The following is a 56602-nucleotide window of genomic DNA, read 5'->3' as shown; positions in this document are numbered from 1 at the left end:
ACCGGGATGGTGATCATGCCCATGGCGATGACCGAGGCCGCGACCGTGCCGGTGATGGCGCCGAGGATCGCGCCGACCACGATCACCGCGAAGGCGAGGCCGCCCGGGATCGGGCCGAAGAGCTGGCCGAAGCCCTCGAGCAGGTCCTCCGCCAGGCCCGATCGCTCGAGGATCGTGCCCATGAAGGTGAAGAACGGGATGGCGAGCAGCAGGTCGTTCGACATGATGCCGAAGATCCGGTAGGGCAGCGCCTGCAGGAACTCCGGCCCGAAATAGCCGACCTCGATGGCGAGGAACCCGAAGGAGAGCCCGAGCGCCGCCAGCGAGAAGGCGACCGGGAACCCGAACAGCATGAAGACGATCAGCCCGGCGAACATCGCCGGCGCCATGTAGCCGTATTCCAGCATCAGGCGCGGCCTCCGGGGTTGGCGGGGGTCACTGCAGCGGCCTCTCGTATTCGGGGGTCGCGTCGCCGTAGCCGCGCAGCGCGGCGATGCGCTTGACGAGCTCGGCCGCGCCCTGGAGGAGCATCAGCGCCATGCCGAGCGGCAGGAGCGCCTTGACTGGCCAGAGCGGCAGCCCGCCGGCGTTCATCGACATCTCGCCGGCGTGGTAGCTCGACAGGAAGGATTCCCACGCCATGACGCCCACCATGGCGGTCACCGGGAACAGGAAGAAGATGATGCCGACCACGTCGATCCAGAGCTTCGTCCGCTCCGAGGCCATGCCGTAGAACAGGTCGACCCGGACATGCTCGTTGACCTTGAGCACCCAGGGCGCTGCGAGGAGGAAGATCCCCGCGAACATCTGCCACTGGATCTCCAGCCAGGCGTTCGAGCTGAGGTTGAGGAGGTAGCGCGAGGCGGCGTTTCCGGCGCTGATCACGCAGGAGAGCAGCACCAGCCAGGTCGCGATCCCCGCGAAGAACCTGCTAATACCGTCGATTCCAGCGGCGATACGCAACAATCCCGCCAACCGCGCCGTCTCCCTGTCATGCCGTTCTTCGCCGGCCAAGCCGCAGGGTGGTAGCCGCTGGCGACCGATCCCGCAAGCATCCATGGCTTGCGAAGCCGAATCTTGCTTAACTCAGATCAATTATTGCGCAGCGGCGCGGTCTCCCGGGCCGCGTTCTCCGGAACCGCGGTTCCCGGCGCCATGTTCTCCGGGACCGCGTTACCCGGGGCGGCGGTCGCCGGCGCCGCGCTCTCCGGGGCCGCGGTCGCTGGGGCCGCGCCGTCCTCCGGGGCCGCGCCCTCCCGGTCCGCCAAGGCCGGCGGCGGGACCAAGGAGCCGGGCGCGGCGCCCGCGACGGCCGGACGCACGGGGCCGACGGGCGCAAGGCTCGGGCCCGCCGGGGCCTCCTCCTCCGCGCCGATCAGCGGCGCCGGCGCGACCGGCCCGAGCGCCGGCGGCGAGGCGGGCGCGGCGCCCACCTCCGGCGCACCGGGCGCATGCGGCGCGCCGGATTCCACCGCCGGCGGCTCCGGCGGCAGCGGCGGCCGGGCGAGCGCCAGCGCGACCAGCGCCGCCGCCGCGACGACGAGGCCGAGGAGAAAGCCCCGCCCGAAACCCATGCCCCGCATCTCCGTCTCCGCCGCCACGCGCCGACCTTTCCCGCTTGACCCCGTATCGCGCCAGGGGCCATCTATACGGCGCACCGGAGCGGGCGTCAGCCCCGAAGCCCTCGAAAGGCCCGCGAAAATGCTGCTGCTGATCGACAATTACGACAGCTTCACCTACAACTTGTTCCACTATCTCGGCGAGCTCGGGGCCGAGACCGTGGTGCGCCGCAACGACGAGCTGGATGCGGCCGCCGCGATGGCGCTCGATCCCTCCGCGATCATCCTCTCGCCCGGCCCCTGCGACCCCGACCGCGCCGGCGTCTGCCTGCCGCTGATCGCGGCGGCGGCGAGCCGGGGCGTGCCGCTCCTCGGCGTCTGCCTCGGCCACCAGGCGATCGGCCAGGCCTTCGGCGGCAAGGTGGTGCGGGCCGCGGCGATCATGCACGGCAAGATCGACGACATCCGCCACGACGGGACCGGCGTCTTCGCCGGCCTGCCCTCGCCGTTCCGCGCCACCCGCTACCACAGCCTCTGCGTCGAGCGCGCCAGCCTCCCCGCCGACCTCGTGGCGACGGCCGACGTCGCCGACGGCACCATCATGGGCCTCGCCCATCGCCGCCTGCCGATCCACGGCGTGCAGTTCCACCCGGAATCGATCGCCTCCGAGCACGGCCACGCCCTGCTCCGGAACTTCCTCGAGACGGCGCGGGCGCGCGTGCCGGCATGAGCGAGCGCCTGAAGCCGCTGATCGGCCGCGCGGTCGAGGGCCCGCTCGGGCGCGCCCAGGCCGAGGCGGCCTTCGCGGCGATCATGGAGGGCGACGCGACGCCCGCGCAGATCGGCGGCTTCCTGATGGCGCTGCGCGCCCGCGGCGAGACGGTCGAGGAATACGCCGCCGCCGCGAGCGTGATGCGCGCCAAATGCGTCCGCGTCCACGCCCCCGACGGCGCGATGGACATCGTCGGCACCGGCGGCGACGGCAAGGGCACGCTCAACATCTCCACCGCCGCCGCCTTCGTCGTCGCCGGCGCCGGCGTCGTCGTCGCCAAGCACGGCAACCGCAACCTCTCCTCGAAATCCGGCGCCGCCGACGCCCTGACCGAGCTCGGCGTCAACGTCATGGTCGGCCCCGAGGTCGTCGAGCGGGCGCTGGCCGAGGTCGGCATCGGCTTCATGATGGCCCCGCTCCACCACCCGGCCACCCGCCACGTCATGCCGGCCCGCCAGGAGCTCGGCACCCGCACGATCTTCAACATCCTCGGCCCGCTCACCAACCCCGCCGCCGTCCGCCGCCAGCTCACCGGGGCCTATTCCCGCGCCGTCATCAAGCCGATGGCGCTCACCCTCGCCGCCCTCGGCTCCGACCGCGCCTGGCTCGTCCACGGCGCCGACGGCACCGACGAGGTCTCCATCGCCGGCGAGACGCACGTCGCCGAGCTGCGCGACGGCCGCGTCACCGAGTTCACCGTCCATCCCGAGGAGGCCGGCCTGCCCGTTCATCCGTTTTCCGCCATCGAGGGCGGCGCCCCCGCCGACAACGCCGCGGCGCTCCGCGGCGTCCTCGCCGGCGCGCCCTCCGCCTACCGCGACGCGACGCTGCTGAACGCCGCCGCGGCCCTCCTCGTCGCCGAGCGCGCCGCCGACCTCCGCGAGGGCGTCGCGCTGGCCGCCGAGAGCATCGACAGCGGCGCCGCCCGGGCCAAGGCCGAAGCGCTCGCCCGCCTCACCACCGCGGCCGCCGCCGGCGCGGGGCCTGAGCGATGAGCGTCCTCGCCCGCATCCGCGACTACAAGCTCGAGGAGGTCGCCGCCGCCAAGGCCGACCGCCCCGGCGAGATCGAGGCCGCCGCCCGCGCCGCCGGCCCCACCCGCGGCTTCGCCGAGGCCCTGCAGCGCGCCTCCTCCGGCGGCGGCTACGGCCTCATCGCCGAGATCAAGCGCGCGAGCCCGTCCAAGGGCCTGATCCGCGAGGACTTCGACCCCGCCGCGCTCGCCGAGGCCTACGAGGCCGGCGGCGCCGCCTGCCTCAGCGTGCTGACCGACGGCCCGAGCTTCCAGGGCGACCCCGGGCACCTCGCCGCCGCCCGCGCTGCCTGCGCGCTGCCCGTCCTGCGCAAGGACTTCATCGTCGACCCCTGGCAGGTCGCCCAGTCCCGCGCCATCGGCGCCGACTGCATCCTGCTCCTCCTCGCCATGCTCTCCGACGACGAGGCCCTCGCCATCGAGGAGGCCGCCTTCGACTGGGGCCTCGACATGCTGGTCGAGATCCACACCGCCGAGGAGCTCGAGCGCGCCAAGGTGCTGCGCTCGCCGCTGCTCGGCATCAACAACCGCGACCTCGCCACCTTCGACGTCGACATCGGCGTCACCCGCCGCCTCGCCCGCGACGTGCCCGCCGACCGGATCATCGTCGCCGAGAGCGGCCTCTCCACCCGCCAGGACCTCGCCCAGCTCGCCCGCTTCGGCGTGCGCTGCTTCCTGATCGGCGAGGCGCTGATGCGCGCCGAGAACGTCGAGCTCGCCACCCGCGACCTCCTGCGCAACCCCTGGACCCCCGAGGCCGGCTGATGGCCCGGGCGCGGCCATGACCGGCCTCCCCACCCGCGGACACGGCGACCCCCGCCCGCGCCCGCCCGCGCCTGCCGTCCAGGACCTTGCGATCGCACGGAGGCGCCCGTGACCGGCCTCACCCACTTCGACGACGCCGGCGCCGCGCGCATGGTCGACGTCGGCGCCAAGCCCGCCACCACGCGCGTCGCCGTCGCCCGCGGCGCGGTGCGCATGGCCCCCTCCACCCTCGCCCTCGTCCGCGAGGGCCGCGCCGCCAAGGGCGACGTCCTCGCCGTCGCCCGCCTCGCCGGCATCATGGCGGCCAAGCGCACCGCCGACCTGATCCCGCTCTGCCACCCCCTCGCGCTGACCCGCGTCGAGGTCGACCTCGCCGCCGAGGACGAGGGCGGCGCCCGCGTGCTGATCGAGGCCCGCGTCGGGGTCACCGGCCAGACCGGCGTCGAGATGGAGGCGCTCACCGCCGTCTCCGTCGCGGCGCTCACCGTCTACGACATGCTGAAGGCGGTCGACCGCGGCATGGTCGTCGAGGACGTCCGCGTCGTCCTCAAGGACGGCGGCAAGTCCGGCCGCTTCGAGGCCCCGTGACCGCCCCCGCGCCCCTCCCGACCGCCCGCCTCCGAGCCGCGCTGGCCCACACGCTGAAGCCACGGCTCGGGAGCAAGGGGCCGCGACGCCGAAGCCAGACGGATTTGACCCGTGGCAAATCCGTCCGCGATCGCCCCTCGGGGGGCGAGCGCGTCGCCGCGCTCGCCGGGGCGCTCCCGGACGGATGGCGCACAACGGGGAAATCTGGACCCCCCACGGCTTCCGCGCCGCCGCGCTCCAGCCGTCGGCGCGGCGAAAGCCGTGCTTTCGCTTGTCGCGCCGCAGCCTCGCGGGCAGAGCCCGCTTCGGTGGGTCGGCTATCGGCATCATATCGTCACGTCTCTGGCGGCTGGCGGAGAAGTGTGAATCCGCTTGGCCCCGCGGCCCCGGCCGACCGCGACAGGGGGCCGGCGGACCGCGGCAAGCTCCAGAACGCCCGACCCGCCCCCGGGGACCGCGGCCAGTCCGGCCCCGGCGAGGCCCCGTGACCCCGCCCGTGACGCCCCCCGCGCCCGCCCCCATGCTCAGCGTCGCCGAGGCCCACGCCCGCGTCCTCGCCCTCGTCGCCCCGCTCGGGACCGAGAACGTCCCCCTCGCCGAGGCCGGCGGCCGCGTCCTCGCCGAGCCGGTGGTCGCGACCCGCGACCAGCCGCCCTTCCCCGCCTCGGCGATGGACGGCTACGCCGTGCGCGACGCCGACGCCCGCCCCGGCGCCACGCTCCGCGTCATCGGCGCCGCCCAGGCCGGCGCCCGCTTCGACGGCCGCGTCGGCCCCGGCGAGGCCGCCCGCATCTTCACCGGCGCGCCGATCCCCGAAGGCGCCGACGCGGTGCTGATCCAGGAGGACGCCGAGCGCGACCCCGACCTCGACAGCACGATCCGCGTCCGCCCCGGCCGCGACGAGGCCCGCCACATCCGGCCCGCCGCCGCCGACTTCGCCGCCGGCGCCAGCCTCTCCGCGCCGCGCCGCCTGCGCCCGGCCGACGTGGCGCTCCTCGCCGCGATGAACGCCGCCGCCGTCCCGGTCGCCCGCCGCCCCGTGGTGGCGCTGATCCCGACCGGCGACGAGCTCGTCTCGCCCGGCGTGGCGCCGGGCCCCGACCAGATCGTCGCCTCCAACAACTACGGCCTGAAGGCGATGCTCGAGGCCGCCGGCGCCGAGGCCCGCCTGCTGCCGATCGCCCGCGACACCCCCGAGAGCCTCGCCGCCGTGCTGGCGCTGACCGAGGACGCCGACCTCGTCGTCACCCTCGGCGGCGCCTCGGTCGGCGAGTTCGACATCGTGCGCGACACCGCGGTGGCGCACGGGCTGGCGCTCGACTTCTACAAGGTGGCGATGCGCCCCGGAAAGCCGCTGATGGCCGGCCGGCTCGGGGCCCGCGCCATGCTCGGCCTGCCCGGCAACCCGGTCTCGGCGCTGGTCTGCGGCCAGCTCTTCGTCGTGCCGGCGGTCGAGCGCATGCTCGGCCTCTCCGGCGCGCTCCCCGAGCCGATGCCCGCCCGCCTCGCCGGTCCGGTCGAGGCGAACGGCCCGCGCACCCACTACATGCGCGCCCGCGTCGAGCCCGGGCCCGAGGGCTGGTCCTGCACGCCCTTCCCCCGCCAGGACAGCGCGCTCCTCTCGGTGCTCGCCGCGGCGAACGCCCTTCTCGTCCGCGCCCCCCGCGCCCCCGCCCAGCCCGCCGGAGACAAGGTTGAGTTTGTTTGGGCGCTATAAACCCTAGATTGTGTGTCGCATTTGAATCTTGACACAAATCATGAACGTTCCTAGAACAAGGTCAGGTTCTGCCGGCCAGGGACGGGCTCAGATGCTGACGCGCAAGCAATACGACCTCCTCCATTTCATCCACAACCGCCTGCAGCGCGACGGCGTGCCCCCCTCCTTCGAGGAGATGAAGGAGGCGCTCGACCTCCGCTCGAAATCCGGCATCCACCGCCTGATCACCGCGCTGGAGGAGCGCGGCTTCATCCGCCGCCTCGCCCACCGCGCCCGCGCCATCGAGATCGTCAAGCTCCCCGAGAGCCTCGAGGCCTCCGGCGGCTTCCGCCCTGCCGCCGTCGACGGCGAGCGGCAGGACGCCCGGCCGGCAGGCGCCCCCTCCGCCGACGGCCCCGGCTCGATCGAGCTCCCCGTCATGGGCCGCATCGCCGCCGGCACCCCGATCGAGGCGATCCGCACCGCCTCGCACAACGTCGCCGTCCCCGCCGCCATGCTCGCCGGCCGCTCGCGCCACTACGCGCTGGAGGTCAAGGGCGACTCGATGATCGGCGCCGGCATCAACAACGGCGACATCGTGGTGATCCAGGAGCAGCCGACCGCGCAGAACGGCGACATCGTCGTCGCGCTGGTCGAGGGCGAGGAGGTCACGCTCAAGACCTTCCGCCGCCGCGGCTCCACCATCGCGCTCGAGGCCGCCAACCCCGCCTACGAGACCCGCCTCTACCAGGACCACCAGGTCGAGGTGCAGGGCAAGCTCGTCGGCCTGATCCGCACCTACCACGCCTGACGCCCCTCTCGGCGGGCTTTCCCGGCCGGCAAGGTCGATCCCGCGGCGACGCCCGCGGGGAGGGGTGTCTCCCGGCTCTGGAACGCCTGAGAGCACAAAGGACCCGATCCTTGGCGCAGAGACCCCTGCAAGAACCCGCTTCCCGAGGGTTCCGGCGCGTCAACCTTCCTTTCCATCGAATGAACAGAAATCGGAATATCTAGATATTCCAGTATGTTGATCCTGCTAACACGCGTGTTGGCCACACGCGCCCCGCGTCCTCACCCGCTTCGGCCCGATCCGCGTCAGGCTTCTCGCAGAGGCCTCGCGCAAATACTCCCGCAAGCCCAGAACCTTGTCCAACGTCGCAGTGCGCGACGCTTCCCCGAGATCACCGCGTCGCCGCCGCAGCCGCCCCCGCCGGCGGGGGCACGGGCTCCGTCCGCAGCCGCCCCGGCCGGACCGGCGCCGCGGCCCAGGGCCGCCCGGCGTCCCGCGCCAGCGCCCCCTCGACGACCATCCCCTCCGGCCCGAGCGCCAGCGCCAGCGCCCCCATCCGCCGCAGCGTCTCCGCGCCGATGAAGAAGCACGGCCCCGGCGGCGCCTCCCGCCACTGCGGCGCGATCAGCACCGCCGCCCCGGCGCAATCCTCTGGCCCGCTCGCCGGGTCCTTGAACCCGACGTAGCGCACCAGCCCGAACCCCGGCGCCTCCGCCTCGACCCGCCCGCGCTTGCCGCGGAACGCCGCCCGGGCATTGGCCGCCTCCTGCCCCGCCACGTCGCCGTCGTCCTCGAGCCAGCTCGCCGCCGCATAGGCCTCCCCCGTCGCCGACGACAGCGCCCGCCCCGCCGGCGTCAGGAACCCGAACAGCCGCCCGTCCGGCCCGACCAGCAACGGCGGCCGCTCCGCCTGCGTCCAGAGCACCGCCGCCGCGGCGAGCGGCGCGAGCCCCGCCCAGCGCCCCCGCCCGTTCCACAGCACGAGCACCAGCCCACCCAGCGTCACCAGCCCCAGCGCCAGCCCCGGCGCCGACGGCACCCCGCTCACGGCCCCGCCCAGCCCCGCGACGAAATGCGCCACCGCCAGCACGTAGCCCACCCCCCAGCCCATCGCCATGAACGCCAGCCAGTCGAGGCCGAAGGGCGCAAGCAGCACCGCCACCACCGCCGCCGGCATCACCACCGCCCCCATCATCGGCACGGCGAGCATGTTGGCGACCAGCCCGTACTGGGCGAAGACGTTGAAGTGGAACGCCGAGAACGGCGCCGTCGCCGTCCCCGCCACCAGCGAGGTCATCGCGAGCCCCAGCACCGGCTTCGCCAGCCGCCAGCGCCGGTCGGTCTGGGTGACCATCCACCACGCCTGCCCCCGCAGCCCCTCGAAGACCGCGATCAGCGCGATCGTGGCGGCGAAGGACATCTGGAACCCCGCCTCCATCAGGCTCTCCGGCGCCAGCACGAGCACCACCATCGCCGCCAGCGCCACGGAGCGCAGCGTCAACGCCGGCCGCTCCAGCAGCACCGCCACCAGAAAGCACGCCGTCATCACATAGGACCGCTGCGCCGGCACCTCGAACCCGGAGAGCGCCAGATAGAAGAACCCCGCCGCCAGCGCCCCCAAAGCCGCGATCTTCTTCAACGGCCACCGCAGCGCCAGCCCCGGCACGAGCGCCAGCCCGTTCCGCACGATCACGAACACCGACGCCGCGATCAGCGTCATGTGCAGCCCCGAGATCGACACCAGATGATAGAGCGTCGACACCCGCAGGTCGGCGTCCACCGCCGGGTCGATCCCCGAGCGGTCCCCGGTCAGGATCGCCGACGAGAACGCCCCCTCCTGCCCCGGCATCCGCGCCTGGATATGCGCCGAGAACGCCATGCGCAGCCGGAACGCCAGCAGCGCCAGCGGCGCCGCCTCGCCGCCCTCGACCTCCACGAGCGGGCTCCGCGCATAGCCGACGGCCCCCAGCCGGTCGAACCACGCCACCCGGCGGAAGTCGAACCCCCCGGGCTGGCTCGGCGGCGCCGGCGGCGACAGCCGCGCCTGCCCGAGCACCCGCGCCCCGGGGCGCAATACCTCGGCCGGCGTCCCCGCCTCGATCGAGATGCGCACCTCGGTCGGCGTCCGCTCCGGCTCCAGCCCGTGGATCACCACCCGGTCGAGCAGCACCCGCATCCGGTCCGACGCCGAGCGGCTGAGCCCGATCACCCGCCCCTCGACCGCGACCGTCATCTCGCGCTCCAGCACCGGCGCCGCCACCGCCCGCGTCCTGACCGCCGCCGCCCCGAATCCCAGCGCCGGCAGGAGCGCCAGCACCAGCCAAAGCCGCGCCACCGGCCCCGCCCGCCAGATACCGACGCCACAGAGCACGACCCCCGCGGCCAACGCCCCGAGCGCCCACGCCCCCGGCTCCGCCGCCAGCGAGAAATAGACCGCGATCCCGAGGCCGAAGAACGCCGGCGCCCACAGCGGCAGGCTCGTCCGCTGGGCCTCGATCCGTGCGGCGAGCCAATCGCCCACGCGCCTTGTTCTCCCCGGCCGAAGTCCCTAAGAACCTCGCCTTAACAATCCGCTGGTTAACGGGAGGTTGACCGATGCCCGCCGCAGCGTCGCCCGACGCGCCCCGGACCGCGCCCGTGGTGACGCGCTTCGCGCCCTCGCCGACGGGCTTCCTCCACATCGGCGGGGCCCGCACCGCGCTCTTCTGCTGGCTCTACGCCCGCCATACCGGCGGCAAGTTCCTGCTGCGCATCGAGGACACCGACCGGGCCCGCTCCACGCCCGAGGCCACCGAGGCGATCTACGCCGGCCTGCGCTGGCTCGGCCTCGACTGGGACGGCGACGCGGTCAGCCAGTTCTCCCGCCTCGAGCGCCACGCCGAGGTCGCCCGCGACATGCTCGCCTCCGGCGCCGCCTACCGCTGCTACGCCACGCCGGAGGAGATCGAGACCTTCCGCACCGAGGCCCGCGCCAACGGCCGCCCGCCGCTCTTCGTCTCGCCCTGGCGCGACGCCGACCCCGCGACCTGGCCGGCGGGCGCGCCCTACGTCGTCCGCCTGCGCGCGCCTCGCGAGGGCGAGACGGCGATCGACGACGCCGTGCAGGGCCGCGTCGTCTTCCGCAACGAGACGCTCGATGACCTGATCCTGCTGCGCTCCGACGGCGTGCCCACCTACATGCATGCGGTGGTCGTCGACGACCACGACATGGACGTCACCCACGTGATCCGCGGCAACGACCATCTGACCAACGCCGCCCGCCAGACCCTGATCTACCAGGCGCTCGGCTGGGACGTGCCCCAGTGGGCGCATATTCCGCTGATCCACGGCCCCGACGGCTCGAAGCTCTCCAAGCGCCACGGCGCGCTCGGGGTCGAGGCCTACCGCGACATGGGCTTCCTGCCCGAGGCGATGCGCAATTACCTCGCCCGCCTCGGCTGGAGCCACGGCAACGACGAGTTCTTCACCACCGAGCAGGCCATCGCCTGGTTCGACCTGAGCCATCTCGGCAAGGCGCCGGCGCGATTCGACTTCTCCAAGCTCACCCATCTCTCCGGCCAGCACATCCGCGCCACCGCCGACGAGACGCTGATGGCCGAGCTCAACGCCTTCCTTGCGTCGCAGCAAGAACCGCCCCTCTCCCCCGCCCGCCGCGACATGCTGCTCCGGGCGATGCCCGAGATGAAGGAACGCGCGAAGACGCTCCCGGAACTCCTTGAGATGGGCCGATTCGCGCTGGTTGACCGCCCCGTCGCCCCTGACGCGGCGGCCGTAAAGCTGCTCGACCCCGCGGCCCGGGAAATGCTGGCTCGTTTGACTTCGCGAATGCAGCATGCTAGCTGGACCGCGAGCGGTCTGGAGGCATGCGTGCGGGAGTTCGCGGGGCAAGAGGGACTGGGACTAGGCAAGGTCGCCCAGCCCATCCGCGCCGCGCTCACCGGCCGAACCATCTCGCCGAGCGTCTTCGACCTCATGGAGATCCTCGGCCAGACCGAAACGCTTGCACGACTCGCGGATTGCGCCGAAACGCCTGTTGCGGGGGCCTGAGGCGCCTCGCGCGCCTTTCCCGTCGGCGCGGCCGCGGTTGCGCTCGAAGCCATGTCCCGCTGGCGCGGGGCCCGAAACGAGGGGACGACGCATGACGAACCAGGCCCACAAGTCCGCCAAGCTGACGGTCGGCGACAAGACGCTCGACCTCCCGGTCTACAGCGGCACCATCGGTCCCGACGTCATAGACATCCGCCGGCTCTACAACGACGGCGGCGTGTTCACCTTCGACCCGGGCTACACCTCGACCGGGTCCTGCGAGAGCGCCATCACCTACATCGACGGCGACAAGGGCGAGCTCCTCTACCGCGGCTACCCGATCGAGCAGCTCGCCGAGAAGTCGCACTTCCTCGAGGTCGCCTACCTCCTGCTCTACGGCGAGCTCCCGACCGCCCCGCAGCTCGAGGACTTCGAGAGCCGCGTGACGAACCATACGATGCTCCACGACCAGATGTCGTACTTCTTCCGTGGCTTCCGGCGCGACGCTCATCCGATGGCCGTCGTCTGCGGCATCGTCGGCGCCATGTCGGCCTTCTACCACGATTCCACCGACATCCACGATCCCTGGCAGCGCGAGGTCGCCTCGATCCGGCTGATCGCCAAGATGCCGACGATCGTCGCCTGGGCCTACAAGTATACCGCGGGCCAGCCCTTCGTCTATCCGAGGAACAACCTCGACTACGCATCGAACTTCCTCAACATGTGCTTCGCGGTCCCGACGGCCGACTACGTCGTCGACCCGATCCTGTCGCGCGCGATGGACCGCATCTTCACGCTGCACGCCGACCACGAGCAGAACGCCTCGACCTCGACGGTGCGCCTCGCCTCCTCCTCGGGCGCGAATCCCTTCGCCTGCATCGCGGCGGGCGTCGCCTGTCTCTGGGGCCCGGCCCATGGCGGCGCGAACGAGGCCTGCCTGCAGATGCTGCGCCAGATCGGCACGGTCGACCGCATCCCCGAATACATCGCCAGGGCCAAGGACAAGGACGACCCGTTCCGCCTGATGGGCTTCGGGCACCGGGTCTACAAGAACTTCGACCCGCGCGCCAAGGTGATGAAGCAGTCGGCCGACGAGGTGCTCGGCCTCCTCGGCATCGAGAACAACCCGACGCTCCAGGTCGCCAAGGAGCTGGAGAAGATCGCGCTCGAGGACGAATATTTCATCGAGAAGCAGCTCTATCCGAACGTCGACTTCTATTCCGGCATCATCCTCGACGCCATCGGCTTCCCGACCTCGATGTTCACGCCGATCTTCGCGCTCGCCCGCACGGTCGGCTGGATCTCGCAGTGGAAGGAGATGCTCCAGGACCCGGCGCTGAAGATCGGCCGCCCCCGGCAGCTCTACACCGGCGCCACCCAGCGCGACTATGTCGACGTCGAGAACCGCTGACGCCGGGCCTGCCGCGCCCGACGGGCGTGGCGGCAGCTCGGTCGATCGTGTGCTCGCCGAGGCGGCCCGCCTCGGCCTCGACGTCGCGGTGGTGCGGCTCGACGAGAGCACCCGGACGGCGGCGGAGGCGGCGCGGGCTTGCGGGTGCGGGGTCGACCAGATCGTCAAGTCGATCGTGTTCCGGGTCGCGGGCTCCGACCGGCACGTGCTGTTCCTGACCTGTGGCGGGGCGCAGGTCGATCCTGCCCGCGCCTCGGTTCTCGCCGGCGCAGCGCTGGAGAAGGCGGACGCGGCCGGGATCCGAGCCTTCACCGGGTTCGCCATCGGCGGCGTGTCGCCGATCGGTCACCTGAGCCCGATCGAGGTCTGGATGGACCCGGAGCTGTTCCGCTTTCCGACGATCTGGGCCGCCGCCGGATCACCGAACCACGTGTTCTCCGTGGCCCCCGAGCCGCTGCGCGCCGCCACGCACGCGACCGTGGCGCCCTTCACCGCCTGAGCGCCCGCGCCCGGGAGGGGAGACGGCCTTGGCTCAGGAGACCCGGCCGCGGCTCGATCAGGCGCTTGTCGACGCCGGCCTCGCGGCGTCGCGGAGCCGGGCGCAGGCGCTGGTTGCGGCGGGGGTGGTCACCGTCGACGGCGTGACCGCGGGGCGGCCGGGTGTGCGGGTCGCGGCTTCGGCGCGGCTGGCGGTGACGGGGGACCCGTTGCCGTGGGTGTCGCGGGGGGCGCTGAAGCTCCTGCATGCGCTCGAGGCGTTCGGGCTCTCGCCGGAGGGGGCGGTCGCGCTCGACCTCGGGGCCTCGACCGGGGGATTCACCGAGGTGCTGCTGGCCCGGGGGGCGGCGGAGGTGTGGGCCGTGGATGTCGGGCATGGACAGCTTGCGCCCAAGCTGCGGGCCGATCCGCGGGTGCGGGCGATCGAGGGGCGGAATGTCCGCGACCTGAAGCCCGGCGATGTGCCGGCGCCGGACTGGATCACCGCGGATCTGTCGTTCATCTCGCTCGGCAAGGCGATCGGGCCGGCGATGGGGCTGGCGCGGCCGGGGGCCACGCTGGTCGCGCTGGTCAAGCCGCAGTTCGAGGTCGGCCCCGCCCATGTCGGCAAGGGCGGGATCGTCCGCGACCTCGCCGCCGCGGAGGCGGCGGCGGCGGCGGTCCGGAGGTTCGTCGCCGGCGAGGGGTGGACGATCCTCGGGGAGACGCCGAGCCCGATCCCGGGCGGCGACGGCAACGCGGAGCGCCTGCTCGCCGCCCGCCGCGCCTGAGGCACTTTTTCGCCGGGGCTCAGGCGCCCTGCACCTACGAGGCGAACCCCCGCCCCTCCGCGGCGAACCGGCGCAGCAGCGGCGGGGCCTGCCAGGTCCGCGGATCCCCGGCGGCGAGGCCGTCGATCATGCCGACCACCTCCGGCAAGCCCTTCGCCTCGGCCCAGTGCAACGGCCCGCCGCGCCAGCGCGGGAAGCCGTAGCCGTGGATCAGCACCAGATCGACGTCGGAGGCCCGCGCCGCGATGCCCTCCTCCAGCAATCGCGCCGCCTCCTGCACCATGGCGGCGAGCGCCCGGTCCCGGATCTCCGCCGCGCCGACCGGCCGGCGCGCCACGCCCGCCTGCGCCGCCACGTCGAGGATCAGCGCCTCGACGGCGGGGGCCGGCGCGGGCCGTCCGCCGGCGTAGTCGTACCAGCCCGCCCCGGACTTGCGCCCGAGCCGCCGCGCCTCCTCGACCATGCGGTCGGCGATCGGCACGTAGCGCCAGTCGTCGCGCGCCCGCACGTCCATGCGCCGCCGCCCGGCCCAGGCGATCTCCAGCCCCGACAGGTCCTGGACCGCGTAGGGGCCCATCGCCATGCCGAAACCCTCCATCGCGGCGTCGACCTCCCAGGGGAGCGCGCCTTCGAGCAGCAGGATGTCCATCGCCTGCCGGTAGCGGGTCAGGATGCGGTTGCCGATGAACCCGTCGCAGACCCCGCTCTCGACCGGGGTCTTGCCGAGCGACCGCGCGAAGGCCGTCGCCGTCTCGAACACCTCCGGGCGCACCGCCGCCGGGCGCACCACCTCGACGAGCTTCATCACATGCGCCGGCGCGAAGAAGTGCAGGCCCACCACGCGGCCCGGGTCGCGCACCATCGCCGCGATCCGGTCGACGTCGAGATAGGAGGTGTTGGTCGCGAGAATCGCTTCCGGCCGCGTCGCCGCGTCGAGCGCGGCGAACACCGCCGCCTTGACCTCCAGATCCTCGAACACCGCCTCTATGACCAGATCCGCCCGCCCGAGCGCGGCGTAGTCCGTGGCGCCGGTAAGCCGCGCCAGCGCCGCCGCGTGGCCGGCCGCGTCGAGGACGCCGCGCTTCAGGCTGCCGTCGAGGTTGCCGCGGACGCTCGCCATGCCGCGCGCCAGCGCCTCGTCGTCGCGCTCGACCAGCACCACCTCGCGGCCCGCCAGCAGGCAGGCGGTGGCGATCCCCGCCCCCATCGTGCCGCCGCCCACGACGCCGATCACATCCGTCGGCAGGAGCGGCCCGGTCGGCCGCCGCCCGCCGCCGCGCTCGGCGGCGAAGACATGCCGCAACGCCTTCGATTGCGGCCCGTCGCGAAGCGCGAGGAACCGCCGCCGCTCCGCCGCCAGGGCCGCCGTGAAGTCGAGGGTCAGCGCGTCGCGGACCGCGGCGACCGCCTCGACCGGCGCCGCCTGGCCGCGCGCCTTCGCGAGGGTCACGGCGGCGGCGGCCTCGAAATCCGCATCCGCCTCGCCGAGCGGCGGGCGGGCCGCGAGCGGGGCCGGCAGGTCGCGCGCGAGCGCCCCCTCGGCGAAGGCGACCGCGGCGCCGACGAGATCGCCCTCGGCGACCTCGTCGACGAGCCCGAGCTCCGCGGCCCGCAGCGCGCCGACGGGCTTGCCGCCGGCGATCATCGCCAGCGCCTCGACCGGCGCGATCAGCCGCGGCAGCCGCACCGTGCCGCCGGCGCCGGGGATCAGCCCGAGGCTCACCTCCGGCAGCCCGAGCCGCGCCGCAGCGTCGGCCACCCGCCAGCGGCAGGCGAGCGCCAGCTCCAGCCCGCCGCCGAGCGCGGAGCCGTGGATGGCGGCGACCCAGGGCTTCGTCGCGCCCTCGATCGCCAGGATCACGTCCGGAAGGTGCGGCTCGACCGGCGGCCGGCCGAGCTCGGCGATGTCGGCGCCGGCGACGAAGGTCCGGCCGGCGCAGGCGAGGACGACCGCCCGAACATCCGCGTCGGCCTCGGTCTCGGCGAGCGCGGCGACGAGCCCCGCCCGCACCGCCTGCGACAGCGCGTTGACAGGCGGGTTGTCGACGGTGACGACCGCCACCGCGCCCCGCCGGGCGACGGCGACGGGGGCAGCCGCGGCGCCGGTCACGAGAAGGCCTGGAGGCCCGTCTGCGCCCGGCCGAGGATCAGGGCGTGGACGTCGTGGGTGCCCTCGTAGGTGTTGACCGCCTCGAGGTTCATCACGTGGCGGATCACGCCGTACTCGTCCGAGATGCCGTTGCCGCCGTGCATGTCGCGGGCGACCCGGGCGATGTCGAGCGCCTTGCCGCAGTTGTTGCGCTTCATCAGGCTGATGAGCTCGGCCGGCGCGCGGCCCTCGTCGAAGAGGCGGCCGAGGCGGAGGCAGCCCTGCAGGCCGAGACCGATCTCGGTCATCATGTCGGCGAGCTTCTTCTGGATGAGCTGGGTCTGCGCCAGCGGCCGGCCGAACTGCTTGCGCTCGAGCGTGTAGTCGCGCGCCGCGTGCCAGCACGCCTCCGCCGCGCCCATCGCGCCCCAGGCGATGCCGAAGCGGGCGCGGTTGAGGCAGCCGAACGGCCCGGCGAGGCCCTCGACATGCGGCAGCAGGTTCTCCTCGGGGACGAAGACCTCGTCCATCTGGATCATGCCGGTGATCGAGGCGCGCAGGGAGAACTTGCCCTCGATCTTCGGAGCGGCGAGGCCCTTCATGCCCTTATCGAGCACGAAGCCCTTGATCTTGCCGCCATGCGCGTCCGACTTCGCCCAGACGACGAAGACGTCGGCGATCGGCGCGTTGGTGATCCAGTTCTTCGCCCCCGAGACGGAATAGCCGCCCTCGACCTTCTTCGCACGGGTGATCATGCCGCCCGGGTCGGAGCCGAAGTCGGGCTCGGTCAGCCCGAAGCAGCCGACCCATTCACCGGTCGCGAGCTTCGGCAGGTACTTCGCCCGCTGCGCGTCGGTGCCGTAGGCGAAGATCGGGTGCATCACCAGCGACGACTGCACGCTCATCGCGGAGCGATAGCCCGAATCGACCCGCTCGACCTCGCGCGCGACGAGGCCGTAGGAGACGTAGCCGACGCCCGCGCACCCGAACTCCTCCGGGATCGTCGGCCCGAGCAGCCCGAGCGCGCCCATCTCGGACATGATCTCGCGGTCGAAGACCTCGTGCCGGTTCGCCTCGATCACCCGGCCGGCCAGGCGGTCCTGGCAGTAGTCGCGGGCGGCGTCGCGGATCATCCGCTCCTCCTCCGTCAGCTGCTCGTCGAGCAGGAACGGATCGTCCCAGACGAAGGCGGCCGGCTTGGCGCGGGCGGCGTCGGGGGTCATCGCGTGCATCGGGCTTCCTCCGTCCGAATCTCATCCAGGCCCGGGCGAGCCTGTCGCTCGCCGCCGGACGTGAGAGGGATACCCCTTCGGGGCGATAACTTCAAGCCTGAAATTTTATGCTTGAAATAAATTTGGCGACTCGCTAGGGTGGCGTCATCAGGGCCGGACAGGGCGGGAGGAAAGCAAATGCGGGTCGCATGCATCGGCGGAGGGCCGGCTGGCCTCTACTTCGCCATCTCGATGAAGCTTCGCGATCCGTCGCACGAGGTCGTGGTCTTCGAGCGCAACCGCGCCGACGACACCTTCGGCTGGGGCGTGGTCCTCTCCGACGACGCGCTCGGCAACCTCGCCAGGAACGACCCGGTCTCGGCCGCCTCGATCCGCGAGAACTTCGCCTACTGGGACGACGTCGCCGTCGAGTTCAAGGGCGAGCGCATCGTCTCCGGCGGCCACGGCTTCTGCGGCATCGGCCGGATGAAGCTGCTCCTGCTCCTCCAGGCCCGCGCCCGCGAGCTCGGCGTCGAGCTGCGCTTCCAGGACGACGTGCCGCCCGAGCAGATCGCGGCCCTCGCCGCCGAATACGACATCGTCGTCTCCTCCGACGGCCTCAACTCGCGCACCCGCAGCCTCTACGCCGAGCACTTCAAGCCCGACGTCGACGTCAGGAAGTGCAAGTTCGTCTGGCTGGGCACCAAGCAGAAGTTCCACGACGCCTTCACCTTCATCTTCAAGGAGACGGAGAAGGGCTGGATCTGGGCACATGCCTACCAGTTCGACGCCGACACCGCGACGTTCCTGATCGAATGCTCCGAGGAGACCTGGAACGCCTACGGCTTCGGCGCCATGAGCCAGCAGGAATCCATCGCCGCCTGCGAGGCGATCTTCGCCGACGAGCTCGGCGGCCACAGCCTGATCACCAACGCCAACCACATCCGCGGCTCGGCCTGGATCAGCTTCCCCCGCGTGCTCTGCGAGAAGTGGTCCTACAAGAACGTCGTCCTGATGGGCGACGCGGCGGCCACGGCGCATTTCTCGATCGGGTCGGGCACGCGGCTGGCGCTCGACAGCGCCATCGCGCTCGCGACCTACCTGCACACCGAGCCGACGCTCGAGGCGGCCTTCGCGCAGTACCAGGACGCGCGGCGGCTCGACGTGCTGCGGTTGCAGTCGGCGGCGCGGAACTCGATGGAGTGGTTCGAGGAGATCGAGCGGTATTTCCACCTCGACCCGGTGCAGTTCACCTATTCGCTGCTCACCCGCTCGCAGCGGATCAGCCACGAGAACCTGCGGCTCCGGGACGAGGACTGGCTGAACGGGGCCGAGGGGTGGTTCCAGCAGGCCGCGGGGGTCGGGCCGAACGCGCCGACCCGCCGGCCGATGTTCGCGCCCTACCGGCTGCGCGGCATGGAGCTGAAGAACCGCGTCGTCGTCTCGCCGATGGCCCAGTACAAGGCGGTGGACGGCGTGCCGACCGACTGGCACCTCGTCCATCTCGGCGAGCGGGCCAAGGGCGGGGCCGGGCTCGTCTATACGGAGATGACCTGCGTGACCCCCGAAGGGCGCATCACGCCGGGGTGTCCCGGGACCTACTCGGCCGAGGCCGAGGCGTCGTGGAAGCGGATCGTCGACTTCATCCATGCCGAGACCGACGCCAAGGTCTGCTTGCAGCTCGGCCATGCCGGGCCGAAGGCCTCGACCGAGGTGGGCTGGGTGGAGGACAACCGGCCGCTGGCGGAGGGGAACTGGCCGATCGTCTCGGCCTCGAACGTGCCCTGGTCGCCGCAGAACCAGATCCCGCGCGCGCTCGACCGGGAGGGCATGGACCGCATCCGCGACGCCTTCGTCGAGGGCGCGAGGATGGCCGACCGGGCGGGCTTCGACATGCTCGAGCTGCACATGGCGCACGGCTACCTGCTGTCGGCCTTCATCACGCCGCTGACCAACACCCGGACGGACGAGTACGGCGGCAGCCTCGAGAACCGGATGCGCTGGCCGCTGGAGGTGTTCCGCGCCGTGCGCGCCGCCTGGCCGGAGGAGAAGCCGATCTCGGTGCGCATCTCGGCCAACGACTGGGTCGGCGAAGACGGCGTGACCCCCGGGGACGCGGTCGAGATCGCCCGGATGCTGCAGGAGGCGGGCGTCGACATCTGCGACGTCTCCGCCGGCCAGACCACCACGAAGGCGAAGCCGGTCTATGGCCGCATGTTCCAGACGCCGTTCTCCGACCGGATCAAGAACGAGACCGGCATGGCGACGATCGCGGTCGGCAACATCTACGAGCCCGACCACGTCAACTCGATCCTGATGGCCGGCCGCGCCGACCTCGTCGCGCTGGCGCGTCCGCACCTGACCGACCCCTACTGGACGCTGCGCGCCGCGAGCGCGCTCGGCGACAAGGCCGAGAAGTGGCCCCTGCCCTACCTGCCCGGCCGCAACCAGCTCTGGCGGCTGGCCGAGCGCACCGACACCATGCTCGGCAAGGTCTGACCCGATGAGCCCCGCGGCCAATCTCGGCGGCAAGCACGCCCTCGTAACCGGCGGCGCCAGCGGCGTCGGCGCGGCGATCGCCCGGGCGCTGGCCGGCGCCGGCGCCCGGGTGACGATCGCGGGCCGGAACGCCGCCGCGCTCGCCGACGCGGCGGGCGCCGAGATGCGCTACGTCACCGGCGACGTGACGAAGCCGGACGAGGTCGAGGCGATGTTCGCCGCCGCGAGCGCGGAATGGGGACCTCCCGCCATCGTCGTCGCCAACGCCGGCGGGGCGAGCACCGGGCCCTTCCACCGCATGACCGCCGCCGACTTCGCGGCGATGGTCGAGCTCAACCTCTCCGGCGTCTTCGCCACCTGGCGGGCGGCGATCGGCCCGATGCTCGACGCGAACTGGGGCCGGCTGATCGCGGTCGCCTCCACCGCCGGGCTGCGCGGCTATCCCTACGTCTCGGGCTACTGCGCGGCCAAGCACGGGGTCGTCGGCCTGACCCGCGCCCTCGCCGCCGAGACGGCGAAGACCGGCGTGACCGTCAACGCCGTCTGCCCCGGCTACATGCTGACGCCGATGCTGGAGACGGCCATCGGCAAGATCATGGCCAAGACCGGCCGCAGCCGCGCCGAGGCCGAGGCGCCGATGCTCGCGGCGAACCCGCAGGGCCGCTTCATCGAGCCGGACGAGGTGGCCGCGGCGGTGCTCTGGCTCTGCGGCCCCGGCTCCGGCTCGGTCACCGGGCAGGCGATCTCGATCTCGGGAGGCGAGACATGAGCCGGATGGAGCGCGACGACCCGGCGGCCTCCAAGGCGCGGCTGCGCCTCTGGCTGCGGCTCCTCGCCGTGTCGCGGATGGTGGAGGGCGAGCTGCGCGAGCGGCTGCGCGGGCACGACAGCACGCTGCCCCGCTTCGATGTGATGGCCGCGCTCAGCCGCGCGCCCGAGGGGCTGAAGATGAGCGAGCTCTCCTCGGTGCTGCGCGTCTCGAACGGCAACGTGACGGGCATCGTCGACCGGCTGGAGGCCGAGGGCCTCGCCGTGCGCCTGCCGGTCCACGGCGACCGCCGCGCCATGCTGGCGCGCCTGACACCGGCGGGCGAGGCGAGCTTCGCCGCGCTGGCGGGGCGGCACGAGGCCTGGGTGAACGAGCTTCTCGGCGCGGTGACGCCCGCCGAGGCAGAGCATCTGATCGAGCAGCTGCGGACGGTGCGCAACCGCCGCGCCGAACGGGAGACCAAGACATGACCGCCCCGCAGCATTTCAGGCTGGAGATGGCCGGCCGGGTGGCCCGCGTCAGCCTCGACCGCCCCGACCGCAAGAACCCGCTCACCTTCGAGAGCTATGCCGCGCTGCGCGACTGGTTCCGGGCTCTGGTCTATTCCGACGACGTCGACGTCGTGGTCTTCGGCTCGAACGGCGGCAACTTCTGCTCGGGGGGCGACGTCCACGACATCATCGGCCCGCTGGTCGGCCGCGACATGAAGGGCCTCCTCGCCTTCACGCGGATGACCGGCGACCTCGTCAAGGCGATGCTCGCCTGCGGCAAGCCGGTCATCGCCGCGGTGGACGGGATCTGCGTGGGCGCGGGGGCGATCGTCGCGATGGCCTCGGACCTGCGGATCGGCACGCCGGAGGCGAAGACCGCCTTCCTCTTCACCCGCGTCGGCCTCGCCGGCTGCGACATGGGCGCCTGCGCCATGCTGCCGCGGATCATCGGGCAGGGCCGCGCGGCGGAGCTGCTCTACACCGGCCGGGTGATGACGGCGGACGAGGGCACGTCGTGGGGCTTCTTCAACCGCCTCGTCGCGCCCGAGGCGCTCGACGCCGAGGCGATGGACCTCGCGAGGCGGATCGCCAGGGGGCCGACCTTCGCGCATATGATGACCAAGACCCAGCTCAACCTCGAATGGTCGATGGGGCTCGAGCAGGCGATCGAGGCCGAGGCGCAGGCGCAGGCGATCTGCATGCAGACGCGGGATTTCGCCCGCGCCTACCACGCCTTCGTCGCGAAGGAAAAGCCGCTCTTCGAGGGCAACTGACGTGGCGGACCGCAGCTTCCTCGACTGGCCCTTCCTCGAGCCCCGCCACAAGGCGCTCGCGCTCGACCTTGACGCCTGGGCGACCGCCAACCTCGGCCACGTCGACCACGCCGACACCGACGCCGCCTGCGTGGCGCTCGTCGCCGCCCTCGGCGCCGGCGGCTGGCTGAATTATTCCGCCATCGACCCGGCCGCGCCGGCGCCGCTCGACGTCCGCACCCTGTGCCTGATCCGCGAGACGCTCGCGCGCCACGACGGCCTCGCCGACTTCGCCTTCGCCATGCAGGGGCTGGGCACGGGCGCCATCTCGCTCTTCGGCACGCCCGAGCAGCAGGCCCGCTGGCTCCCCGAGACCCGCTCCGGGCGGGCGCTCTCCGCCTTCGCTCTGACCGAGCCGCAATCCGGCTCCGACGTCGCCGCCACCGCGGCGACGGCTGCCCGCGACGGCGACGGCTACGTGCTGAGTGGGGAGAAGACCTGGATCTCCAACGGCGGCATCGCCGACCTCTACACCGTCTTCGCCCGCACCGGCGAGGCTCCGGGCGCCCGCGGCCTCTCCGCCTTCCTGTTGCCGGCCGACGCGCCCGGCCTCGTCGTCGCCGAGCGGCTGGAGACCATCGCCCCCCACCCCCTCGCGCGCCTGTGCTTCGACGACATCCGCCTCCCCGCCTCGGCGCTGATCGGCAAGCCCGGCGACGGGTTCAAGATCGCCATGTCGGTCCTCGACGTCTTCCGCTCCACCGTCGCCGCCGCCGCCCTCGGCTTCGCCCGGCGGGCGCTGGACGAGACGCTGGCCCGCGCGCAGTCGCGCCAGCTCTTCGGCGCCCCGCTCGCCGAGCTGCAGATGGTGCAGGGCCACATCGCCGACATGGCGCTCGACGTCGACGCCTCGGCGCTCCTCACCTACCGCGCCGCCTGGACCAAGGACGCCGGCGCCCCCCGCGTCACCCGCGAGGCGGCGATGGCGAAGCTCTTCGCCACCGACCGGGCGCAATCCGTCATCGACAAGGCCGTCCAACTCCACGGCGGCGACGGCGTGCGCAAGGGCTCGACCGTGGAGAGCCTCTACCGCGAGATCCGGGCGCTGCGGATCTATGAAGGCGCCTCGGACGTGCAGAAGGTGGTGATCGCGCGGCAGACCCTCGCGAACCAGGGAGCGACAGCATGAGCAAGTATCTCGACGGCGGCATCACCCGGAACGGGGAGGGCCAGGGCGGGACGGAGTGGAACATCCTCGGCCAGCGCTATTTCCCCAAGGCGGCCTGCGCCTCGACCTTCGCCTTCGAGACGAACAGCGAGCCCGGCCAGTTCGTCCCCGTCCACATCCACCCCCACCAGGACGAGTTCATCCTCGTGCAGGAGGGCCAGCTGGAGCTGAAGCTCGACGGCGTCTGGCACACCGCCCGCGCCGGCGACCTGGTGCGGATGCCGCGCGGCGTGCCGCACGGCTACTTCAACAAGTCCGACGCCCCCTGCCGCGCCCTCTTCTGGGTCTCGCCGGCGGGGCGGCTGCGGGAGCTCTTCGAGACGCTCCACGACATGACCGACATCCCGGCGATCGTCGCGGCCTCCAAGGCGCACGACGTCGACTTCCTGCCGCCGGAGGCCAACGAATGAGCGAGCGGACCGAGACCGGGGCCGTGACGGACTTCGCGCAGCGGATGTCCTACGGCGACTATCTCCACATCGACACGATCCTCGGGGCCCAGCGCCCGCTGTCGAAGGCGAACGACGAGCTTCTGTTCATCATCCAGCACCAGACCTCGGAGCTGTGGATGAAGCTCGCCATCCACGAGCTGGCCGCCGCGCGCGACGCGATCGCGGACGGACGGCTGGAGGAGTCGCAGAAGCTCCTCGCCCGCGTCAGCCGCATCTTCGAGCAGCTCAACAACGCCTGGGACGTGCTGCGCACCATGACGCCGTCGGACTACACCGAGTTCCGCGACGACCTCGGCCAGTCCTCGGGCTTCCAGTCGGCGCAGTACCGGATGATCGAGTACGTCCTCGGCAACCGCAACCGCGCCATGCTGCGGCCGCATGCGCACCGGCCCGACACGGTCGCGGCGCTCGAGGCCGAGCTGGCGCGGCCCGACCTCTACGCCGTGGCGCTCACCGCCGCTGCCCGCGCCGGCCTGCCGGTGCCGGCCGAGGCGACCCGCCCCCATGACGGGCCGCGGGTCGCGGACGCCGCGGTCGCCGCGATGTGGGCGCAGGTCTACCGGGACCCCCGGGCGCACTGGCCGATCTACGAGCTGGCGGAGAAGCTCGTCGACCTCGAGGACTACTTCCGCCGCTGGCGCTTCAACCACGTCACCACCGTCGAGCGGGTGATCGGGCTGAAGCGCGGCACCGGCGGCACCGGCGGGGTCAGCTACCTCAGGAAGATGCTCGACGTCGTGCTCTTCCCCGAACTCTGGGACGTACGCACCGCGCTCTGAGCGCGGACGATGGGAGTATGAACATGCAGCTCGGACCGACCGGCCACACCGACAGCTTCAGCCGCGACAACCTGCCGCCCGCCGACCAGTGGCCGGTCATCGACCTGACCGGCTTCGACTATCCCGACCATCTCAACGCCGGCGTCGAGCTGACCGATCGCATGGTGGAGCAGGGCTTCGGCGACCACGTGGCGCTGATCGGCAACGGCCGCCAGCGCACCTACAAGGAGCTGGCCGACTGGACGAACCGCATCGCCCACGCCCTCGTCGAGGACTACGGCGTGAAGCCGGGCAACCGCGTGCTGATCCGCTCCGCCAACAACCCGGCCATGGTCGCCGCCTGGCTCGCCGCCACCAAGGCGGGCGCCGTCGTCATCAACACGATGCCGATGCTGCGCGCCGGCGAGCTCTCGAAGATCGTCGACAAGGCCGAGATCACCCACGCCCTCTGCGACACCCGGCTGATGGACGAGATGGCCACCTGCGCCAAGGACAGCCGCTTCCTCCGGACGGTGATCGGCTTCGACGGGACGGCGAACCACGACGCCGAGCTCGACCGCGCCGCGCTGCGCAAGTCGGTGCGGTTCGAGGCGGTCCGCACCGGGCGCGACGACGTCGCCCTCCTCGGCTTCACCTCCGGCACCACCGGCGAGCCGAAGGCGACGATGCACTTCCACCGCGACCTCCTGATCATCGCCGACGGCTACGCGAAGGAGATCCTCGGCGTCACGCCGGAGGACATCTTCATCGGCTCGCCGCCGCTGGCCTTCACCTTCGGCCTCGGCGGCCTCGCGATCTTCCCGCTGCGCTTCGGCGCCACGGCGACGCTGCTGGAGACCGCCTCGCCGCAGAACATGATCGAGATCGTCGAGACCCACAAGGCGACGGTCTGCTTCACCGCGCCCACCGCCTACCGGGTGATGCTCAAGGCGATGGACGAGGGCGCCGACCTCTCCAGCCTGCGCTGCGCGGTCTCCGCCGGCGAGACCCTGCCCGGCCCCGTCTACGACGAATGGCTGGCCAAGACCGGCAAGCCGATGCTCGACGGCATCGGCGCGACGGAGATGCTGCACATCTTCATCACCAACCGCTTCGGCGACAGCTTCCCGGCGACCACGGGCCGCCCGGTCACCGGCTACCGCGCGAAGATCGTCGACGAGGCGATGAACGAGGTCCCCCGCGGCACGACCGGGCGGCTCGCCGTCCAGGGTCCGACCGGCTGCCGCTACCTCGCCGACAAGCGCCAGCGGGCCTATGTCCGCGACGGCTGGAACATCACCGGCGACGCCTTCATCCAGGACGAGAACGGCTATTTCCACTTCGCCGCCCGCAACGACGACATGATCGTCTCGGCCGGCTACAACATCGCCGGGCCGGAGGTGGAGGCGGCGCTGCTCAAGCACCCCGACGTCTCCGAATGCGCGGTGATCGGCGTCGCCGACGAGGACCGCGGCCAGATCGTGCAGGCCCATGTCGTGCTCGTGCAGGGCGTCGCGGAGGACGCCGCCACGGTCAAGCGCCTGCAGGACCACGTCAAGGCGATAATCGCGCCCTACAAGTATCCGCGCTCGGTGGTGTTCGTCGAGGAGCTGCCCAAGACGGCCACCGGCAAGATCCAGCGCTTCGCGCTCCGCGCGGCGAAGGCCCGCGCCTGAAAAGAAAACCACAAGGAGGTTGAACAAATGAGACGCACCCTGACCGCCGGCCTCGCCGCGCTGCTGATGGCCTCGACCGCCATGGCCGCGCCGGTGAAGGTCGGCATGATCACCACGCTCTCCGGCGGCGGCGCCGGGCTCGGCATCGACGTGCGCGACGGCTTCCTGCTGGCGCTGAAGCAGGCCGGCGACGCCGGCGCCGAGGTCACCGTCATCGCCGAGGACGACCAGCAGAAGCCCGAGGTCGGCGTCCAGCTCGCCGACAAGATGATCCAGTCCGACAACGTCGACATCCTGACCGGCATCATCTTCTCCAACATCGCGCTGGCCGTCGTGCCCGCCGCGGTGAAGCAGGGCAAGTTCTACCTCTCGCCCAACGCCGGCCCGTCGCAGCTCGCCGGCAAGGGCTGCGACCCGAACTACTTCAACGTCGCCTACCAGAACGACAACCAGCACGAGGCGGCGGGCGAGTACGCCAACACGCTCGGCTACAAGAAGATCTTCATCCTCGCGCCCAACTACCCGGCCGGCAAGGACAGCCTCAACGGCTTCAAGCGCTTCTACAAGGGCGAGCTCGCCGGCGAGCTCTACACCAAGCTCGGCCAGACCGACTTCGCCGCCGAGATCGCCCAGATCAAGGCGAGCGGCGCCGACAGCGTGTTCTTCTTCCTGCCCGGCGGCATGGGCATCAGCTTCATCAAGCAGTTCACCGGCTCCGACACCGGCCTGCCGATGATGGGCCCGGGCTTCTCCTTCGACCAGGACGTGCTCGGCGCCGTCGGCGAGGCGGCGCTCGGCGCGATCAACACCGCCCAGTGGTCGCCCGACCTCGACAACGCCGCCAACAAGGCCTTCGTCGAGGCCTTCACCGCCGAGTACGGCCGGCTGCCCTCGGTCTACGCCTCGCAGGGCTACGACACCGCGCAGCTCATCCTCTCGGCCCAGGCCAAGGCCGACATCGCCGACCACGACGCCTACCACGCGGCGCTCAAGGCGGCGGACTTCCCCTCGGTGCGCGGGGCCTTCAAGTTCGGCAACAACCAGCACCCGATCCAGAACTTCTACGCCCGCGAGGTGGTGAAGCGCGACGACGGGGTGGTGACGAACAAGATCGTCGGCACCGCCTTCGAGAACCACGTCGACGCCTACGCGGGCGAGTGCCCGATGCAGTGATCCGACCCGCGGGGGCGGCGTCGCCGCCCCCGCCCGTTCCGGGACCGCCGCGCCGGCCGCAAGCCCGGCGCCCGAGGGGGCGCGCAAAACGCCATGTCTGAAAAAGCAAGCAAGACCAGCCCGTTGCCCCCTGCCCCACTGTGGGGCGGCCGCACGGGTCCGGCCCGGGGGGCCTCGGCATGACCTTCACGCTCTTCCTCGAGCAGGTGCTGAACGGCCTCCAGTTCGGCACGATGCTCTTCCTGATGGCCGCGGGCCTGACGCTGGTCTTCGGCGTCATGGGCCTCATCAACCTCGCCCACGGCTCGCTCTACATGGTCGGGGCCTTCGCCGCCGCCGCGACCGCCGCGGCGACCGGCAACTTCCTCCTCGCGCTGCTCGCCGCCCTCGCCGGCGCGGCGCTGGCCGGCGCCGTCGTCGAGATGGCGGTCCTGCGCCGCCTCTACCGCCGCGACCACCTCGACCAGGTGCTGGCGACCTACGCCCTCATCCTGATCTTCTCCGAGGGGGTGCGCTGGGTCTTCGGCTCCTTCCCGCTCTATCTGGACGTGCCCGCCGCCCTCGCCGGCGCCGTCCATCTCGGGCCCCTCTCCTATCCGCTCTACCGCCTCGCGATCATCGTGGTGGGCGTGGCCGTCGCCGTCGGGCTCTATCTCCTGATCAACCGCACCCGCCTCGGCGTGCAGATCCGCGCCGGCGAGGCCGACCGCGAGATGATCGCCGCCCTCGGCATCGACATCGCCAGGCTCTACACCGTCGTCTTCGCCCTCGGCGCCGCGCTGGCCGGCCTCGCCGGCGCGCTGATCGGCCCGATCCAGTCCGTCCAGGTCGGCATGGGCGAGCCGGTGCTGATCATGGCCTTCGTCGTCGTCGTCATCGGCGGCATCGGCTCGATCAAGGGCGCGCTCGTCGGCGCCATCCTCGTCGGCGTCACCGACACGCTCGGCCGCTTCCTGCTGCCGATCGTCCTCGGCGGCTTCATGGACCAGGCCTCGGCCATGTCGATCGGCTCGGCCCTCGCCTCGATGTCGATCTACATCCTGATGGCCGTCATCCTCGTCTGGCGCCCGACCGGCCTCATGGGAGCCCACTGATGTCGCGCGAAACCCTCCTCAACGTCGCCATCCTCGCCGGCCTCCTCGCCGTCGCCCTCGGGGCCTGGGCCTCCGGCCAGCCCTTCGTCGTGCAGCTCGCCACCCGGGCCGCCATCCTCGGCATGGCGGGCGTCGGCCTCAACCTCGCGCTCGGCTACGGCGGGCTCGTCTCCTTCGGCCACGCCGCCTTCTTCGGGATCGGCGGCTACGCGGCCGGCATCCTCGCCTCGGCGGCGCAGAACTACGAGCCGCTGATGACCTGGCCGCTGGAGCTGCCCGGCACCACCTCGATGCCGGTGATCTGGCTCACGGCCGTCATCGCCGCGGGCCTCGTCGCGCTGCCGATCGGGGCGCTGAGCTTGCGCACCGGCGGCGTCCACTTCATCATGATCACGCTCGCCTTCGCGCAGATGATCTACTACTTCGCCATCTCCTGGCCGGCCTATGGCGGCGAGGACGGGCTGTCGATCTACGTCAGGAACAGCCTCGGGACCCTGAACACCATGGACCCGCTCACCTTCTTCCTGATCGCCTTCGCGCTCCTCCTCCTCGTCCTCGGCCTCGTCCTCGTGGCGACGCGCTCGCGCTTCGGCCTCGCGCTCGCCATGGCGCGGCAGAACCCGCTGCGGCTGACCTCGATGGGGGTGCGGCCGTTCAAGGTGCGGCTGACCGCCTTCGTGCTCTCGGCCATGGCGGTGGCGCTCGCGGGGGCGCTCTACGCGGACCTCAACCGGTTCGTCTCGCCGACGATGCTCTCCTGGCACCTTTCGGGCGAGCTGATCGTCTTCGTCATCCTCGGCGGCGTCGGGCGGCCGTGCGGGCCGCTGATCGGCGCCTGCGTCTACGTGCTGCTCGAGCAGTGGCTCGGCGGCCTGACCGAGTACTGGCAGCTGCCGCTCGGGATCATCCTGCTCCTCGTCGTCCTCTTCGCCCGCGGCGGCGTGATCGGCCTCGTCACCGGGAGGAACGCCCATGCCTAGCCCGATCCTGAGGATCACGGGGCTCTCGAAGTCGTTCGGGGCGCTCAAGGCGACGAACGACGTGACCCTCGACCTCCGCCCCGGCGAGATCCACGCCCTGATCGGGCCGAACGGCGCCGGGAAGTCGACGCTGATCAAGCAGATCACCGGCGAGATCCGGCAGGACGCGGGGACCATCGCCTTCGAGGGCCAGGGGATCGACCATCTCGACGCCGCCGACCGCGCCCGCGTCGGGCTCGCGCGCACCTTCCAGGTCAGCCAGGTGGCGCCGGAGCTCTCCGCGCTGAAGAACGTCATGCTCGCGGTCGAGGCGCGGGAGGGGCGGGTGTTCCGGTTCTTCCGCCCGGTCGGCCGCGATCTCGACCTCACCGCCGCGGCGATGGCCTTCCTGCACGACGCGGGCCTCGGCGAGCGGGCGACGCTGCGGGCGGCGGATCTCAGCCATGGCGAGCGGCGGCAGCTCGAGTTCGCCATCGCGCTCGCGATGCGGCCGAAGGTGTTCCTGATGGACGAGCCGATGGCGGGGCTCTCGCCGGACGGCTCGAAGCGGATGACGGCCTTCCTCTCCGAGCTGCGCCGCACCGCGCCGATCCTGCTCGTCGAGCACGACATGGAGGCGGTGTTCGCGCTCGCCGACCGGATCTCGGTCCTCGTCTACGGGCAGGTGATCGCCACCGGGACCGTGGCGGAGATCCGGGCCAACCCGGAGGTGCGGACCGCCTATCTGGGGGACGAAGCGGCATGACGACGCTCCTGAAGCTCGACGGCGTGACCGCCTTCTACGGCGCCAGCCAGGCGCTCTTCGGCGTCGACCTCGACATCGGCGAGGGCGAGGTGGTGGCGCTGATGGGGCGGAACGGCATGGGCAAGACCACGACCGTGCGCACCATCTCGGCGCTCCTCCGCCCGCGCGAGGGGGCGATCACCTTCGCCGGGCAGCCGACGCGGGGGATGGCGATCCACCGGGTGGCGCGGCTCGGGATCGGGCTGGTGCCGGAGGGGCGGCGGTGCTTCGCGCCGCTGACGGTGGAGGAGAACCTGACCGCCGCCGCCCGCCCCGGCGGGTGGACGCAAGCGCGGGTGGAGAAGCTGTTCCCGCGGCTCGCGGAGCGGCGGGGGCAGACATCGAGCACGCTTTCGGGGGGCGAGCAGCAGATGCTGGCGATCGGGCGGGCGCTGATGACCAACCCGCGGCTCCTCGTGCTCGACGAGGCGACGGAGGGGCTGGCGCCGGTGGTGCGGCAGGAGATCTGGGCGGCGATCCATGCGCTGAAGGGGCAGCTCGCCATCCTCGTCATCGACAAGACCCTGAAGGAGCTGCGCCAGGTCGCCGACCGGTGCTTCCTGATCGAGCGGGGGCGCACCGTGTGGAGCGGGGCGCCGGAGGGGCTGACGCCCGAGCTCGCCGACCGCTATCTGGGGGTGTGACGCGATGGCCTTCACCGTGACCCACCTCGTGCGGTTCCAGCACTGCGACCCCGCGGAGATCGTGTTCTATCCGCGCTACTACGAGATGCTGAACGCCACGATCGAGGACTGGTTCGAGACGCGGCTCGGCACGGGCTTCGCCGAGATCCACGGGCCGATGGGGATGGGCGTGCCGACGGTCGCGCACGAGACGCGGTTCCTGAAGCCGAGCCGGCTCGGCGAGCGGCTCGACTTCACGCTGACGCCGGTGCGGCTCGGCGGGTCGAGCGTGACGCTCGCCGTCGAGGCGGCCTGCGGCGGCGAGGCGCGGGTGCGCTTCACCACGACGCTGGTCTGGTACGCCAAGGCGGACGGACGCCCGCGGCCCTGGCCGGAGGCGCTGCGGGCCCGCATCGAGACAGAAATGGAAGGAGACCCCCGATGATCCAGACGATCCAGCCCGAGGGATGGGCGAAGCCCAAGGGCTATTCCAACGGGATGCTCAAGGACGGGCGGCTCTATGTCGGCGGCCAGATCGGCTGGAACGCCGATCAGGTGTTCGTCGCGAAGGACTTCATCGGCCAGATGGAGCAGGCGCTGGCGAACATCGTCGCCATCGTCCGCGCCGCCGGCGGCGGCCCGGAGCACATCACCCGGCTGACCTGGTACGTCACCGACAAGAAGGCCTACCTCGCCGCCCAGCGCGAGGTCGGCGAGGCCTATCGCCGGGTGATGGGGCGCAACTTCCCGGTGATGACCATGGTCGTCGTCGCCGGGCTGATCGAGGACGAGGCGCTGGTCGAGATCGAGGCCAGCGCCGAGATCGGGTGAGCGTCTCACAGTGGGGCATAGGTCAAGTGGCTGATATGAAGCAGAAATAAAGATAATCCACAGCTTATCCACGGGATCCTGTGGATGTTTTCGCAGGGCAATTCCACCTTACGCGACCGTGGAACGGAAGCCCCGGCCGGAAGCAGGTCGCGACGGTGACGCCAGACGGATTTGACCCGCGGCAAATCCGTCCGCGATCGCCCCTCCGGGGGGCGAGCGCGATTCCGCGCTCGCCGGGGCGCTCACGGACGGATTGCGCGCTTCCGCAGAAATCTGCGCCCCTCACGGCTTCCGCGCGCAACCGCGCTCCAGCCGTCGGCGCGGCGAAAGCAATGCTTTCGCCTGTCGCGCCGGGCCTCGCGGGCAAGCCCGCTTCGGTCGGCCGGCCGGCGCGCGCCCCCGTGGATCCAGCCGAGCAGACAGGTGTTGTGCAGGGTGCTTATCCACAGAATCCTGTGGATTTCTTCGCAGGGCAACTCAAGCCCGAACGAGCCGACGGAGGCCGGCAAGCGCAGGCCTCCGCTCTCGCACGAGGCATCCCGTTCCTCGGACGGGTCGATGGCAAGCCGGGAACGGAACTTGCCGGGATGCCACACCTCTGATACACATCTTTCGTGTGCCGCTGGAGGAGTCTTTCGATGCCAAATCCCCGGCGCAAGTCCCGGACCAATATCACCGTGGACCAGGAGATCCTCGACAGCGCCCGGGCCTATGACCTCAACGTCTCCCTGATCTCGGAGCAGGCGCTGGCGGCGGCGGTCCGGACCGAGACGGCGCGGCGATGGGAGACGGAGAACGCCGCAGCCATCGCCGAGCGCGCCGACTGGATCGAGCGTCACGGACTGCCCCTCGCCGACCTCCAGATCTGGAAGCCCTGAGGCTTCGCGTGGCGCAGTACGACGTCTACCGTCTTGCCGACGGCCGGCTCGTCGTCGACATGCAGGCGTCGTCGCTCGCCGCGCTTCCCACGCGCATGGCGGCGCCCCTGACGCCAACCGACCAGGGTCCGACGCCTCTTTCCCATCTCGAGCCGATCTGCGTCGTCGACGGCGTCGCCTGCGCGCTCCGCGTCGGCGAGATGGCCGCAATCCCCCGCAGCTTCTTTTCCGGCGCCCCCGTCGCCACGCTGGCCGGTGATGCGTATCGCATCACGAAGGCGATCGACTTCCTGTTCACGGGCTTCTGATATGAGCCCGCCGGGGCAGGGATCAGCCGGCCTCCGCGCGGGTCGGCTGGGGCTGGGGCGCGGGGGCGGCGGCGCGGCGCTGGCGGTAGCGGTCGATCTGGTCGTCGGCGATGACGCCGATCAGGATCACCGAGCCCATCACCGCGAAGTTGAGCGACGACGGGATACCGAGCAGGTTCACGAGGTTCTGCAGCACCTGGAGCAGCACCGCGCCGAGGACGACGCCGATGATCGAGCCCTCGCCGCCGCGCAAGCTGAAGCCGCCGAGCACCGCCGCGGCGATCGCGTAGAGCTCGTAGAAGCTGCCGTGCGAGGCCGGCGAGATCGAGCGGGTGTACATGGCGAAGAAGATCGCCGCGATCGCGGTCAGCACCGCGCAGATCACGTAGGCCGCGACGATCACCCGCCCCGTCGGCACGCCGGCGTAGCGGGCCGCCTCCTCGTTCTTGCCGACGGCGTAGAGGTAGCGGCCGAACACCGAGCGGTGCAGCACCACCCACATCACCGCCGCGACGACCAGCATGGCGACGAAGGAATGCGGCACGCCGAAGCTGCGTCCGATCGTCAGCCAGTCGAGCCAGGGGAAGCTCTGGCCGAACTGGAAGCCGGCGGTGGCGTCGGCGGTGTAGAAGCGCGCGGCGCCGCGGTAGATCAGCAGGCCGCAGAGCGTCACGATGAAGGGCTGCATCCCGAGCCGGGTGATGAGCAGCCCGTGCGCGAGGCCGATCAGCACGCCGAGGGCGAGCATCATGAGCGCGGCGAGCGGCCAGGCCATGCCGTTCGCCACCAGCGAGACGAAGAGCACGCCGAGGAGCGCGATCACCGAGCCGACCGAGAGCTCGATGCCGCCGGTGATGATGACGAAGCCCTGCCCGATGGCGAAGAGCCCGAACAGCCCGACGAGGTTCGCGGTGTTGCCGAGGTTGATCGGCGACAGGAAGCGCGGGTTGATGAAGGCCACGATCGCGCCGACTACGAGGATCAGCACCAGGAGCCCGAAGTCCTTCTTCTGCATCGCCTTCCCTTATCCGTGCCCCACCGCGAGCTGGAGCACGCGCTGCTCCGAGAACTCGGCCCGCTCCAGCACCCCGCTGATCGCGCCCTCGTGCATGACCGCGATGCGGTCGCTCACCCCGATCACCTCCTCCATGTCGGAGGAGATCATCAGGATGGCCACGCCGGAATCGGCGAGGCCGCGCAGGATGTCGTAGATCTCGCGCTTGGCGCCGACGTCGATGCCGCGCGTCGGCTCGTCGAAGACGATGGCGCGCGGCCGCATGGCGAGCCACTTCGCCAGCACGACCTTCTGCTGGTTGCCGCCGGAGAGCGCGCCGACCCCGGTGGCGACGTCGGGCGCGCGGATGCCGAGGCGGCGGCGCTCGCCCTCGGCGAGGCGGGTCTCGGCCTCGCGGCTGACGAGCCCGCCGCGGGCGAGGGCCGGCAGCTGCGGCAGCGAGACGTTGGCGGCGATCGGCAGGTCGAGCAGCACGCCGCTCGCCTTGCGGTCCTCGGGGACGAGGTAGATGCCCTCGCCGATCGCGTCGCGCGGGCAGGCGATGGCGAGGGTGCGGCCGCCGAGGCGGATCGTGCCGGCGAGGAGCCGCTCGACGCCGAAGATGCCCCGGGCGAGCTCGGTCCGGCCGGCGCCGATCAGCCCGGCGAGCCCGAGGATCTCGCCCTGGCGGAGCGTGAGGTCGACGGTGCGCTCGGGCCGCGCCGCGGTGCGGGCGCCGGCGATCTCGAGGAGCGGCCCGCCGGGGGGCGCGGCCGGGGGCCTGTAGATCGACTTGAGGTCGCGGCCGATCATCAGCCGGATCATCGCTGCGGGCGAGATCTCGGCCCGGGGCAGCCGCCCGACCATCCGCCCGTCGCGCAGCACGACGACGCGGTCGGCGCAGGCGGTCACCTCGTCGAGCCGGTGCGAGATGAAGATGACGCTGACGCCGTCGGCCTTCAGCTCGGCGATCACCTTGAGGAGGCGCGCGGTCTCGGAGAGGGTGAGGCTGGAGGTGGGCTCGTCCATGATGACGAGGCGGCTGGCGAGCGACAGCGCCTTGGCGATCTCGATGAGCTGGCGCTGGGCGAGCGAGAGGCCGGCCACCGGCGCGTCGGGCGAGAAGTCGACGCCGAGCCGGGCGAAGAGCGGCGCGACGGCGGCGCGGAGCGCGCGGCGGTCGACGAGGCGGAGCGGCCCGCCGGTCAGCGGCTCGCGGCCGATCATGACGTTGGCGGCCGCGTCGAGGTTGTCGAAGAGGTTGAGCTCCTGGTGGACGAAGGCGATGCCGGCGGCGATCGCATCGGCGACTGTCATGGCGGCGCGCTCGGCGCCGTCGACGCGGATGCGCCCCGAGGTCGGCTCGGTCACGCCGCCGAGGACCTTCATCAGCGTCGACTTGCCGGCGCCGTTCTCGCCGACGAGGCCGATCACCTCGCCCGGCGCGACCTCGAGGCTGACGCCGTCGAGGGCGACGACGCCGGGATAGGTCTTGCCGATGTCGATCAGCTCGAGGAAGGGCTCCGCCATGGCTGCGCCCGCGCGCGCGCCGCGCCCCCGGGGAGGGGCGCGGCGGCCGGCGTCGCGGGCTCTCCGGCTCAGCTCGCCGAGGCGATCTTGGCCTTCAGGTCGGCCTCGAACGCGTCGACGTTCTCCTTGTCGATCACCTTGGTCGGCACGATGATCAGGCCGTCGGCCGGGACGAAGGACTTGTCGCCGCCGAGGTACTGCGCCATCAGCTTCATGCCCTGGTAGCCCCACTCGAAGGGCTGCTGCACCACGGTGCCGGCGAACTCGCCCGAGCGGACGGCGCCCAGCGTGATCGGGTCCTCGTCGAAGGCGATGACGGTGATCTGCCCGACCTTGCCGGCGGCCTGGAGCGCCTCGTAGATCTTCGGCGGGTTGTAGGAATAGAAGCCCACCATGCAGGTGATCTCGGGGCTCGCCGCCAGCACGTCGTCGACGTTGGAGCGGGCGCGGGCGAAGTCGATGTCGTCGCCGCGGACGTCGACCAGCTCGACCTTGGAGCCCTCGACCGCCTTGCGGAAGCCCTCGATGCGCTCGCGGGCGTTGTCGGCGCCGGGGAGGCCGACGAAGCCCATGCACTTCGCCCCGTCCGGCAGCGCCTTCAGCGCGATCTCGCCCGCCTGCACGCCGGCGTCGGTGTTCGACGAGCCGATATAGGCGATGCGGTTCGACTGCGGCGCGTCCGAGTCGGTGGTGAAGAGCGGGATCTGCGCGGCGATCCGGTTGAAGGCGTCGGTGGAGGTCTTCGGGTCCACGGACGAGATCATGATCGCGTCGGCGCCGGCGGCGACGAGGTCGTCCATCAGCGCGTTCTGCAGCGCCGCGGTGGCCTGGGCGGGATAGCGGAACTGCAGGTCGTAGGCGTCGCCGAGCTCGCCCTGCGCCTTCTTGACCCCCGCCTCGGCGAGCTTCCAGAAGTCGGAGGCGCCGTTGACCACGAAGGCCATCTGGGTCTTGTCCTGGGCGTTCGCCGCCAGGGCGCAGAGCGCGACCGACGCCGCGAGGGCGCTTGCGATTATGCGCTTCATCATTCCTCCCCTTATGCTTCCTGCCCGTCTCGACGTTCGGCGCGGGCTGCCGCGCGCGCCCTTCGAGGGGGCGCGTCGGGACTCATGCTAATATGAGCAACGGGCGAATCCAACGCATTTGTTTATGTTGACGGATCATGATGTTAATGCTGATAATGTCTGCTAATTTTAGTGCCGGGGCTGCCCGGCCGCCGGGAGGACCGCCTTGGAGCCGGGCGAGGAGGGCGCGCGCGCCCCCACGATGATCGACGTCGCGGCGCGCGCGGGCGTGTCGCAGACCACGGTCTCGCTCGTGCTCAACAACACCCGCGGCTCGCGGATCGGCGCGACGACGCGCAGCCGGGTGCGCGAGGCGGCGCGGGAGCTCGGCTATGCGCTGCCGCGCGGGCCGGTCCCGCCGGCGGGCCATGCCGGGGCGCGGCGGATCGGGTTCATCGCCGACGAGATCTCGACCGATCCCTGGTGCGCGCTGCAGCTCGACGCGGTGCGCGAGAAGGCCTGGGAGGCGGGGATGACGGTCGTCGCCGGGGTGAGCCACAGCGACGCCGGGCTGGAGGCGCGGCTGCTCGACGACCTGATGCGCGAGCCGCTGGCCGGGCTCGTCTACGCCACGATCCTGACCCGGCGCGTCCGGCTGCCCTCGGCGCGGCTGCTCGAGGCGCCGACGGTGCTGCTGAACTGCCTCCTGCCCGACCACAGCCTGCCCTCGGTGACGCCGGCGGAGTTTCTCGGCGGCCATGCCGCGACGATGGCGCTGGTGCGGGCCGGACACCGGCGCATCGCCCATATCGCCGGGCAGTCCTGGACCGACGCCTCGCGCGACCGGCTCAAGGGCTACCGGCGGGCGCTCGCCGAGCACGGGATCGGCTTCGACCCGGAGCTGGTGCGCCCGGGCAACTGGGAGCCGCCGACGGGATACCAGCACACCCGCGACCTGATGGCGCTGGCGGACCCGCCGACGGCGATCTTCGTCGCCAACGACATGATGGCGGTGGGCGCCTACGACGCGCTGAAGGAGCTCGGGCTGCGCATCCCGCAGGACGTGTCGGTGGTCGGCTACGACGACCGCGAGATCGCGCAGTTCATGCGGCCGCCGCTGACCACGGTGACGCTGCCGCATTACGAGATGGGGCGGCAGGCGGTGGAGGTGCTGGCCGAGGGGCTGCGGCGCGGCGGCGCGCAGCCGCAGATCAAGGTCGAATGCACCCTGGTCGAGCGGCAGTCGGTGGCGCCGCCGCCCTGACGCGCGGGCGGGTTTCCGCGCAAGGAAAGCCGCGGGCGCGGCGGGCGATTGCCGGAGGCGCGCGGGACGCTACGTAGGGCTGGCAGGGGGAGCGGGGCAGCGCGACTTCCCGGCGGCGGGCCGGCGCGGCCCGGTCCGCGGGTCGTGGCTACTTGCCAATGTCGCTCCCCGCATGGAAGGTCAGCTTAACCAAACTCGTTCAGGACTGCACCCATGTCCGCAGCCCCGATCTATCCTGTCCGCCAGACGCCCGCGACCGCCGCGCGCCCAGCCGCATACGCCCACCGTGACCACGCCCTTCGTGACGACATTGAGCAATAACCGAGCCGCCCCCGCCAAGGAGTCCGGACTGGCGCGCTCCACGTTGGCGCGCTCGCTGAAGGAGCGCCTGAAGCGCTACCTCTATCCCGACTACCTGATGGCGCGCCGGCAGTACCGGCAGCGCAACGGGTTCTATCCCGACCTGCTCAGCCCCCGCGACCTCTCCGAGAAGGTGCTGTGGCTGAAGCTGCACGACCGCTCGCGCCTGCACACGCTCTGCGCCGACAAGATCCTCGTGCGCGACTACGTGGCCGCGCGCGCCGGCAGCGAGTTCCTGGTGCCGACGCTCCTCGTCACCTACGACCCGTCCGAGGTCACCGCGCAGGCGATCCGCCAGGACCGCTTCGTGGTGAAGACCAACCACGACCAGGGCGGCGTCTTCATCTGCCGCGACCGCGAGAGCTTCGACTGGGAGGACATGCGCGCCAAGATCCGCAAGCGCGCCAAGACCAACAAGTACTACGAGTTCCGCGAGCGCCAGTACAAGGACATCCGCCCCGGCATCCTCGTCGAGCGCTTCCTCGAGGGCGAGAGGGGCCAGGACGTCCTCGAGATCAAGATCAACTGCTTCCACGGCGAGCCGCGCTTCGTGCAGGCGATCGTCGGCCGCTTCTCCGAGCGGCGCCACGCCAACCTCGACCCCGACTGGCGGCGGATGAGCTTCCACGGCCGCTCGCCGGAGATCGAGCACGACCTGCCGCGGCCGCGCGCGCTGGAGCGGATGCTCGCCGCGGCGGCGCGGCTCTCCGAGCCGTTCCTGTTCTGCCGCGTCGACTTCCTGCTCGACACCAGCGGCCGGCCCTGGTTCAGCGAGATCACCTTCCATCCCGCCGCCGGGCTGGTGCGCTACAACCCGCCCGAGATGGAGCGGGCGCTCGGCGACATGATCGACCTGTCGCGCATCGACGAATCGCGCCGGGCGCAGCGGGCGGCCTGGGACGAGAGCCGCCGGCTCGACCTCGGCCGCACCTGGGCGCGCCTCCAGGACGCGCGGTGAGGCTCCGGCAGGACGGGCCCGGCGCCGCTTCTCGCCGGGGGTTTAACCGCAGCCGCAGCATTGGGCTTGCCATTCGAGCCGCCTCGGCGGAAACTGGCGCCCGCGTTCTCGGGCGGCTCAGGAACGTTGGGCTTGTATGGAAGGCACGAGGCCGGCGCCCGCCGCGCAGGGTTCTGCTTGTTGTAATCAGGGATTGCGCCGTTCGCGGCTCAGGAATCGTAATCGGATGACCACCGCCCAGACGTCCCCATCGCTTATCCAGAACGCGACCAGGAGCCTCCGGCGGGCTATCGACCGCTACCTGCTTCCGGACGCCATGCTCATGCGCAAGCAGTACGTGCACCGGCACGGCTTCGCGCCCGACCTCGTCGAGCCCAAGGATCTGTCCGAGAAGATCCTGTGGCTGAAGCTGCACGACCGCTCGGCGCTGCACACCCAGTGCGCCGACAAGATCCGCGCCCGCGACTACGTCGCCGCCAAGCTCGGCCCCGAGACGATCATCCCGGCGCAGCGCGTCAGCTACGACCCGGCCGACATCAACCCGCAGACGCTCGACGGCGAGCGCTTCGTCATCAAGACGAATCACGACCAGGGCGGCGTGTTCCTGTGCCGCGACCGGTCGGGGTTCCAGTGGGACGAGGTGCGGGAGAAGGTCCGCAAGCGGCTGGCGATCAACAAGTACTACGAGTTCCGCGAGCACCAGTACAAGCATATCCGCCCCGGGATCCTCGTCGAGGACTTCATCGACAGCGACAACGGCAACGTCCGCGAGATCAAGTTCTACTGCTTCCACGGCGTGCCGGGCTTCATCCAGGTCGTGCTCGACCGTTTCGAGAACCGGCGCGAGATCTTCTACGATCCGGACTGGAAGCGGATGCATTTCGCCGGGCCGGCCCCGCAGCTCGAGCACGAGATCGACCCGCCGCACAACCTCGCGCAGCTGATGGAATGGGCGCAGATCCTCGCCGAGCCTTTCCTGTTCTGCCGGATCGACTTCCTGCTCGGGCGCGGCGACCGGCCCTGGTTCGGCGAGATCACCTTCCACCACGGCGCCGGGCTGATCCGCTTCGAGCCGAAGGAGTTCGAGCGGATGTTCGGCGACATGATCGACATCTCGCGCCTCGACGAGACCCGCCGCCGTCGCGGGTCCGTGGTTCCGACGGAGCCGTGGAAGTCCGGAGAGGCCCGGCCGGTCGCGGGCTGACCGCAGTCACGTCAGTTCCCCTTTGGCGCTGCGCGGCGCGGTGATAATCGCGCCGCCGGTATCGCGACATCCGGCCGGGGATCCTCGTCGAGGAGACCCGTCGCCGGCGACGGCGGCTGGCCGAATCGACGTGGGGGTCTTCTGCTCCAACGGCGGGCCGCGGGGCCGGCGGCGCTCGCGGCCGAGGCCGCGCCGCCCGCGGGCTGACGACCGAGTTGCGGGGGTCCGGGGCGGGCGCTAGTGTGGGACCGACCCCTGCCCGAAGGCCTCGACCGTGACCGCCGCCCCGCCCCCCTCCCCGCGCCCCGGCGCGCCGCTCGCGGCGGCGACCGGGCGCGTCCCGGCCAGGGCGAGCTGAGTCTCCCGTGGCCGGTCGCCGCAACGCGCCGCCCTCGCCCGCGACGATCGCCGCGCAGGCGTTGCGGCGCATCGACCCGCGGACCGGCGCCGTCGTGCCGGGGATCGAGCTCGCCTCGACCTTCGCCCGGGACGAGGGCTATGCGGCGCGGCAGGCCTATATCTACGCGCGCGACGGCGGGCCGACGGTCGAGCATGTCGAGGCGGTGCTCGCGGCGATCGAGGGCGCCGAGGGGACGCTGGTCTTCGCGAGCGGGATGGCGGCGATGGCGGCCCTCGTCGAGACGCTGGCGACCGGCGACCATGTCGTGGCGCCGGGCGGCATGTATCTCGGCGGGGCCAACTGGCTGCGGCGGATGCAGGCGCGGCGCGGGATCGAGGTGAGCTTCGTCGAGGCGGAGACGGACGGCGGGGCGGCGGCGACGGCCGCGGCGATCCGGCCCGGGCGGACGCGGCTCGTCTGGCTGGAGACGCCGAGCAACCCGGCCTGGGACATCGCCGACATCGCCGCGGCGGCGGAGGCGGCCCATGCCGGGGGCGCGATCCTCGCCGTCGACTGCACCGCCGCGCCGCCCTGCACCACGCGGGCGCTGGCGCTCGGGGCCGACGTGGCGTTCCATTCGGGGACGAAGTATCTCGGCGGCCATTCCGACCTGACCGCGGGGGTGCTGAGCCTCGCCCGGCGCGACGCGCTCTGGGAGGAGCTCTGCACGGTGCGGCGGCTGATGGGGAGCGTGATGGCCGCCTTCGAGGCCTGGCTGCTGCTGCGCGGGCTGAGGACGCTGCACCTGCGCTATGCCCGGGCGAGCGAGAACGCGCTGGCGATCGCGCGGCATTTCGACGGGCATCCGCGGGTGGCGCGGGTGCTCTATCCCGGGCTGCCGGGGCATCCCGGCCATGCGGTGGCGGCGCGGCAGATGACCGGCGGGTTCGGGGGGATGCTGTCGCTCCTCGTCGCCGGGACGGAGGCGCAGGCGGTCGACGTGGCGCGCTTCGCCGAGGCGTTCATCCCGGCGACGTCGCTCGGGGGCGTGGAGAGCCTGATCGAGCACCGCCGCACCGTGGAGGGCGAGGGCTCGCCGGCCCCGCCGACGCTGCTGCGGCTGTCGGTGGGGATCGAGGATCCGGCCGACCTGATCGCCGACCTGGAGCAGGCGCTGGAGCGGGCGGGATGCGGCGGCTGAGCCAGGACCCGCGCGCGGCGGCGTTCGTGCAGGACCCCTACCCGTTCTACGACCGCGCCCGCGCCGCAGGGCCGCTCTTCCTGTGGGAGGAGTACGGGTTCCCCTGCGCCGCCGGCTACGACGCGGTGAATGCGCTGCTGCGCGACCGGCGCTTCGGGCGCGAGCCGCCGGAGGGGATGCGCCCCGCCCGGCCGGCGCATCTGGCGCGGTTCTACGCGATCGACGACCTGTCGCTCCTCGACCGCGAGCCGCCGGCGCATACAAGGCTGCGCGGGCTGGTGCTGCGCGCCTTCACCTCGCGACGCATCGCCGCGCTGAGGCCGGAGATCGCCGCGCTGGCGGACGGGCTGATCGACCGGCTGGAGGGTCCGGAGGTCGACCTCATCGCCGCCTTCGCCGAGCGGCTGCCGGTGGTGGTGATCGCGCGCCTGCTCGGCGTGCCGGAGGCGATGGCGGACCGCCTGCTCGGCTGGTCGCACGCCATGGTGGCGATGTACCAGGCGCGCCGCGACCGGGCGGTGGAGGACGCGGCCGACGCCGCGGCGGCGGAGTTCTCCGCCTACCTGCGCGGGCTCGTCGAGGCGCGGCGGTCGGCGCCGGGGGACGACCTGATCGCGAGCCTGATCGCGGCGGAGGAGGACGGCGAGCGGCTGAGCACGGACGAGCTGATCGCCACCTGCATCCTGCTCCTGAACGCCGGGCACGAGGCGACGGTCCATGCGATCGGCAACGGGGTGCGGGCGATCCTCGCGCTGGGGCTCGACCCCGCCCGGCTCTTCGCCGACGCGGCCGCGACCGAGGCGACGGCGGAGGAGATCCTGCGCTTCGACCCGCCGCTCCACATGTTCACCCGGATCGCGCGGGAGGAGGCGGAGGCGTTCGGCCACCGCTTCGCGCCGGGCGAGGTGGTGGGCTGCCTGCTCGCGGCGGCGAACCGCGATCCGGCGCGCTATCCCGATCCGGGGCGGTTCGAGCCCGCGCGCGGCGGGCCGGCGCAGCTCGCCTTCGGCGCGGGCATCCATTTCTGCGTCGGCGCGCCGCTCGCCCGGCTGGAGCTCGCCGTCGCGCTGCCGGCGCTGTTCCGCCGGCTGCCCGGGCTCGCGCTGGCGCGGCCGGCGGTCTTCGCCGACCGCTATCACTTCCGCGGGCTGGAGCGGCTCGACGTGCGGATCGGCGTCCTTCCGCGCGATCACGAGATTGCTATCGCGCCGGCGGGGGGTGTTCGGGAATAGTCCTCCTCACGAAGCCGCGCGCCGCAACGGACGCGCGCCACGGAAAGGACAGGGACAGATGCAACGCCTCGGCCTCCTTATCGGCGCCTTCGGGGCGCTGGCGCTTCCCTCCGTCGCCGCCGAGGACCCTGTCGCCCAGCGGCAGGCGATCATGAGCAGCGTCGGCGCGGCGGCGGGCGTGGCCGGGGGCGTGATGAAGAACGAGATCCCCTACGCGCCGGCGCTCGGCAAGTCGGTGATCGCCACCATCCACGCCGCGGCGATGACCTATGGCGGCTACTTCCCGGAGGGCTCCGAGGATCCGGCGCGCTCCAAGGCGGCGCCGGCGATCTGGAGCGACCGCGCCGGCTTCGACGCCGAGCTGGCCAAGCTCCTCGCCGCCACCTCGGCCGCCGCCGAGAAGGCGGGCCGCGACGGACCGGCCGACGCCGCCACCTTCGCCGCGCTGATCAAGCCGGTGATGGAGGAGTGCAGCAGCTGCCACGAGAAGTTCCGGCTGAAGTAGCGCGTGCTCGGCTGGCGCCTCCTCTTCGCGGCGATCCTCCTCGCCCTCGTCGGGGGCGGGGCGTTCTGGCTGCTCACCCGGCCCGAGCGGCTGGAGCTCGCGACGCTGTCGGCGCTGCCCGAGGGCGACGCCGGCCGCGGCGAGCTGGTGTTCTGGGCCGGCGGCTGCGCCTCGTGCCACGCCGCCGAGGGCGCGAAGGACGAGGAGAAGCTGAGGCTCGGCGGCGGGCGGCGGCTCGCCAGCGACTTCGGCACGTTCGTGGCGCCGAACATCTCCTCCGACCCGGAGGACGGCATCGGCGCCTGGACGACGGCCGACCTCGCCAACGCCATGATGCGGGGCGTCTCGCCGGACGGGCGGCACTACTACCCGGCCTTCCCCTATACCTCCTACGCGCGCATGGACCCGGCCGACATCGCCGACCTGCGCGCCTATCTCGCCACGCTGCCGGCGGTGCAGGGACGCGCGCCCGGCCACGAGCTCGCCTTCCCGTTCACCCTCCGCCGCGGCGTCGGGCTCTGGAAGCTCGCCTTCCTCTCCGACGCGCCGGTGATCGCGGTGGACGAGGCCGACCCCAGGCTCGTCCGAGGCCGCTACCTCGTCGAGGGCCCGGGCCATTGCGGCGAGTGCCACACGCCGCGGAACCTCGCCGGCGGGCTGGAGAAGTCGCGCTGGCTGGCCGGCGCCCCCAACCCGGAGGGCAAGGGCCGCATCCCGAACATCACCCCCGGCGGCCTCGACTGGTCGCCCGGCGACATCGCCTACTACCTCGAGACCGGCTTCACGCCCGAGTTCGACAGCGTCGGCGGCAGCATGGTCGCGGTCCAGCAGAACATGGCGATGCTCCCCGCCCCGGACCGCGAGGCGATCGCCGCCTATCTCGGGGTCGTCCCGGCGCAGGCCTCGTCCGGCTCGTCCGGGGGTTGAGTCCCGGACCGGCTCCGGGGGGTTGACGGGAACCCGTCCGCGCCCGAGGTAGTCGCGGCGCAGACAGGGAGGCGGCGATGAACCAGCTCGTTCGGGAATGGGACCGGCCCTACGGGATGCCGCCGCTCGACGCGCTGCGCGACGAGGAGTTCGCCCCCGCCTTCGACGAGGCGCTGGCCGAGGGGCGCGCCAACATCGACGCCATCGCCGACAACCCGGAGCCGCCGGACTTCGCCAACACCATCGAGGCGATGGAGCGCGCCGAGAGGAAGCTCGACCGCGTCTGCGCGATCTTCTTCAACCTCGCGAGCGCCCACACCAACGACCTGATCGAGGCGCTGCAGCGCGAGCTCTCCCCCCGCCTCTCCGCCCATTCCTCCGCCACGATGCTGAACGCGAGGCTCTTCGCCCGCATCGACCGGCTGATGGAGACCCGCGACGCGCTCGGCCTCGACCCCGAGCAGGCGCGCGTGCTCGAGCTCTACCACCGCATGTTCGTCCGCGCCGGCGCGAAGCTCGAGGGGGCCGACCGCGACCGCCTCGCCGCGGCGATGGAGCGGCTGGCGACGCTCACGACGACGTTCTCGCAGAACGTGCGCGCCGACGAGAAGTCCTGGACGATGCCGCTCGCCGAGGCCGACCTCGAGGGCCTGCCGCCCTTCCTCGTCGACGCCCTCGCCCAGGCCGCCGCCGATCGCGGCCTCCAGGGCCACGTCGTCACGCTGTCGCGCAGCCTGATCGTGCCGTTCCTGCAATTCTCCCCCCGCCGCGACCTGCGCGAGACCGCCTTCCGCGCCTGGATCGCCCGGGGCGCCGGGGGCGGCGAGACCGACAACCGCGCCGTCGCCGCCGAGATCCTCGCGCTGCGCGCCGAGCGGGCGCGGCTCCTCGGCTATGCGAGCTTCGCCGACTACAAGCTCGCGACCGAGATGGCGAAGACGCCGGAGCACGTGCGCGACCTCCTCATGGCGGTCTGGGGCCCGGCCCGCGCCCGCGCCGAGGCGGACGCGCGCCGCCTCGCCGAGCTCATGCACGCCGAGGGCGTCAACGACGCGCTCGCGCCGTGGGACTGGCGGCGCTACGCCGCGATCCGCCAGCGCGAGGAGCATTCCCTCGACGAGGCCGAGGTGAAGCCCTACCTCCAGCTCGACGCGATGATCGCCGCCGCCTTCGACGTCGCCCGCCGCCTCTTCGGCCTCTCCTTCCAGCCGATCGAGGCCGGCCTCCACCACCCCGACGCCCGCGCCTGGGAGGTGACCCGCGACGGCGGCCATGTCGGCGTCTTCGTCGGCGACTACTTCGCCCGGCCGTCGAAGAAGTCGGGCGCCTGGTGCTCCTCCTTCCGCAGCCAGTCGAAGCTCGACGGGCCCGAGGCGCCGATCGCGATCAACGTCTGCAACTTCGCCAAGGCGCCCGCCGGCCAGCCGACGCTGCTGACCTTCGACGACGCGCGCACGCTCTTCCACGAGATGGGCCATGCGCTGCACGTGCTGATGTCGGACGTGACCTATCCGTTCGTCTCCGGCACCGCGGTGGCGCGCGACTTCGTCGAGCTGCCCTCGCAGCTCTACGAGCACTGGCTGGAGGCGCCGGAGGTGCTCTCCACCCATGCCCGCCACGCCGAGACCGGCGCGCCGATGCCCCCGGAGCTGCTCTCGCGCCTGATCGCGGCGCGGAACTTCGACCAGGGCTTCGCCACCGTGGAATACGTCGCCTCGGCGGTCGTCGACCTCGACCTGCATTCCGGGCCGGCCCCCGCCGACCCGATGGCGGCGCAGGCGGCGACGCTCGACCGGCTGGGGATGCCGGCGGCGATCGTGATGCGCCACGCCACGCCGCATTTCGACCACGTCTTCGCCGGCGACGGCTATTCGGCCGGCTACTATTCCTACATGTGGTCGGAGGTGATGGACGCCGACGCCTTCGCCGCCTTCCGCGAGACCGGCGACCTCTTCGACCCGGCGGTGGCGGCGCGCCTCGCGGAGAACATCCTGAGCAAGGGCGGCTCGCGCGACGCGGCCGAGCTCTACGAGGCCTTCCGCGGCCGGCTCCCCGGGGTGGAGGCCCTGCTCGCCCAGCGCGGCCTCGCGCCCGCCTGAGCGGCGCGTTCCCGGGCGGGGAACTCTGGCCCTAATCGGCGCCGTTGTCGCGGTTCTGATCGGGGCGCGGCAACGAAACCCCCGGCTCCATACTTGCACGCGACAGGCATGTTTATGCCGACTACCTCGGAGCCGAAAATTTTCAGCTTTAAATTTCGCTGACTGTCTTGCCATCGACGATTCTGGAAAATATTATGGATGCATCGCCCGGCAACTCGCAGCCGTTCGGGCGCCCACGAAAAGCAACCGACACAACGGGAAAACCTGCGCCGGTTGCAGGTGAAGGATGAGGCATGATGACAGAAGAGCAAACCATCGGCCGGGGCGAGCTGCTTGCCCTGACGACCGAGATCGTGTCGGCCCACGTCGCCAGCAACACTGTGGGCCAGGGAGACGTCGCCGAGCTGATCCAGTCCGTGTTCAACAAGCTGAGCGAGCTGGCCTCCGGCGACGAGGCCGCCTTTGTCGAGCTGACCCCGGCGGTGCCGATCAAGAAGTCCGTGACCGACGACTACATCGTCTGCCTCGAGGACGGCAAGAAGCTCAAGATGCTGAAGCGGCATCTGATGACCTCCTACAACATGACCCCCGAGGAATACCGGACGAAGTGGGGCCTGAAGCCCGACTACCCCATGGTCGCCCCGAACTACGCCGCCAAGCGGCAGGAGCTCGCCAAGAAGATCGGCCTCGGCCGCAAGCCGCGGAAGTAGCCGCGGCGCGTCGGCGGGCGGGTTGAAACGACCCTGCCGCGCCGCTACAGCGAGGGCGCGCGCCCCGGACCGGGGGCGCGCCCTTGCCGTTCCGGGGACCGCCCATGACCGCGCCGAAGACGACCGCGCCGAAGAAGCTGTTCGTCCGCACCTATGGCTGCCAGATGAACGTCTACGACAGCGAGCGGATGACCGCGGCGCTGGCGGCGCAGGGCTATGCGGCGACCGGGACGCCCGAGGACGCCGACCTCGTGCTCCTCAACACCTGCCACATCCGCGAGAAGGCCGCCGAAAAGGTCTATTCCGAGATCGGCCGGCTGAAGCGGCTGAAGGCCGCGCGCCCCGGGATGGCGATCGGCGTCGCCGGCTGCGTGGCGCAGGCCGAGGGGGCGGAGATGCTCTCGCGCGCCCCGGCGGTCGACTTCGTCGTCGGGCCGCAGGCCTATCACCGCCTGCCCGCGCTCCTCGACCGCGTGGGCCGCGGCGAGCGGCCGGTGGAGACGGAGTTCCCCGAGGAGGACAAGTTCGAGCACCTGCCCGCCGACCGCCGCGCCCGCCGCGCCCCGGCGGCGTTCCTGACCGTGCAGGAGGGCTGCGACAAGTTCTGCGCCTTCTGCGTGGTGCCCTACACCCGCGGCGCCGAGGTCTCCCGCCCCGCCGGCCGCATCGAGGCCGAGGCCCGCGACCTCGTCGCCCGCGGCGTCGTCGAGATCACGCTGCTCGGCCAGAACGTCAACGCCTACCGCGACGGCGAGGGCGTGACGCTCGCCGCGCTGCTGCGGCGGCTGGCGCGGATCGAGGGGCTGGAGCGGCTGCGCTACACCACCTCGCACCCGAACGACATGGCAGACGACCTGATCGAGGCCCATGCCCTTGAGCCGAAGCTCATGCCCTACCTGCACCTGCCCGTGCAGGCCGGCAGCGACCGGGTGCTGAAGGCGATGAACCGCCGCCACACCGCCGCCGGCTACCTCCGCCTGATCGAGCGCATCCGGGCGGCGCGCCCCGACATGGCGCTCTCCGGCGACTTCATCGTCGGCTTCCCGGGCGAGACCGAGGCCGACTTCGCCGAGACGCTGGCCCTCGTCGAGGCGGTCGGCTACGCGCAGGCCTATTCCTTCGCCTATTCCTCCCGCCCCGGCACCCCCGCCGCCGACCGCAGGCAGGTCGCCGAGGCGGAGAAGTCCGACCGCCTCCGCCGCCTCCAGGCCCTGCTCGCCCGCCAGCAGGCCGCCTTCCAGGCCAGCCTCGTCGGCCGCACCCTGCCCGTCCTCCTCGAGAAGCCCGGCCGCGAGCCCGGCCAGGTCGCCGGCCGCTCGCCCTACCTCAACGCGGTCCACCTCGAGGCCGACCCCGCGCTCCTCGGCCGCATCGTGCCGGCCCGCATCCTCGCCGCCGGACCGAACTCGCTGGCGGGCGCGCTGGCCGCGTAGCAAAGGTCCGATTACACGATTCCAATGACTTAGGCAATTTTCACGCGTGAACACCCGCGGTTCACGCAGCCGTTCACCCAAGGCAGCGCGCCCGGCTTGCGCCTCCGCTCCGGCTGGGGCACTCTCGGACCGGTAGAGTCCTCATTCCGGCCCGGAGGCCCTTTGGCGACCAGCGCGCGCTCCCCTGCCCCGAACGCCGGCGACAGCGTCCTCGAGTTTCCCGACAATCGCCTCCTGATCGACCTCTGCGGCGAGCTCGACCGCAATCTCGTGCAGGTCGAGATGCGCCTCGACGTCGCCATCCACCGCCGCGGCAACCAGCTCGCGCTGCACGGCGACGAGGCCGAGCGCGCCGCCGCCGAGCAGCTGCTGCGCGCCCTCTACGCCCGGCTGGAGCAGGGGCGCGAGGTCACCCCCGGCGACATCGACGCCGCGATCCGCATGCCCGGCGGCCAGCCGCGCGGCGAGGCCCGCGTCGGCCAGCTCGAGATGTTCGGCGCCGCGCCCATCGAGATCCGCACCCGCAAGAAGCTCGTCGAGCCGCGCACCGCCGCGCAGACGGCCTACGTCCAGAGCCTCTACCGCAACGAGCTGGTCTTCGGCCTCGGGCCGGCCGGCACCGGCAAGACCTACCTCGCCGTCGCCGCCGCCGTCTCGATGTTCATCGAGGGCCATGTCGAGCGCATCATCCTCTCCCGCCCCGCCGTCGAGGCCGGCGAGCGCCTCGGCTTCCTGCCCGGCGACATGAAGGAGAAGGTCGATCCCTACATGCAGCCGCTCTACGACGCGCTGAACGACTTCTTCCCGGCGCGCCAGGTGCAGAAGATGATGGAGGAGCGCCAGATCGAGATCGCGCCGCTGGCCTTCATGCGCGGGCGGACGCTGTCGAACGCCTTCGTGGTGCTCGACGAGGCGCAGAACGCCACGACGATGCAGATGAAGATGTTCCTCACCCGCCTCGGCGAGGGCAGCCGCATGGCGGTGACCGGCGACACCACCCAGATCGACCTGCCGCGCGGCGTGACGTCCGGCCTCGTCGAGGCCGAGCGCATCCTCAAGGGCGTCGACGGCATCGGCTTCGTCCGCTTCACCGCCGCCGACGTGGTCCGCCACAGCCTCGTCGCCCGCATCATCGTCGCCTACGAGGCCGCGTCGAAGTCGGATGGCTGAGGACGCCGGTCCCGTCGACACAATCGTCGAGGACGAGCGCTGGCAGGCGCTCGACCTGCCGGCGCTCGCCGGCCGCGCCGCCGCCGCGGCGCTCGCCGCCGCCGGGCTGGACCCGGAGGCATGCGAGATCGGCCTCCTCGCCGCCGACGACGCCCGGATCGCGGCGCTGAACGCCGAATGGCGCGGCAAGGCGGGACCGACCAACGTGCTCTCCTGGCCCTCGGCCGACGGGCCGGCGACGCCGGGAGAGCCGCGCTTCCTCGGCGACCTCGCGCTCGCCTGGGAGACCTGCGCCGCCGAGGCGCAGGCGGCGGGGATCGCGGCCCCCGACCACGTGACCCATCTCGTCGTCCACGGCGTCCTGCACCTCCTCGGCCACGACCACGAGGACGACGCCGAGGCCGAGGCGATGGAGGCGCTGGAGCGGAAAGTGCTTGCCAGCCTCGGGGTGGCGGACCCATATAGCCGCTAGGAGGCGCCCCTGGGGCGTCGCAACGGACCATGCCCCCGATGGGCGAGCACGACAGCGGAGCCGCGGCCTCGACCGCAGGCCCCGACGAGGCCGAGACCGACAGTTCGGCCAGACCATCCTTCCTCGCGCGCCTGTTCCGGCGTGACGGCGCGGAGGGCCAGTCCGAGGACGGCGACGACGACGCCGAGCCCGCTGCGGCGCATCCCGGCTCGAGCGAGATGATCGGCAACGTCCGCCGCATCCGCCGGATGCGGGTGGAGGACGTCAGCGTCCCGCGCACCGAGGTGATCGCCGTGCCCGACGACGTCGGGCTCGACGGGCTGGTCGCGGCGTTCAAGTCGAGCACGATGACCCGGCTGCCGGTCTATTCCGGCTCGCTCGACCGGCCGAAGGGCCTCGTCCATCTCAAGGACCTGGCGCTGCGCTACGGCTTCGGCGAGGGCGACGGCGGCTTCGACCTCGAGGGCCTGCTGCGCCCGCTCCTCTACGTGCCGCCGTCGATGCCGATCGGGGTGCTGCTGCAGAAGATGCAGGCGGCCCGCATCCACATGGCGCTGATCATCGACGAGTACGGCGGGGTCGACGGGCTCGTCACCATCGAGGACATCCTCGAGCAGATCGTCGGCGACATCGGCGACGAGCACGACGAGGACGAGGCCGCGCTCTGGTCGCAGGAGGGCGAGGGCGTCTACGTCGCGCCGGCGCGGATGGAGCTCGACGACTTCGCCAAGGAGACCGGGGTCCGCCTCGCCGCGCCCGAGCTCGCCGAGGAGGTGGACACGCTCGGCGGCCTCGTGTCGCGGCTCGCCGGCCGGGTGCCGGCGCGCGGCGAGATCGTCGTCCATCCCGATGGCCACGAGTTCGAGGTGCTCGACGCCGACGCCCGCCGGATCAAGCGGCTACGGCTGCGGCTGGGGCGCGCCACGCCGGGCGCCGCCGAAGCCGCGGAATAGCGCCTCCCCGTGCACGGGCTCCGCGCGCGGGTCGCCGCGTTGACCGGCATGCGCGCCGCGCTCCTCGCGGCGCTGTGCGGCGTGGTCCTCGCCGCGACGCAGCCGCCCGTCTCGCTCCCCCTCGCGCTCTTCCTCGCGCTGCCGCCGCTCCTCTGGCTGGCACAGGCGGCGCCGCGGCCGCGGGCGGCCTTCCTGCGCGGCTGGGCGGCGGGGGCGGGCTATTTCGGGGCCGGGCTCTTCTGGATCGTCGAGCCCTTCCTGGTGGAGCCGGAACGCTACGGCGCCCTCGCCCCGTTCGCGCTCCTCGGCATGGCGGGCGGGCTCGCGCTCTTCTGGGGCGCGGCCTTCGCGCTCGCCCGCGGCCTCGGGCGGCGCGGCCTCGCCGGGGCGCTGGTCCTCGCCTGCGTCTGGACAGCGGCGGAGGGGCTGCGCGGCCACGTGCTGACCGGCTTCCCCTGGGCGCTGCCGGCCTATGCCTGGATCGAGACCCCCGTCATGCAGCTCGACGCCGTGACCGGCCCCTACGGCCTGACCTTCCTGACCCTCGCCGCCGGCCTGCTGCCCGGCGCGGCGGCCGGGCGGCGCGGCCTCGCCGGCGCGCTCACGGCTGCGGCGCTGGTGGGTGCGGGCTGGGGCTACGGGGCCTGGCGGCTGGCGCTGCCCGAGACGCCGCGGTCGCCGGCGGTCGTGGTGCGGCTGGTGCAGCCGAACATCCCGCAGCGGCTGAAATGGGCGCCCGAGCTCCAGCAGGAATTCTTCGACCGCCACCTCGCCGCCACCCGCGCCCCCGCCGAGCGTGCGCCGGACGTGACCATCTGGCCGGAGACCGCCGCGCCCTTCCTCCTCGGCGAGGCGCCCGCCCTCCAGGCGGAGATCGCCGCGGCGGCCGGAGGGCGGCCGGTCATCCTCGGGATCAACCGGGCGGAGCCGGCGCCGGACGGCGAGCGCTGGTTCAACTCCCTCGCGGTCCTCGGCCCCGACGGCGCGGCCGCGGCGGTCTACGACAAGGACCGGCTGGTCCCCTTCGGCGAGTACATCCCGCTCGGCCGGGCGATCGGGCGGCTCGGCGGGCCGGAGATCGCGACGCTGACGGCGCGCGGCTTCTCGCCCGGGCCGGGCCCGCAGCTGATCGCCGCCGCCGGCCTGCCGCCCTTCCTGCCGCTCGTCTGCTACGAGGCCATCTTCCCGGCGGCGCTGCGGGCGCCGGAGGGGCGGCCGGAATGGGTGGCGCAGATCACCAACGACGCCTGGTTCGGCGCGCTGGCCGGCCCCTACCAGCACTTCGCCCAGGCGCGAGCGCGGGCGATCGAGCAGGGCCTGCCCCTCGCTCGGGCGGCGAACACCGGCGTGTCGGCGATGATCGATTCCCGCGGCCGGGTGGTCGCCATGCTGCCGCTCGGAGTCGAGGGCCACATCGACGCCGTGCTTCCCCCGGCATGGCCCGAAACGATATACGCTCGACGGGGCGATGTTCCCGCGCTCTTGGCGGTTGCGGCAGTTTTCGGATTAACTCTTTCAAATCTTAGGAGTCGCGTTTCTCGGCCACGCCGCAGATAACCTGATCAAGGGAGTGGTGGGACGCCCGGTATCGCCAGGAGGCGCGCGCTGCGGTCCGTAGGGACGCGCGGCGACGGCGCCGGATGGCGCGGGCGACGACATGTGTAAGGGGTGGCGAACGTGACCTTGTCCGCGAGGGAAATCGACGTGCATGTGGGCCAGCGGCTGCGCGACCGGCGCGAGGCGCTCGGCATCAGCCAGGGGCGGCTCGGCCGGCACCTGGGGCTGACCTTCAGCCAGGTGCAGAAATACGAGAAGGGCTCGAACCGCATCGGCGCGGGGCGGCTCTGGCAGATCGCCGAGTATCTCGGCGTGCCGCCCGGCTACTTCTTCGAGGGCCTCGCCTCCGACCATTCGGGGCGCGCCAACGGCGTCGCGACGCCCTCGGCGGCCGGCCCCGACGAGGTGCGCCAGCTCACCTCCGCCTTCGGCGCCATCGGCGAGTCGAGCACGCGCGCCTCGGTGCTGGCGCTCGTCCGCTCGCTCGCCGACGAGGACCGCGGCCGCGCCCGCCGCTGAGGCGGCGCTCCGACCAAGCCGACCGCCTTCGCCGGCCCCGTGCCGGCCCGAGGTCGCAGCGCAACGGCCGCCTCTCCTCCGGCGGCCGGACCGGCCCTTCCCCCGAGCGGACATGCGGGGGCGCGGCCTGACCTGAGCCCCGCTGCCGACAGCCCGCGTCGCCCCCCGCGACGCGGGCTTCCGCCCGTTGACCCCGACCCGGCCCCGGAAGTAGGGAGGGCGGCGCCCGCGCGGGCGAAGGACAGGCGAGAAGGGCTCCGAGGGGTATGGAAATCCGCGGCGACTACACGTTTGCGTCGGAATCGGTGTCCGAGGGCCACCCGGACAAGGTCTGCGACCGCATCTCGGACGCCGTTCTCGACGCCTTCCTCCGCGAGGACCCCGAGGCCCGCGTCGCCTGCGAGACCTTCGCCACCACCGACCGCGTCATCGTCGGCGGCGAGGTGCGCGGCCCGGGCGCGGTGCTCGCCCGCGTCGAGGGCATCGTCCGCGACTGCGTGAAGGACATCGGCTACGAGCAGAAGGGCTTCCACTGGGCGACGCTGCAGGTGCAGAACCTGATACACGGCCAGTCCGAGCACATCGCCGCGGGCGTCGACGCCGCCGAGGGCAAGGAGGAGGGCGCCGGCGACCAGGGCATCATGTTCGGATACGCCGTCGCCGAGACCCCCGAGCTGATGCCCGCCCCGATCCACTATGCCCACGCCATCCTCCGCCGTCTCGCCGAGGCGCGGAAGTCGGGCGCCGAGCCCCGCCTCGGGCCCGACGCGAAGAGCCAGCTGTCGCTCCGCTACGCGGACGGCAAGCCGGTGGAGGTCTCCTCGCTGGTGCTCTCCACCCAGCACCTCGACCCCGACATGACCTCGGCCGACGTGCGCGCCATGGTCGAGCCCTATATCCGCGAGGTGCTGCCCGAGGGCTGGCTGACCGGACGGACCGTCTGGCACGTCAACCCGACGGGCCGCTTCGTCATCGGCGGCCCCGACGGCGACGCCGGCCTCACGGGGCGCAAGATCATCGTCGACACCTACGGCGGCGCGGCCCCGCACGGCGGCGGCGCCTTCTCGGGCAAGGACCCGACCAAGGTCGACCGCTCCGCCGCCTACGCCGCGCGCTACCTCGCCAAGAACGTCGTCGCCGCCGGCCTCGCGCATCGCTGCGTGATCCAGCTCAGCTATGCGATCGGCGTGGCGCGGCCGCTCTCGATCTACGCCGACACCTACGGCACCGGCACGGTCCCGGCCGCGGCGATCGAGAAGGCGCTCGGCCAGGTGATGGACCTGACCCCGAAGGGCATCCGCACCACGCTCGGGCTCAACCGGCCGATCTACCAGCGCACCTCCGCCTACGGCCATTTCGGGCGGGCGCCCGACGCCGACGGCGGCTTCTCCTGGGAGCGCGCCGACCTCGTCGAGGCGCTGCGCGCCGCGGTGTGAGCGAGGCGTCCCCCGCGCCCGCGCGGCCGGCCCGCAAGTTCTACGGCCGACGCCACGGCAAGGCGCTGCGCCCGGCGCAGGCGCGGCTGGTCGCCGAGCTGCTGCCGCGCCTCGCCATCCCCGGGGCGGCGCGCGCGGGCGACCCGGCGCGGGCCCCCGTCGATCCGGCCGCGCTCTTCGGCGACGCCCGGCCGGTATGGCTGGAGATCGGCTTCGGCGCCGGCGAGCACCTCGCGCACCAGGCCGCGCTCAACCCGGGCGTCGGCTTCCTCGGGGCGGAGCCCTTCGTCAACGGCGTGGCCGCCTTCCTCGCCAAGGCCGCGGCGGCGGGACTCGCCAACGTCCGCATCCACCCCGGCGACGCGCGCGACCTCGTGGAGCTGCTTCCGCCGGCCGCGCTCGCCCGGGTCTTCCTGCTCTATCCCGATCCGTGGCCGAAGACCCGCCACCGCGAGCGCCGCTTCATGAGCGCGGAGAACCTCGCCGCGCTCGCCCGCGTGATCGCGCCGGGCGGCGAGCTTCGCCTCGCGACCGACATCCCGGACTACGTGGCGCATGCGCTGGCCGCGGTGGAGGGGAGCGCCTTCGAGCGCGAGGCGCGCGACCCCGCCCTGCCCTGGCCGGACTGGCGACGGACGCGCTACGAGGCGAAGGCGCTGCGCGAGGGGCGCGCGCCCGCCTATCTCAGCTTTCGCCGGCGGTAGGATCGGTCTGCTTCGGCTCGACGATGGCGTAGCGGCTGAAGAGCGGCACCTGCGCCATGACGAAGGCGAGGTTGGCGAGCGGCAGCACGAAGGTGCGGAAGTTCACCCAGACGTCGGTCCCCCAGCCGCGCCACACCACCTCGTTCAGCACCGCGAGGACGGCGTAGAACACGACGAAGCGGCGGGTGAACCTGAGCCAGCCCTCGTCGCGCATCGGGATGATCTCGTCCATCAGGTACTTGAGGTAGCTCTGCCCGCGCAGCAGCCCGAAGGCGAGGATGCCGGCGAAGAGCGCGTAGAGGATCGTCGGCTTCATCTTGACGAAGGTGTCGTCGCGCAGGACCAGCGTCAGCCCGCCGAAGACCGTCACGACGATGGCGGTGATGACGGCCATCCGCGGCAGCTTGCGGGTCAGCGCGTAGCTGGCGGCGAGCGCCGCGAGGATCGTCGGGACGAAGACCTTGGTCGAGAACAGGATCTGCTCGAGCTGCCGTTCGGTGTCGGAGAGCCCGGCCGGGACCGGCGCCCAGCGATAGGCGAGGAAGAAGACGACGATCGGGCCGATCTCGAGCACGAGCTTGAGGATCGGATTGATGCTGCGCGCGGCCATGGCCATCCTCTTATCCCCGCCCGCGCCGGAACGCCATGCCCCGGCGGGCCGCGGCCGGCCGCGGCCGGCTATGGCGATGGCGGCGCGGCGTGGTAAGCTCCCGCGACCCGCGCGGGGCCGGGCCGCGGGGAGCGCCCGCGCGCGCCGCTTTCGCCCGGCGTCCACGAGGGGGAGGAGGCCGCCGATGCAGGCGCGGATCACCAGGTTCAAGATGCGGGACGACAGCGTCGCCCCGGCGCGGGCGCTGATGGAGGAGCTCAGGGCCGAGATCCTCGCGCAGCCCGGGGTGCGCCACATCCTGATCGTGATGAACGAGGACGGCGCCGGCTACGTCATCGGCCAGATCGACGAGAGCGGCGCCTCGCCCGAGGCGGTCGACCGGGTGCGCGTGATCTGGCGGCGCTTCCACGACCTGCTCGACGCCACCCCCGACCCCGAGATCTACGAGGTCTTCGCCGACTGGCGCCCCTGACCCCCGGGCCCGGGGGGCCCGTCGTCGGGGGGCATCGAGCCCCCGCTCCGCCGGAGGCGGCTTGCGCCGCCTCGGGACCCCTCCTCCCGCGGTCCGGATAGGCGTCGGCGGGATCGGGAGGGTTCGGCTGGCCGTGACGCCCATCCGGCGCCCGGCCCCTCCCCGGACGCCGCGTCTTGCGTCATCGCCCTGCTTCCCCCGGTTTTTCCGGATCCCTATGCCCGCCGCCGCGAACCGACAACACCGCCGGGGGCGTGAAGCGCGAAAGGCCCGCCCCTTTCGGGGCGGGCCTTCGGTCGGCGGCCGGCGCCTGTCGGCCGTCAGTCCTCGTCGGCGGCCAGCGCGCTCAGGACCTTGTCCTTGCCGCGCAGCCGCAGGTAGAGCGGCAGCAGGACGGCGATCGCGGCGATGACGTAGAGCACGATCGCCGTCGGGGACTGCACC

55 protein-coding genes (1 of these 55 cut by a window edge) are annotated in these 56602 nt (G+C 72.3%); 45 read left to right on the top strand and 10 right to left on the bottom strand.

The annotated features are described in order from the left end of the window. The 3 genes from KBB57_RS13670 to KBB57_RS13660 all read right to left on the bottom strand — a co-directional run. A protein-coding gene (locus KBB57_RS13670) for a TRAP transporter large permease subunit (protein WP_290751165.1) crosses the window boundary here: on the bottom strand, nt 1–407 show its 5' portion. Its footprint begins 1039 nt before the window's first position; 407 of the gene's 1446 nt are visible here — the first part of the coding sequence; it begins with the start codon at nt 405–407; its stop codon lies off the left edge, out of view. Between the two features lie 28 nt (nt 408–435). Beyond that, the gene (locus KBB57_RS13665; protein ID WP_290751163.1) at nt 436–963 is read right to left on the bottom strand and encodes a TRAP transporter small permease subunit; all 528 of its coding nucleotides are present in this window, start codon (nt 961–963) and stop codon (nt 436–438) included. 128 nt (nt 964–1091) lie between these two features. Then, a complete protein-coding gene (locus KBB57_RS13660) occupies nt 1092–1601 on the bottom strand; it encodes a hypothetical protein (protein ID WP_290751160.1) in 510 nt (169 codons plus the stop codon). Nucleotides 1602–1701: 100 nt separating this feature from the next. Here KBB57_RS13660 and KBB57_RS13655 point away from each other — a divergent pair, with 100 nt between their 5' ends. The 6 genes from KBB57_RS13655 to lexA all read left to right on the top strand — a co-directional run bounded on the left by KBB57_RS13655 (nt 1702) and on the right by lexA (nt 7224). Then, the gene (locus KBB57_RS13655) at nt 1702–2289 is read left to right on the top strand and encodes an aminodeoxychorismate/anthranilate synthase component II (protein WP_290751157.1); all 588 of its coding nucleotides are present in this window, start codon (nt 1702–1704) and stop codon (nt 2287–2289) included. Beyond that, entirely contained in the window at nt 2286–3326 is a 1041-nt protein-coding gene (gene trpD / locus KBB57_RS13650; protein ID WP_290751155.1) for an anthranilate phosphoribosyltransferase, read from the top strand. The genes KBB57_RS13655 and trpD overlap by 4 nt, the downstream gene beginning before the upstream one ends. Beyond that, nucleotides 3323–4129: an indole-3-glycerol phosphate synthase TrpC gene (gene trpC, locus KBB57_RS13645; RefSeq protein WP_290751153.1), complete on the top strand. Its 807-nt coding sequence runs from the start codon at nt 3323–3325 to the stop codon at nt 4127–4129. The genes trpD and trpC overlap by 4 nt, the downstream gene beginning before the upstream one ends. 108 nt (nt 4130–4237) lie before the next feature. Continuing rightward, a complete protein-coding gene (gene moaC, locus KBB57_RS13640) occupies nt 4238–4717 on the top strand; it encodes a cyclic pyranopterin monophosphate synthase MoaC (RefSeq protein WP_290751151.1) in 480 nt (159 codons plus the stop codon). A 520-nt stretch (nt 4718–5237) separates the two neighbouring features. Then, complete coding sequence (glp, locus tag KBB57_RS13635) at nt 5238–6434, top strand: gephyrin-like molybdotransferase Glp (protein ID WP_290751174.1); 1197 nt, start codon at nt 5238–5240, stop codon at nt 6432–6434. Nucleotides 6435–6525: 91 nt separating this feature from the next. Next, nucleotides 6526–7224, top strand: a complete 699-nt coding sequence (gene lexA / locus KBB57_RS13630) for a transcriptional repressor LexA (RefSeq protein WP_290751149.1) — start codon at nt 6526–6528, stop codon at nt 7222–7224. A gap of 370 nt (nt 7225–7594) precedes the next feature. Here the strand turns inward: lexA and KBB57_RS13625 are convergent, their stop codons facing one another. Further along, nucleotides 7595–9724 (bottom strand): ComEC/Rec2 family competence protein, encoded by a 2130-nt coding sequence (locus KBB57_RS13625; RefSeq protein WP_290751146.1) that lies wholly within the window; start codon nt 9722–9724, stop codon nt 7595–7597. 74 nt (nt 9725–9798) lie between these two features. Between KBB57_RS13625 and gltX the strand changes: the two genes are divergently transcribed. The 4 genes from gltX to KBB57_RS13605 all read left to right on the top strand — a co-directional run bounded on the left by gltX (nt 9799) and on the right by KBB57_RS13605 (nt 13908). Further along, a complete protein-coding gene (gltX, locus tag KBB57_RS13620) occupies nt 9799–11250 on the top strand; it encodes a glutamate--tRNA ligase (RefSeq protein ID WP_290751144.1) in 1452 nt (483 codons plus the stop codon). A 91-nt stretch (nt 11251–11341) separates the two neighbouring features. Beyond that, nucleotides 11342–12640 carry a citrate synthase gene (gltA, locus tag KBB57_RS13615; protein WP_290751142.1) on the top strand — a complete coding sequence of 433 codons (1299 nt, stop codon included), beginning with the start codon at nt 11342–11344 and terminating at the stop codon, nt 12638–12640. After that, on the top strand, nt 12618–13139 hold the full coding sequence (locus KBB57_RS13610; RefSeq protein ID WP_290751140.1) for a YbaK/EbsC family protein: 522 nt from the start codon (nt 12618–12620) through the stop codon (nt 13137–13139). The genes gltA and KBB57_RS13610 overlap by 23 nt, the downstream gene beginning before the upstream one ends. A 28-nt stretch (nt 13140–13167) precedes the next feature. Continuing rightward, on the top strand, nt 13168–13908 hold the full coding sequence (locus KBB57_RS13605) for a TlyA family RNA methyltransferase (RefSeq protein WP_290751137.1): 741 nt from the start codon (nt 13168–13170) through the stop codon (nt 13906–13908). 34 nt (nt 13909–13942) lie between these two features. Here the strand turns inward: KBB57_RS13605 and KBB57_RS13600 are convergent, their stop codons facing one another. Continuing rightward, on the bottom strand, nt 13943–15970 hold the full coding sequence (locus KBB57_RS13600) for a 3-hydroxyacyl-CoA dehydrogenase NAD-binding domain-containing protein (protein ID WP_290751135.1): 2028 nt from the start codon (nt 15968–15970) through the stop codon (nt 13943–13945). A gap of 44 nt (nt 15971–16014) precedes the next feature. Continuing rightward, a complete protein-coding gene (locus KBB57_RS13595; protein ID WP_290751171.1) occupies nt 16015–17220 on the bottom strand; it encodes an acyl-CoA dehydrogenase in 1206 nt (401 codons plus the stop codon). A 186-nt stretch (nt 17221–17406) separates the two neighbouring features. Here KBB57_RS13595 and KBB57_RS13590 point away from each other — a divergent pair, with 186 nt between their 5' ends. The 17 genes from KBB57_RS13590 to KBB57_RS13510 all read left to right on the top strand — a co-directional run bounded on the left by KBB57_RS13590 (nt 17407) and on the right by KBB57_RS13510 (nt 32504). Next, on the top strand, nt 17407–19707 hold the full coding sequence (locus KBB57_RS13590) for a bifunctional salicylyl-CoA 5-hydroxylase/oxidoreductase (protein ID WP_290751133.1): 2301 nt from the start codon (nt 17407–17409) through the stop codon (nt 19705–19707). A gap of 4 nt (nt 19708–19711) precedes the next feature. Then, nucleotides 19712–20476 carry an SDR family NAD(P)-dependent oxidoreductase gene (locus KBB57_RS13585; protein ID WP_290751131.1) on the top strand — a complete coding sequence of 255 codons (765 nt, stop codon included), beginning with the start codon at nt 19712–19714 and terminating at the stop codon, nt 20474–20476. Continuing rightward, on the top strand, nt 20473–20946 hold the full coding sequence (locus KBB57_RS13580; protein WP_290751129.1) for a MarR family transcriptional regulator: 474 nt from the start codon (nt 20473–20475) through the stop codon (nt 20944–20946). Before KBB57_RS13585 ends, KBB57_RS13580 begins: the two co-directional genes overlap by 4 nt. Continuing rightward, on the top strand, nt 20943–21740 hold the full coding sequence (locus tag KBB57_RS13575; RefSeq protein ID WP_290751128.1) for an enoyl-CoA hydratase family protein: 798 nt from the start codon (nt 20943–20945) through the stop codon (nt 21738–21740). The genes KBB57_RS13580 and KBB57_RS13575 overlap by 4 nt, the downstream gene beginning before the upstream one ends. A gap of 1 nt (nt 21741) precedes the next feature. Beyond that, entirely contained in the window at nt 21742–22908 is a 1167-nt protein-coding gene (locus tag KBB57_RS13570) for an acyl-CoA dehydrogenase family protein (protein WP_290751126.1), read from the top strand. After that, nucleotides 22905–23357 carry a cupin domain-containing protein gene (locus KBB57_RS13565; RefSeq protein WP_290751123.1) on the top strand — a complete coding sequence of 151 codons (453 nt, stop codon included), beginning with the start codon at nt 22905–22907 and terminating at the stop codon, nt 23355–23357. The genes KBB57_RS13570 and KBB57_RS13565 overlap by 4 nt, the downstream gene beginning before the upstream one ends. After that, complete coding sequence (kynA, locus tag KBB57_RS13560; RefSeq protein ID WP_290751121.1) at nt 23354–24178, top strand: tryptophan 2,3-dioxygenase; 825 nt, start codon at nt 23354–23356, stop codon at nt 24176–24178. Before KBB57_RS13565 ends, kynA begins: the two co-directional genes overlap by 4 nt. A 23-nt stretch (nt 24179–24201) precedes the next feature. Beyond that, a complete protein-coding gene (locus tag KBB57_RS13555; RefSeq protein WP_290751119.1) occupies nt 24202–25833 on the top strand; it encodes an AMP-binding protein in 1632 nt (543 codons plus the stop codon). Nucleotides 25834–25860: 27 nt separating this feature from the next. Then, nucleotides 25861–27006, top strand: coding sequence for an ABC transporter substrate-binding protein (locus KBB57_RS13550; RefSeq protein ID WP_290751116.1), 1146 nt, complete (start codon nt 25861–25863; stop codon nt 27004–27006). A 179-nt stretch (nt 27007–27185) separates the two neighbouring features. Next, on the top strand, nt 27186–28100 hold the full coding sequence (locus KBB57_RS13545) for a branched-chain amino acid ABC transporter permease (RefSeq protein WP_290751114.1): 915 nt from the start codon (nt 27186–27188) through the stop codon (nt 28098–28100). Next, the gene (locus KBB57_RS13540) at nt 28100–29080 is read left to right on the top strand and encodes a branched-chain amino acid ABC transporter permease (RefSeq protein WP_290751112.1); all 981 of its coding nucleotides are present in this window, start codon (nt 28100–28102) and stop codon (nt 29078–29080) included. Before KBB57_RS13545 ends, KBB57_RS13540 begins: the two co-directional genes overlap by 1 nt. Continuing rightward, nucleotides 29073–29825: an ABC transporter ATP-binding protein gene (locus tag KBB57_RS13535; protein WP_290751110.1), complete on the top strand. Its 753-nt coding sequence runs from the start codon at nt 29073–29075 to the stop codon at nt 29823–29825. Before KBB57_RS13540 ends, KBB57_RS13535 begins: the two co-directional genes overlap by 8 nt. After that, nucleotides 29822–30508, top strand: coding sequence for an ABC transporter ATP-binding protein (locus KBB57_RS13530; RefSeq protein WP_290751107.1), 687 nt, complete (start codon nt 29822–29824; stop codon nt 30506–30508). Before KBB57_RS13535 ends, KBB57_RS13530 begins: the two co-directional genes overlap by 4 nt. Nucleotides 30509–30512: 4 nt before the next feature. Then, the gene (locus KBB57_RS13525; RefSeq protein ID WP_290751105.1) at nt 30513–30932 is read left to right on the top strand and encodes a thioesterase family protein; all 420 of its coding nucleotides are present in this window, start codon (nt 30513–30515) and stop codon (nt 30930–30932) included. Next, nucleotides 30929–31318, top strand: a complete 390-nt coding sequence (locus KBB57_RS13520) for a RidA family protein (RefSeq protein WP_290751103.1) — start codon at nt 30929–30931, stop codon at nt 31316–31318. The genes KBB57_RS13525 and KBB57_RS13520 overlap by 4 nt, the downstream gene beginning before the upstream one ends. Before the next feature lie 638 nt (nt 31319–31956). After that, nucleotides 31957–32196: a type II toxin-antitoxin system CcdA family antitoxin gene (locus KBB57_RS13515; protein ID WP_290751101.1), complete on the top strand. Its 240-nt coding sequence runs from the start codon at nt 31957–31959 to the stop codon at nt 32194–32196. An 8-nt stretch (nt 32197–32204) separates the two neighbouring features. Then, entirely contained in the window at nt 32205–32504 is a 300-nt protein-coding gene (locus KBB57_RS13510; RefSeq protein ID WP_290751099.1) for a CcdB family protein, read from the top strand. A gap of 22 nt (nt 32505–32526) precedes the next feature. Here KBB57_RS13510 and KBB57_RS13505 read toward each other — a convergent pair whose 3' ends face one another. The 3 genes from KBB57_RS13505 to KBB57_RS13495 all read right to left on the bottom strand — a co-directional run bounded on the left by KBB57_RS13505 (nt 32527) and on the right by KBB57_RS13495 (nt 36053). Beyond that, on the bottom strand, nt 32527–33519 hold the full coding sequence (locus KBB57_RS13505) for an ABC transporter permease (RefSeq protein WP_290751096.1): 993 nt from the start codon (nt 33517–33519) through the stop codon (nt 32527–32529). A 9-nt stretch (nt 33520–33528) separates the two neighbouring features. Continuing rightward, on the bottom strand, nt 33529–35028 hold the full coding sequence (locus tag KBB57_RS13500; RefSeq protein ID WP_290751094.1) for a sugar ABC transporter ATP-binding protein: 1500 nt from the start codon (nt 35026–35028) through the stop codon (nt 33529–33531). 68 nt (nt 35029–35096) lie between these two features. After that, nucleotides 35097–36053, bottom strand: coding sequence for a sugar-binding protein (locus KBB57_RS13495; protein ID WP_290751092.1), 957 nt, complete (start codon nt 36051–36053; stop codon nt 35097–35099). Between the two features lie 205 nt (nt 36054–36258). Here KBB57_RS13495 and KBB57_RS13490 point away from each other — a divergent pair, with 205 nt between their 5' ends. The 17 genes from KBB57_RS13490 (at nt 36259) to KBB57_RS13410 (ending at nt 55076) form a co-directional block, all read left to right on the top strand. Next, a complete protein-coding gene (locus tag KBB57_RS13490; RefSeq protein ID WP_290751090.1) occupies nt 36259–37296 on the top strand; it encodes a LacI family DNA-binding transcriptional regulator in 1038 nt (345 codons plus the stop codon). A 364-nt stretch (nt 37297–37660) separates the two neighbouring features. Then, entirely contained in the window at nt 37661–38614 is a 954-nt protein-coding gene (locus tag KBB57_RS13485; protein WP_290751088.1) for an ATP-grasp fold amidoligase family protein, read from the top strand. 226 nt (nt 38615–38840) lie between these two features. Continuing rightward, on the top strand, nt 38841–39818 hold the full coding sequence (locus KBB57_RS13480; RefSeq protein ID WP_290751085.1) for an ATP-grasp fold amidoligase family protein: 978 nt from the start codon (nt 38841–38843) through the stop codon (nt 39816–39818). 365 nt (nt 39819–40183) lie between these two features. Next, the gene (locus KBB57_RS13475) at nt 40184–41359 is read left to right on the top strand and encodes a PLP-dependent aspartate aminotransferase family protein (RefSeq protein WP_290751082.1); all 1176 of its coding nucleotides are present in this window, start codon (nt 40184–40186) and stop codon (nt 41357–41359) included. Then, nucleotides 41347–42591, top strand: coding sequence for a cytochrome P450 (locus tag KBB57_RS13470; RefSeq protein WP_290751080.1), 1245 nt, complete (start codon nt 41347–41349; stop codon nt 42589–42591). The genes KBB57_RS13475 and KBB57_RS13470 overlap by 13 nt, the downstream gene beginning before the upstream one ends. A 58-nt stretch (nt 42592–42649) precedes the next feature. Then, entirely contained in the window at nt 42650–43096 is a 447-nt protein-coding gene (locus tag KBB57_RS13465; protein WP_290751077.1) for a cytochrome c, read from the top strand. 3 nt (nt 43097–43099) lie between these two features. Further along, entirely contained in the window at nt 43100–44023 is a 924-nt protein-coding gene (locus KBB57_RS13460; protein ID WP_290751074.1) for a cytochrome c, read from the top strand. A gap of 77 nt (nt 44024–44100) precedes the next feature. After that, nucleotides 44101–46122 (top strand): M3 family metallopeptidase, encoded by a 2022-nt coding sequence (locus KBB57_RS13455; RefSeq protein WP_290751071.1) that lies wholly within the window; start codon nt 44101–44103, stop codon nt 46120–46122. Between the two features lie 296 nt (nt 46123–46418). After that, entirely contained in the window at nt 46419–46832 is a 414-nt protein-coding gene (locus KBB57_RS13450) for a MucR family transcriptional regulator (RefSeq protein WP_290751068.1), read from the top strand. Between the two features lie 104 nt (nt 46833–46936). Continuing rightward, nucleotides 46937–48265: a tRNA (N6-isopentenyl adenosine(37)-C2)-methylthiotransferase MiaB gene (miaB, locus tag KBB57_RS13445; protein WP_290751065.1), complete on the top strand. Its 1329-nt coding sequence runs from the start codon at nt 46937–46939 to the stop codon at nt 48263–48265. A 162-nt stretch (nt 48266–48427) separates the two neighbouring features. Then, on the top strand, nt 48428–49435 hold the full coding sequence (locus KBB57_RS13440; RefSeq protein WP_290751063.1) for a PhoH family protein: 1008 nt from the start codon (nt 48428–48430) through the stop codon (nt 49433–49435). Further along, nucleotides 49428–49907 (top strand): rRNA maturation RNase YbeY, encoded by a 480-nt coding sequence (gene ybeY, locus KBB57_RS13435; protein ID WP_290751061.1) that lies wholly within the window; start codon nt 49428–49430, stop codon nt 49905–49907. The genes KBB57_RS13440 and ybeY overlap by 8 nt, the downstream gene beginning before the upstream one ends. 38 nt (nt 49908–49945) lie before the next feature. Then, nucleotides 49946–50860, top strand: coding sequence for a transporter associated domain-containing protein (locus tag KBB57_RS13430; protein WP_290751058.1), 915 nt, complete (start codon nt 49946–49948; stop codon nt 50858–50860). Between the two features lie 9 nt (nt 50861–50869). Continuing rightward, a complete protein-coding gene (gene lnt / locus KBB57_RS13425; RefSeq protein ID WP_290751056.1) occupies nt 50870–52417 on the top strand; it encodes an apolipoprotein N-acyltransferase in 1548 nt (515 codons plus the stop codon). 126 nt (nt 52418–52543) lie between these two features. Next, nucleotides 52544–52936, top strand: a complete 393-nt coding sequence (locus KBB57_RS13420) for a helix-turn-helix transcriptional regulator (RefSeq protein WP_290751053.1) — start codon at nt 52544–52546, stop codon at nt 52934–52936. 266 nt (nt 52937–53202) lie between these two features. Beyond that, nucleotides 53203–54372, top strand: coding sequence for a methionine adenosyltransferase (gene metK, locus KBB57_RS13415; RefSeq protein WP_290751050.1), 1170 nt, complete (start codon nt 53203–53205; stop codon nt 54370–54372). Continuing rightward, nucleotides 54369–55076 (top strand): tRNA (guanosine(46)-N(7))-methyltransferase TrmB, encoded by a 708-nt coding sequence (locus tag KBB57_RS13410; protein WP_290751048.1) that lies wholly within the window; start codon nt 54369–54371, stop codon nt 55074–55076. Before metK ends, KBB57_RS13410 begins: the two co-directional genes overlap by 4 nt. Here KBB57_RS13410 and KBB57_RS13405 read toward each other — a convergent pair. Then, nucleotides 55057–55686, bottom strand: coding sequence for a septation protein A (locus KBB57_RS13405; protein ID WP_290751045.1), 630 nt, complete (start codon nt 55684–55686; stop codon nt 55057–55059). The two genes, KBB57_RS13410 and KBB57_RS13405, sit on opposite strands and share 20 nt — an antisense overlap. Nucleotides 55687–55870: 184 nt before the next feature. Between KBB57_RS13405 and KBB57_RS13400 the strand changes: the two genes are divergently transcribed. After that, entirely contained in the window at nt 55871–56158 is a 288-nt protein-coding gene (locus KBB57_RS13400) for a hypothetical protein (protein WP_290751043.1), read from the top strand. Nucleotides 56159–56602: the final 444 nt, after the last annotated feature.

The sequence above is a fragment of the Amaricoccus sp. genome (genome assembly GCF_017993425.1).
In the GTDB taxonomy this organism is placed as follows: Bacteria; Pseudomonadota; Alphaproteobacteria; order Rhodobacterales; family Rhodobacteraceae; genus Amaricoccus.
This window is presented reverse-complemented; position numbering and strand designations above follow the sequence as displayed.

What these genes read in the sequence shown, in the direction of transcription:
- KBB57_RS13655 (WP_290751157.1), top strand. Translation starts at nt 1,702, where the DNA reads ATGCTGCTGCTGATCGACAATTACGACAGCTTCACCTACAACTTGTTC.
- trpD (WP_290751155.1), top strand. Translation starts at nt 2,286, where the DNA reads ATGAGCGAGCGCCTGAAGCCGCTGATCGGCCGCGCGGTCGAGGGCCCG.
- trpC (WP_290751153.1), top strand. Translation starts at nt 3,323, where the DNA reads ATGAGCGTCCTCGCCCGCATCCGCGACTACAAGCTCGAGGAGGTCGCC.
- glp (WP_290751174.1), top strand. Translation starts at nt 5,238, where the DNA reads ATGCTCAGCGTCGCCGAGGCCCACGCCCGCGTCCTCGCCCTCGTCGCC.
- lexA (WP_290751149.1), top strand. Translation starts at nt 6,526, where the DNA reads ATGCTGACGCGCAAGCAATACGACCTCCTCCATTTCATCCACAACCGC.
- gltX (WP_290751144.1), top strand. Translation starts at nt 9,799, where the DNA reads ATGCCCGCCGCAGCGTCGCCCGACGCGCCCCGGACCGCGCCCGTGGTG.
- gltA (WP_290751142.1), top strand. Translation starts at nt 11,342, where the DNA reads ATGACGAACCAGGCCCACAAGTCCGCCAAGCTGACGGTCGGCGACAAG.
- KBB57_RS13610 (WP_290751140.1), top strand. Translation starts at nt 12,618, where the DNA reads ATGTCGACGTCGAGAACCGCTGACGCCGGGCCTGCCGCGCCCGACGGG.
- KBB57_RS13595 (WP_290751171.1), bottom strand. Translation starts at nt 17,220, where the DNA reads ATGACCCCCGACGCCGCCCGCGCCAAGCCGGCCGCCTTCGTCTGGGAC.
- KBB57_RS13590 (WP_290751133.1), top strand. Translation starts at nt 17,407, where the DNA reads ATGCGGGTCGCATGCATCGGCGGAGGGCCGGCTGGCCTCTACTTCGCC.
- KBB57_RS13585 (WP_290751131.1), top strand. Translation starts at nt 19,712, where the DNA reads ATGAGCCCCGCGGCCAATCTCGGCGGCAAGCACGCCCTCGTAACCGGC.
- KBB57_RS13580 (WP_290751129.1), top strand. Translation starts at nt 20,473, where the DNA reads ATGAGCCGGATGGAGCGCGACGACCCGGCGGCCTCCAAGGCGCGGCTG.
- KBB57_RS13575 (WP_290751128.1), top strand. Translation starts at nt 20,943, where the DNA reads ATGACCGCCCCGCAGCATTTCAGGCTGGAGATGGCCGGCCGGGTGGCC.
- KBB57_RS13565 (WP_290751123.1), top strand. Translation starts at nt 22,905, where the DNA reads ATGAGCAAGTATCTCGACGGCGGCATCACCCGGAACGGGGAGGGCCAG.
- kynA (WP_290751121.1), top strand. Translation starts at nt 23,354, where the DNA reads ATGAGCGAGCGGACCGAGACCGGGGCCGTGACGGACTTCGCGCAGCGG.
- KBB57_RS13555 (WP_290751119.1), top strand. Translation starts at nt 24,202, where the DNA reads ATGCAGCTCGGACCGACCGGCCACACCGACAGCTTCAGCCGCGACAAC.
- KBB57_RS13550 (WP_290751116.1), top strand. Translation starts at nt 25,861, where the DNA reads ATGAGACGCACCCTGACCGCCGGCCTCGCCGCGCTGCTGATGGCCTCG.
- KBB57_RS13545 (WP_290751114.1), top strand. Translation starts at nt 27,186, where the DNA reads ATGACCTTCACGCTCTTCCTCGAGCAGGTGCTGAACGGCCTCCAGTTC.
- KBB57_RS13540 (WP_290751112.1), top strand. Translation starts at nt 28,100, where the DNA reads ATGTCGCGCGAAACCCTCCTCAACGTCGCCATCCTCGCCGGCCTCCTC.
- KBB57_RS13535 (WP_290751110.1), top strand. Translation starts at nt 29,073, where the DNA reads ATGCCTAGCCCGATCCTGAGGATCACGGGGCTCTCGAAGTCGTTCGGG.
- KBB57_RS13530 (WP_290751107.1), top strand. Translation starts at nt 29,822, where the DNA reads ATGACGACGCTCCTGAAGCTCGACGGCGTGACCGCCTTCTACGGCGCC.
- KBB57_RS13525 (WP_290751105.1), top strand. Translation starts at nt 30,513, where the DNA reads ATGGCCTTCACCGTGACCCACCTCGTGCGGTTCCAGCACTGCGACCCC.
- KBB57_RS13520 (WP_290751103.1), top strand. Translation starts at nt 30,929, where the DNA reads ATGATCCAGACGATCCAGCCCGAGGGATGGGCGAAGCCCAAGGGCTAT.
- KBB57_RS13515 (WP_290751101.1), top strand. Translation starts at nt 31,957, where the DNA reads ATGCCAAATCCCCGGCGCAAGTCCCGGACCAATATCACCGTGGACCAG.
- KBB57_RS13505 (WP_290751096.1), bottom strand. Translation starts at nt 33,519, where the DNA reads ATGCAGAAGAAGGACTTCGGGCTCCTGGTGCTGATCCTCGTAGTCGGC.
- KBB57_RS13500 (WP_290751094.1), bottom strand. Translation starts at nt 35,028, where the DNA reads ATGGCGGAGCCCTTCCTCGAGCTGATCGACATCGGCAAGACCTATCCC.
- KBB57_RS13495 (WP_290751092.1), bottom strand. Translation starts at nt 36,053, where the DNA reads ATGAAGCGCATAATCGCAAGCGCCCTCGCGGCGTCGGTCGCGCTCTGC.
- KBB57_RS13480 (WP_290751085.1), top strand. Translation starts at nt 38,841, where the DNA reads ATGACCACCGCCCAGACGTCCCCATCGCTTATCCAGAACGCGACCAGG.
- KBB57_RS13470 (WP_290751080.1), top strand. Translation starts at nt 41,347, where the DNA reads ATGCGGCGGCTGAGCCAGGACCCGCGCGCGGCGGCGTTCGTGCAGGAC.
- KBB57_RS13465 (WP_290751077.1), top strand. Translation starts at nt 42,650, where the DNA reads ATGCAACGCCTCGGCCTCCTTATCGGCGCCTTCGGGGCGCTGGCGCTT.
- KBB57_RS13455 (WP_290751071.1), top strand. Translation starts at nt 44,101, where the DNA reads ATGAACCAGCTCGTTCGGGAATGGGACCGGCCCTACGGGATGCCGCCG.
- KBB57_RS13450 (WP_290751068.1), top strand. Translation starts at nt 46,419, where the DNA reads ATGACAGAAGAGCAAACCATCGGCCGGGGCGAGCTGCTTGCCCTGACG.
- miaB (WP_290751065.1), top strand. Translation starts at nt 46,937, where the DNA reads ATGACCGCGCCGAAGACGACCGCGCCGAAGAAGCTGTTCGTCCGCACC.
- ybeY (WP_290751061.1), top strand. Translation starts at nt 49,428, where the DNA reads ATGGCTGAGGACGCCGGTCCCGTCGACACAATCGTCGAGGACGAGCGC.
- KBB57_RS13430 (WP_290751058.1), top strand. Translation starts at nt 49,946, where the DNA reads ATGGGCGAGCACGACAGCGGAGCCGCGGCCTCGACCGCAGGCCCCGAC.
- metK (WP_290751050.1), top strand. Translation starts at nt 53,203, where the DNA reads ATGGAAATCCGCGGCGACTACACGTTTGCGTCGGAATCGGTGTCCGAG.
- KBB57_RS13405 (WP_290751045.1), bottom strand. Translation starts at nt 55,686, where the DNA reads ATGGCCGCGCGCAGCATCAATCCGATCCTCAAGCTCGTGCTCGAGATC.
- KBB57_RS13400 (WP_290751043.1), top strand. Translation starts at nt 55,871, where the DNA reads ATGCAGGCGCGGATCACCAGGTTCAAGATGCGGGACGACAGCGTCGCC.